The organism is Nonomuraea aurantiaca (assembly GCF_020215705.1).
Classification (GTDB): domain Bacteria; phylum Actinomycetota; class Actinomycetes; order Streptosporangiales; family Streptosporangiaceae; genus Nonomuraea; species Nonomuraea aurantiaca.
Genome location: NZ_JAIWNB010000041.1, coordinates 1 through 54,701, shown reverse-complemented (window position 1 = coordinate 54,701; position 54,701 = coordinate 1). Strand labels below are relative to the sequence as shown.

Genomic DNA, 54,701 nt, shown 5'->3' with positions numbered 1-54,701 from the left:
GCCGACATGCCAATCAGCCGAGCTCGTTCGGCTTCGGTCAGATGGATCTCCGCCGCCGGCGGTCCAGAATGCGCCATATCCATCAGAATACAAATTTATCCGCCGCTTTTCCGGCGCAGAATACTAGCTACGGGGGGAGGAATACTGGCCGCCGAGGTAACTGTTCGGTCGCCGAAATATCCCCGACCCGTCCGCGGTTGCACCTTTCATGGCTTTCCCGCTCTCCATCCTTGACCTTGCACATATCGGCGACGGAGAGACGGCTGGCGACAGCTTCCGCGCCAGCGTGACCATGGCCCAGCACGCGGAGGAGTGGGGCTACCAGCGGATCTGGTACGCGGAGCACCACAACATGCCCTCCATCGCCTCATCCGCGACCAGCGTCCTCATAGCCCACGTAGCCTCACAGACCCAGACAATTCGCCTCGGGGCCGGCGGCATCATGCTGCCCAACCACGCCCCGCTGACCATCGCCGAACAGTTCGGCACGCTCGAAACCCTGCACCCCGGACGCATCGACCTCGGCCTCGGCCGGGCGCCGGGCAGCGACCAGCAGACCATGCGCGCCCTGCGCCGCAACCCGGCCTCCGCCGACGACTTCCCGCAGGACGTACTGGAGCTCCAGGGCTACCTGACCGGCGAATCCCGCATCCCGGGCATCGACGCGACCCCCGGCAAGGGCACTGACGTGCCGCTCTACATCCTCGGCTCGTCCCTGTTCGGCGCCAAGCTCGCCGCCATGCTCGGCCTCCCGTACGCCTTCGCCTCCCACTTCGCCCCAACCGCGCTGGAGGACGCCGTCGCGCTCTACCGGCGCGAGTTCCAGCCGTCCAGGCAGCTGGCGGAGCCGTACGTCATCGCCGGGGTCAACGTCGTCGCGGCGGACACCACGGAGGAGGCGGAGGCGCAGTTCCTGGACGCCAAGCGCAGCAGGGTGACCCGGTTCCTCGGCCGTGGCCAGACGTTCACCCCGGAGGAGGCCGACGTCATCCTCGCCTCACCGGCCGGGCAGCAGCTCCTGCAGATGGCCAAGTACTCCGGCGTCGGCACCGCCGCCGAGGTGCGGGACTACCTCGACCGCTTCGCCAAGCAGGCCCAGGCCGACGAGCTGATCGTCGTCTCCATGGCCCCCGACCGGAAGGCCTGGCTGCGCTCCCTCGAATTGCTGGCACCGGGAACAATCGGCGGCTGATCGCGGTTACATGACTCGTGGCCGGTGTGCCCAGTGTCCCCGGGCCTCACCTATTGCCTTCGCGGAATACCGTTCGGCTGGAGCCGCGTTGCGCCTTTCGCCGAGAGGCGACACGCACACCGGTACGCACTCGTAAGGCTGAGGCCCCGCCAGACCCCTGGCGGGGCCTCAGCTGTTTCTCGGCCGGAAAGTAGTTGCCGCGCCACATCCTTCACTGAAAGATGTCGCCATGATCAAGGTCGAGTCACTGACGAAGATCTTCCGCCGTCCTCGAACCTTCTCCGGCCCCATGGGCGCTTTGCGGACCCTCGTCACCCGCCAGTACGACGAGCGGATCGCCGTCGACGACGTCAGCTTCGAAATCCCCGAAGGCGAGGTCGTCGGCTACCTCGGCCCCAACGGCGCGGGCAAGTCCACCACCGTGAAGATGCTGACCGGCATCCTCACCCCCACCAGCGGCCTGGTCGAGGTGGCCGGACGGGTGCCGTGGCGGGACAGGAAGGCCAACGCCAGGTCCGTCGGCGTGGTCTTCGGCCAGCGCAGCCAGCTCTGGTGGGACCTGCCGCTGATCGAGTCGTTACGCCTGGTCGGCGACCTGTACGACGTACCCGCCGACCGTTTCACCACCTCGCTGCGCCGCATGCGCGACCTGCTCGGCCTCGACGACTTCCTGGACACCCCCGTCCGGCAGCTGAGCCTCGGCCAGCGGATGCGCGGCGACCTGGCGGCCGCGATGCTCTACGACCCTGTCGCTGCGCATGCTGGACACCGCCGCTCTGCGCGGGTTCCTGGATGACGTGTTCAGCAAGTTCGGCTCGTACCCGATGAGCGTGTTCGGCGGGGTTACGCAGTGGCTACTGACGTTCGTGCTGCCGGTCGCGTTCGTGGCGTACGTACCGGCGAGCGTACTGCTGGGCAAGGCCGCGTCACTGAACGTCCCCGCCTTCGTGGCGTACGGCAGCCCGCTCCTGGGCATCGCCCTGTTCACCCTCGCCTACCGTTTCTGGTGCCACCAGCTCCGGCACTACCAGAGCGTGGGGAACTGACCGGCCGCCGACGTCGGGGGCCTCATCCCACGGTGACCAGCTCCACGTCGGCGTCCTTCAATGCCACGGCGAGGTCCTCGGGCGGCGGCGCGTCGGTGACCAGGACCGATACCCGGTCGAGGCCGCAGATGTGCACGAAAGCGCTCCTGCCGAACTTCGACGAGTCGGCCACGACGACGACCCGCGTCCCTGCGTCGATCATCTGGCGCATCATCTGGGCCTCTTGCAGGTTGCTGGTGGACAGCCCGCCAACGGCCGAGATGCCGCCGACGCCGATCACCGTGGTGTCGGCGCTGATGCCCTCGGTGTCGGCGAAAGTCACCGGCCCAATGGTGACATTTGACGAGATGCGGCAGCTGCCGCCGATGACATAGAGGTCGCGCACGGCGTCCTGCGGGATCTCGGGGGGCAGGCGCAGATTGTTCGTCACCACCGTGAGGTCCCGCTTGCCGGCGAGCGCCCGGACCACCGCAAGCGTGGTCGTGCCGCCGTTGACGATCAGAGTCTCGCCGTTGGAGATGAGCTGCGCCGCAGCGATGCCGATGGCCTGCTTGGCCCGGTGGTGCACGGCCGCGCGGCTGTCGAAGGGGACGTCGGCCGTGGCCAATTCGTCCGTGCGCATCGCGCCACCGTGGGTGCGGGCGATCAGCTGCCGCTCCGCGAGGTGGTCGAGGTCACGACGCACGGTGTCCATGGACACGGCGAAACGTGCTGCCAGCTCGGCGACCGTGGCGTGACCGCGTTCGCGGACGTGCCTCACGAGTTCGGCGCGACGCTTCGCGGGCAGGGCCGTGTCCTGCATGATCCGCTCCTGCGATGCAGCTAGTTGCGGTTAGTTACAGATCTCTGCGACTTCACCGTTGACCAGTGCGCAGAAACAAGCATACTGTGGCAGATATCGGCAAGCCTGCCTAGGCGAATACGGCAGGAACCAGCACTCTTGTCATCCCCCGGACCCCTGTGTTCAGACTCCTGTGCCTTAGGAGAAGCGATGACAGCCAGCAGCCCCCGGCCCGCCGCACTGCGACTTGGTGACGCGGCGGCCACGGCGCCGCTGCTGGCCGACTGTGGTTCCCCGCCAGGCGGCGGCGCCGAACTGCTCGCGCCCGATCCGGCGAGCGTCACCTTCGCCGATGTCGTCGCCGCGAAGGACGCGGTGGTCCGCGCCATAGCCCCGTCGACCCCGCCGCCCGCGAGGAAGCCATCGCGGCGGCCAGGACGCGACTCGAGGAGCTCAACGCGGTGACGCGGAGGTATGGGCGCCCCTTCACACCGGCCTGGCCACTCGACGTAGTGGTCAAGGAACTACCCACCGAATGGTGCCGATCATGGAACGCCTGACCCGGGAGCACCTGCGTGACCAGCTACCTTCTGCCCGCGAACACTCCGCGCTCGTTCTACCGGGGTGCCGGGCGCATCAGCCGGTTCCGCGGGATCCCGTCCGTTGATGATCCCTATTATCCGGAGGATTGGGTCGCCTCGACCACCAGCCGGCACGGGGCGGCGCCCGCGGGACTGACCACGCTGCCCGACGGCCGCTCACTCGCCGAGGCGATCGCCGGCGATCCCCTGTGGTGGCTGGGAGAACAACACGTCGCGGAACACGGCGCCGACCCCGCGATCCTGGTGAAGCTGCTGGACGCGGGCGAACGGCTACCGCTGCACGTGCACCCCGATCGCCGATTCGCCGCCGACCACCTGGCCTCGCCGTACGGGAAGACCGAGGCATGGGTGATCGTCTCTGCCGAGCCGGAGGCGGCGGTGCATCTCGGCTTCGCCAGGGACGTCGAGCCGGACGAGCTGGCCCGCTGGGTCGCGGACCAGCGAATCGATCAGATGCTCGACGCCACGAACCGCGTACCGGTGCGGGCCGGCGACGCCATCGTGTGCCCGGCGGGCCTGCCACACGCCATCGGGGCCGGGGTCCTCATGGTGGAGGTGCAGGAGCCGACCGACTTCTCCGTACTGCTCGAATGGACGGGTTTCGCCGTCGACGGCCCGGCCGTCGGGCACCTGGGGCTCGGCTACGACCAGGCGCTCGGCTGTGTCAACAGGAGCGGCTGGGGCGCGGAACGGCTGAACGAGCTACGCCGCGCCCGCCAGCCGGCGGGTGACGCCCGGCCCGGGGTCCGCCGCCTCTTCGCCGAGCTCGCCGACGAGTTCTTCGCCGCCGAGAGGCTTCGTCCCGATCCCGTCAGCGTCTTGGAGCCGGCGTACTCGATCGTCGCGGTCACCGATGGCGCCGGGATCGTCACGAGCGAACATGGCCCGCCGGTCCCGGTCAAGGCCGGAGACACGCTGCTCCTCCCGTACGCGGCCGGGTGGTGCACCCTGCGCGGCGACGCCGCGGCGGTGCGCTGCAAACCAGCCCATAAGTCCACTGAAGGCTTGCCGGATTGAGACGTCCTCCAGAAGTGCGCAGAGGACGGCCCCGCCGGGTCAGGCGGGGCGCCTCGGATCAGGAAGGTCGCGCGGTCACATCAGTCGCAGTAGAAGTCCTTGGTCTTGCTGTAAGACCAGCCCGGTGTGCCGTACAAACCTCTCTTCTGGATCTGGAGCCAAAGCGCCGTCCTGTACCAGACTCGGTATCTTGGCTGGTAGTGGCAGTTCTTGTAGGTCGCCACGACCTGCCCCTTGCACTTGGTCCACTTCCCACCGTTGTGCGCGATGACGTGCCACTGGTGATCACCGATCAGGTTCCAGGCCTCGAGATCCACGCCGGCGTGGCACCTGTCAGGAGGACCCGCACTCCCTCCGCATGACTTCTTCTTTCCTTTGGCGTGGATGTCGTGAGAGGTCTTCGTGAGAATGAACGGCCTGGAGGCCGAATAGATGCACCATGACGTCCACGCGGCCTTCGTAGCCGCCGACGTGTTCGAGGGCGAGGCGGCAGCCGTGGCGTCATCGATGCCCGCGGAGACAGTGGGAGACTGCAGATCGGCGGATACGTCATCGGGGTCGGAATCATCAGTCGGCACCGCGGTCGGCATGTCGGGAACGGTGTCAGGGCTCCCGCCCGTCGGGTCTTCGGCCGGGGCCGGGGCGCCGTCGATGGGGGTCTCGTCCGATACGAAGTACCCGCTGACCGCGACTTGGACGTGCACGGCGCCGGAACTGTGGTTCGTCAAGGTGATCTTCTGGTCGCCGCTGGTGACCACGGTGTCCGACCCGCTGGCATTTCCCAGGCCGGCGGGGAAGGAGACGCTCGGCAGATTCGGGTCACTGCTGTCCGCCGGATACACCGACAGCCAGCCGGCCTGCTGCGCGTCGCGTGTGGTGATGGTGAGCGCCGCGGCGGAGACCGAGTCAGGCGCCGCGGCGAGCTGCGAGGAGTTGAAGGTCAAGGACTGCCCGGCGGGGATCGCGGTCGCGTTGGCGGTGTCGGCGATCGTCTGAGGTGCGATCTCCGTGTAGTTCAGGCCGTCCGCGCCGTCCCCCTCGGCGGTGAAGTAGCCGCGGATGGTGATCGAGGCGTTGATCGGACTGCTGCCGTGGTTGGTGAACGCCAGCAACCCGGTCGCGTTCAGCGGGACGATCTGGGAACTGGTGGTCTGCCCACTCGCGGCCGTGTAGTCGAGTGCGCTGACGTTGGGGTCCAGCGACAGAACCGGATAGATGGACACCCAACCGCCCGCGGTCTGGTCCTGCACGGTGATGTTCAGGGCGACCGCGGTGGCTCCACTGGCGGGAACGCCCGCGTGACCGTTGACACCGAAGGCGGCTGAGCTGTTCGCGCCCAGCTTGTTCCCCGGCAAGCCCCAGTTGTCGCCGCGGATGGTGTCGTAGAGGTAGTGGTCAGCAGGCACGGGACTGTAGGTACTCCCCGATACCGAGCCGTTGTCCCCCAGGTAGAAGCCACTGGTGGAGACCGTGGCGTCGACGGCGCCGGCGCTGGCATTGGTGACCGTCACCTTTCCCTGCGCGTTCACCTCGATCATGCCGGTGTTGGAGGCGCTCTGGCCGGCCTTGAAGCTCAGCGCGCTCACCGAAGGCGTCTGGCCCGCCGGACCCACCTTGAACGAACCATTCTGAGCGGGATTGATCGCTTCGATGGTCATGAAAGCCCCGGCGACACCGGCCGAGGGGATTCCCGTACGCCCGGTGACCTGAAAGGTCACCGATCCGTTGGCGGGAATCTTCGCCTTCGTCGCGCCGGTTCCGGTCCGGGTGTCCAGCAAGGCGGTAAAAGCCATGGGAACGAAGTGGCCCGCGGTCGCGGTGTCCGCGCGCGCCTCCCCGTTACCGGATATGGGCGGCGCCATGAACCCGAATGCCGTAGAGACGAAAGCGACGACGACCATGATGATCGCACGCGCCCTTCTTGGCGTGTACCCGCGCGCCGCTCTGCTAGCTGATAATCGTGTGCTCATTGATGGTTTCCCTCCTCCGCTAGGTCCCCTGACCATACGAATGAGGCCCATGAAAAGCGTCAAACCTGCGTATTACTTGGAGCGTCCAGACGCCGTACTCCCTACCGGGCGACCTACAACTTCCGTGGTATACGAACGGGGACCTACGCGCGGGCTTCAGGGCAAGTCAGACATGTCGAGCACGAACCGGTAGCGGACGTCGTTGCGCTGAAGACGGTCGAGGGCTTCGTTCACGCGCGCCGAGGGGAGGAGCTCGATCTCGGCGGTGATACCGCGCGCGGCGCAGAACTCCAGCATGGCGGCGGTAGCGGGCCGGCCACCGCTGCCCGCGGAGCTGAGCCTCTTACGCCCGACGAGCAGATCGGTGGTCTGTACGGTGACCGGTCCGAGGTGCCCGAGGTGGCTGAGTGTCCCGTCCATGGCGACCAGCCGCAGGTACGGGCCGAGATCGTGGGGAGCGGAGATGGTGTCGATGACCACCTCGAACTGGTCCCGGCCCGCGGCCATCTGCCCCGGATCCGTGGAGTCGATGAGGTCGTGGGCCCCGAGGCGACGGGCATCGTCGATTTTGTCCGCCGACCGGCTGATGACCGTGGTGTCGGCGCCGAGCGCCACGGCCAGCTTGACCGCGAGATGGCCCAGGCCGCCAAGTCCCGCCACGGCGACGCGAGCGCCCGGCCCCACGCCGAGTGAGTGCAGCGGCTCCCAGACGGTGACCCCGGCGCAGAGCAGAGGTGCCGCGGCGGCAGGGTCGAGGCCGGTGGGGAGGGGGTAGGCGAATTGGTTGCGGACCACGTATTCGCGGGAATAGCCGCCCAACGTGGTCGACCCGTCGCGGCGGTCGGTGCCGCCGTAGGTCAGGGTGGGGAACTCGTGGCAGAAGTTCTCCTGGCCGGCCCGGCACATGGCGCACACGCCACACGAGTCGACGATGTTTCCGACCGCGACCGGGTCGCCGGCGGTGAATCGGGTGACTTCGGGCCCGATCTCGGTCACCACCCCCGTGAACTCGTGGCCGGGCACTAGAGGCGTGCTCGCGTCGCCGGGATGGGCGCGGACAGCATGCAGATCGGTGTGGCAGACACCGCAGTAGTCCACACGTACCGCGATGTCGTCTGGCCGCAGATCGCGCCGCTCGAGTGACACCTGCCGCAGTGTCGCGGAACCGTCCGCTTGCCATCCCAGTGTGCTCCTCATGTACATGGACTCCTTTTAAACAGACTGTTCGGTCTATCGCACACTAGCCCTCGGCCGACCGCAAAACAAACCAACTGTTCTGTTTGATAGAGTGGACGGCATGGCCGATCAGCCCCTGACCTCCCGTGGCGCGGCGACCCGCGGTCGCATGCTCGACGTAGCGACTCAGGAGTTCGCCGAATACGGGATCGCCGGGGCACGCATCGAGCGGATCGTGGCCGCCGCCCGCACCAACAAGGCGCAGCTCTACGCCTACTTCGGCAGCAAGGAAGGGCTGTTCGACGCCATCTTCGCCGACTCGCTGGAGCGGATCGTGAACGTCGTCCCGATCGACGCCACCGACCTCGCGGACTGGGCCGTACGCCTCTATGACGAATACCTCCGCCGCCCCGACCTCATCCGGCTGGCCACCTGGGCACGGCTGGAACGACGTCCCGCCGGCCACCTCGTCGACGACGCCGACCGTCTCGACGACCACAAGCTGCGCGCCATCGCCGAGGCGCAGGCCGCGGGCATCGTAAGACCGGGTGATCCGTTCGACGTGATGGCCCTGGTCATCGCGATGTCCATGGCATGGTCGCCCGTCAGCAACGTCTATGCCGCGACGGCCGAGGAGCCGCCGGAGCTGCACGAGCAGCGTCGCGCCCTGCTCCGCGAGAGCGTCAGGCGCGCCGTGACGACCGGCTAGGTCGATCGTGTTCGGAAACGGCAGCGGCCCCCCGGACTACCCAAGCCGGGGGGCCTGATGTGTGCCGCCATATTTGGCGCCAGCGGCGTTTAAGAGAACGGATCAGTCCTGACGTGCGCTCTGCCATTGAGCCACCGGGGCACGAAGAGCCCCGAGCCGGATTCGAACCGGCATCTCAACAATCACAGTCCATCCTCGGTTGATCTGGCGCTCGACGACAATGCTGAGGCTAGAGCGAGAATCTGAGTTTGATCGGCTGCCTCTACCATTTGGGCTACCGAGGCGCGTACCCCGGGGAGGACTCGAACCTCCACTTGAGCCGTTCGTCAGCTTCAGCTTGAGCTTCAGCTTTGCGCTTACGCGCACCCCGCGCTCAACGGGGAGTCATCAGGTCAGGCGAACAGATACCTGATCACAGCGTCGCCGACCTCCTGCTCATCGACGGCGGTCGCGTTGGCCTCTTCGCGGGCGTACTTGACGGCGTCCTGCAACTTCTGCACGCGAGACAGCAACTCATTCACGCGCTTGGCCGGCAGGGCCCCGGAGAAGGCGGTCTTCGTCCAGTAACCGACCACGATGTCCTCGGTGAACACCTGCACCTGGGCGGGGTGCTTGTCTGTCGCCTCGGCGAGCACGTGGTTACGCGGAACCTTCTTGGTGCGGGTCGTCTTGACCGGTTCGGTGCGCCACGTCTCGGCGTTGTCGTCGAACGACCACGTCTCGGCCGGGTCGAGCGTGGGCAGCTTCGACACGAACGTGTGCAGGTCGACGAGCTGCTTCTCCAGGAACAGCAGGTACGTGACCGGCGCCCCGGAGATGAGGGTCTCGCCGTCGACCACGACGTCCGCCTTGGCGGTGGCGTTGGTCCAGTCCTTGGTCGCGGTCACGTCGAACAGCCGCGTCAGCGCCTTCGCGACGTCCGCGATGATCGCCTCGGTCTTCACCTGGACGCGCGTCGACTCGGGCGGCAACTGCTCGCCCTCGTCGTCGATCGGCTGGTAGGTGCGAGACAGGCCCGACAGGAGCGGCGCCTTCTGAATGGCGTGATAGGCGTCGGACACCGCACGCTGCGTGCTGGCCTTCACACCCTTCTCTACGGCGAGAATCTGGTTCAGCTTCGCCACGGAGGGGTTTCCGTTCGTTGGGGGTCGGCGGGATAGGGCAGAGCGTACAGCGATGGCGTTATGGGTACGCAACTCATATAGCTCGCTGCACGAATCGCGCGGCTGGCGCGAATCGCCCTGCTGCGAATAGCAAGGCCACCCCGACTCCGCCGCGAATCAGCCCCTTCGGCGGTCCTGGCAGCGCCGCCCTACGACAACCCCTCATCCTGTACGGCCGGCTCTGCAAGCGCTACCCGAACCCCGAGGTGGAGCCCACCACTGGCGTCCAGCACCTGCCCGGTCACCCAGCGGGCATCGTCGGAGGCGAGGAGGGCCACCACATCCGCCACGTCCTCGGCCCGGCCGACCCGCCCCAGCGCAGCCTGCCCGGCCAGGAACGCCGCCGCCTCAGGGGGGAACAGCGGCGTGTTCGCCTCGGTCATGGTCGCGCCCGGTGCGACGACGTTCACGGTGATGCCGCGGTCGCCCAGCGCCAGGGCGAGGGTGCGGCTCATGGTCTCGATCGCGCCCTTGGCCATGGCGAAGGAGGTCTGCGCGGGGTTGGCGATCCGGGTGACGGCCGAGGAGAGGCTGATGACGCGTCCGCCATCGGCCAGCAGCGGGAGCGCGCGCTGGATGATGAAGTACGGCGCCTTGACGTTCACCGCGAAGAGCCGGTCGAACTGCTCGGCCGTGTCGGTCTCGATCGGCCCGGCCGGGGCGGCCGCGGCGTTGTTGACCAGGATGTCCAGACGCCGTCCGCCCAGCCCAGCCTCCAGTTCGGCGAACAATGAGCCGACGGCCCCCGCGTCCTCCAGGTCCGCGCCGATCGGAAACGCCCGCCCGCCGACCCGCTCGATCCGCCCGACCGTCTCCTGTGCCGCTGCCACGTCCTTCCCGTAGTGGACGGCGACGAGAGCCCCGTCGGCGGCGAGACGTTCGGCGACCGCCCGCCCGATACCGCGCGAGGCCCCGGTCACCAGTGCCGTCTTCTCTGCCAGATGTCGCATTGCGTACCCCGCAAACTTGTTAGTAACTATCAGCATGGTAGGTTCTATCAGGTGATAGGGGAGACGGCAAGCCTGCGTGAGCGGCGCCGGGCAGAGACCCGGCGCACGCTCCAGGCGCACGCAGTACGCCTGTTCATGACACAGGGCTACGACGCGACCACGATCAACGACGTCGCGCAGGCGGCCGGGGTATCCGCGATGACCTTGTACCGGCACTTCCCCACCAAAGAGGACCTGGTCCTCTACGACGAGTTCGACCGGGACACCGCGGCGGCACTGGCGGCCCAACCGCAGGAGGAGCCCCTGCGCCAGCGGATCGGCCGGGCACTGGTGCAGACCGCCGCCACGGCCGTCACCTCCGACCGCGACCTCCTGCTCGCCCGCCTCAACCTGATGATCTCCACACCCGCCCTGCAGGCCCGCCATCTGGACAGCCAGTACGCCACGGAGATCGCCGTCGTCGACGCACTCTGCGCCGGCACCACCGACCCTGACCTGGAATTCCGGGTCCGCAGCACGACCGCCGCATGCCTGGCGGTCATCCATGTCGCGCTTATCCACTGGGCCGAAGGCAACGGCCGACAGGACCTCCCCACCCTCATGCGCCAGGCCCTGACCTCAGCCTTCGACACCGCATTCTGAAGGGACGGATCCGCCCGTCGATAGCTGAAAGCGAGCAGGGGCAGTCCAGCCGAACCCGGCCGTCCTCGCGAGCCGCTGGCACGGACCACCGATCGCCACGAAAATGGCTACCCGCAGATTGTCAGCCCGGAGACCGCACGACTCTCGACCAGCTCAGCGCAAGCCTCGAACACCTGGCCGCGGCGCACTGACCAGCCAAGCGCGAAGACCCTCGCATCGACGCCATGAACGCCCACCCCTGGCCCACGACCGACCCGGCTCCTACACGAGCGCTTCGTTGAACGCCGCCACCTGGAGGGGACGAGCGAGAGTGAGGCCTTCAAAACGGCGGCGGCCCCACATAGTGGATCGCCTTTTGCGCGACGTCAGGCGTTACTCGACCGGCCCAGTCGAATGCCGCGTTCTGATCATCAGTGGGGATGTCCGTGGTGAAGTACACGGCAGGGCCGATCTCCCCTTCCGGCCGGAGCACCCAACCATCGGCTTCCCTGCTCAACACCCATTGATCCGCCGCCGGCGCCGTGTCGATACGGGGACGCCAGATTTCGGCGACGGCCCGCAGCAGCGACTTCCATCTGGACGCATACAGGGCCAGACCACCTCGCCCTGTTCCGCTGGGTGCGTAGCCGAGGACGCCCTTACGGGGTCGGCCGAGCAGGCATAGTCGCAGCACGTCAACTGCATGCCGCAGTGCTGCCGTTCGAGATCCGCGCGGTTCATTTGCGTTCGCAGTCATTGGCGCTCACCAATCGTTCGGGGCTGTCTTTCTGCGCGGGTTCGAAGTCCTTCACTCTGCCATCGGTGCCCCTTGTCGCGCCGACGGCTGTACCTCTTGCACGCCATAGACCTGGAAGGCAGAACGCGGTCACAGTCAGCGTCCCCCTTACGTGTTGCTTCCCGCTTTAATCGTTCCAGCGTTGGACGGTGGATACTCGGATGTGGCGCTGCGGCCGGCATCACGGTTTCGGACGGAGCAGGGGACGCTGCGGCGGGGGCGCTCGCCAGGTTGAACGCCGTCAATGGCAGCAGAGCCGCCATGGCCAGCAGAGTTAATCGCCTTGTCCGCCCGGCTGCCAACCATGAAGATGGATCCACCATTTCGCCTCCACATTCTTGAAGGGAATTCGAAGGGCGAACGCTAACACGGCCTTTCAACAGCGTGTAAGACTTGTTCTCACGGCCATTCGGTGCAGTGGCGTACGCATCTGGGCAGTCGCCCTCCGCTGGGCGCCGACTTCGACATGGGGCCGCCCCAGCATTATTCGCAAATAATCCAGGATTGGTGCGCCCGAAAATGATGGCAGCGCGTGGTCCGGATAGAGTATTTGGAATCCGCGCAAGCCGTACATTGAGCTTCTTATGAGCGTTGCGCATCTGTTGCCGCGGGACGCGAGCGTGACGAGCCGCGACCGGCGGAGAGCTACAGTGCAGAGCCGGATACGACCGACCAGATGACGCCCTTGTTCTGCGGCGAGGCCGCAAACAGCTATCAGCCACGAGACTGCCATGTACACAGACAGGCCCGGTTGCCTTCCGGGTCGGCGAGCACCTAGAGACTCGGCGCCTCCGCGTCGCTGACCAGCGTGCCGCCGGCGGCGAGCGCCGCGTCTATGCGTGGCTAAACCTGCGCAGGATCCACCCACATGTCGAGGTGCCAGCGCTGGCGGGGTTCCTCGCTGCCGGACGTCTGGAACCACACGGCCGGCAGAACGACGGCTGGGTCGCGGGGTTCGTCGCCGATGTCGGGGCCGGACAGATGCTCCATCGCCAGCACCACGGCCCAGAACGGCGGAATCGACTCTCCGGCCGGGGTGTCGAGGGCGAGTTCGAGCCAGGAGACGGTCGAGGACTCCAGCCGCGACCCGGCGTCGACGGCGATGGAGGAGATGACGCGAGCCTGGCGGGCTGCCCCTTCCGGGCGACCTGCCAGGGCCAAAACCTGCTGCAACACCGGGGGCTTCGTGTCCCTGCTCTCAGATCAGGGCATCTTACTGGACAAGATCTCCAAGTTGATCGGCCATAGCAGCACGGCTGTGACCGAACTGGTCTACAGGAAGCAGATCCGCCCCGTACTCCAGGAGGGCGCAGTGGCCATGGATCGGATCTTCAAGACATGAGATCGGGAAGCTTAGACACTCAGAAGCCCCCCGAAATCACGCGGGGGGCTTCTGACGTGGAGCCGCCTTCGGGATTCGAACCCGAGACCCCTTCATTACGAGTGAAGTGCTCTGGCCGACTGAGCTAAGGCGGCGTGCCGTACAGCGTGAACGAGTCTACAGGAGCCCAAGGGGTTCTTGCTCCCCCGATCAGCCGATGCCCGGACAGACTGTTCCGTCCTGTGGTGGGGTGCCCGCCAGCAGGTAGTGGTCCACCGCGTCGTCCACGCATGTCGAGCCGTTGAAGTACGCCGTGTGACCGTCACCGTCGTAGCCGAGGAACACCCCCGAGTCCAGCTCGCTCGCCAGGGCCTGGGCCCACCCGTACGGAGTGGCCGGGTCGCGTTCGGTGCCGATGACCAGGATCGGGGCGGCGCCTTTGGCGGTGAGTGGGCGGTTGGTGAGTGTCGGTTTGGCGGGCCAGAAGGCGCAGGGGAGTGAGCTCCACATGAGGTAGGCGCCGAACCTGGGTGCCTGGCGTTCCGCTTCCGTCGCCGCGGCCGCGTAAGCGGAGACGTCCTTGGGATAGCCGCCGTCTACGCAATTGATGGCCATGTTGGCTTCAGTCTGGTTGGAGTAGGCGCCGTTGGCGCGTCTGTCGATGAGTTGGTCGGCGTTGCGGAGGAGCAATCTGCCGTCGCCGTTCAGGGCCTGGCGGAACGTTTCGGTTAGTTCAGGCCAGGAGCCGCGGTCGTAGAGCGGCGTCAGGGCGCCGAGGGTGGCGAGCGACTCGCCGGCCTGCCGCCCGTCGGCCGGCAGGGGACGGGCGTCTGTACGGTGCAGCAGCTCGGTCACCTCGGCCAGGGCTCCGTCGACGGTATGGCTGCGGAACGGGCAGTCGCCCTCGGCCAGGCAGGACTCCAGGTAGGCGCGGAGAGCGCGTTCGAAGCCCATGGCCTGGTCGGCGTTGAGCTTCAGCCGGGAGATGGCCGGGTCGAGAGCGCCGTCGAGTACGAGGGCTCGGACCTTGCTGGGGAACATATCCGCATAAACAGCGCCCAGGAAGGTGCCGTAGGACTTGCCGAGATAGGTGAGTTTCTGGTCGCCGAGTGCCTGGCGCAGCCTGTCCATGTCCCGCGCGGCATCAACGGTGCCTACGTGTGGCAGCAGACGGCCTGAACCGGACTGGCAGCCCTTCGCGAACTCGCGCGAGCCCTGCTCGAGCGCGGCCCGTTCCTGCGGCGTGTCGGGGGTGGTGTCCAAGGCTATGAACGCGTCGAGCCGCGAGTCACTCAGACACTCGACGGGCGCCGACTCACCCACACCGCGTGGATCGAACCCTACGACGTCGAACCGTTCACGCACTTCATCGCTCACGATCGATCGAGCGGCTCGCGCATACGTGACCCCGGAACTTCCAGGACCGCCCGGGTTGACCACCAGAGACCCGATTCGGTCGCCGGTGGCCGGCAGCCGGACCACACTGATCTTGATGCGCTCGCCGTTCGGCTGACCGTAGTCGAGGGGCACCGACAGCTTCGCGCAGTCGAACCCGTCACCACAGTCGGACCAGCTCAGGCCGTCCGCCGGTGCCTCTGTCCCAGCACAGGCGGAGGCGAACAACACAGTCGCGGCGACGACGTTCAGTGTCCGAAACCACACGCTCCGCATCTTACGCGCGTCCCGTCTCCCTCCCGCCTGTGGATGGCATCAGCCCGCGCGACGAACCGATGAACCCGCTCAACTCGGCCAACCTGGCCAACTCGACCAACAGGCCAACACGGCCAACGCTCCGCGCGGCTCGCCATCCAGGCGCCGCGCCGCATTCGGGTCAGTCCCGTCGCATGTGGGCCAGGCCCCTGCGGCACACTGGCCAGGTCCCGGCCCCGCATATGGGCCAGGCCAGCCCGCGTACCACATCCGGGCCAGGCGCCGCGGACGCGAAGTTCACGAGTACCACCCGTGAACTTCCCCGCGTCACACCCGCTCGCCACCCACCGCTATCCGCCAGGAGACGACGTGCCGCCCTCCTCGCCGTACATCTTGTCGTGCTGCTGCCGCGGCGAGCAGACCGACGCGGAAGGGCACGCACAGCGCCGGCCACCATCGTCCAGACGCACCGTCACCGTGTCCGCCGGAACGTTATGTCCCAGGACGCTTCCCTCCCCCTGCGGGGTGCTCACCCGGCTGCCCGTACGCGGCATCCGGTTGCGGGTCTCGACGTAGAGCGGATGCTCGTACTTGAGACAGCACATCAGCCGCCCGCACGCCCCAGCGATGCGCAAGGGGTTGACCGGGAGGTCCTGGTCCTTGGCCATGCGTACGGAGACCGGCTCGAAGTCCTTGAGGAACGTGGCGCAGCACAGGTCGCGACCGCATGGGCCGATGCCGCCCTGTAACCGCGCCTCGTCACGCGGGCCGATCTGCCGCAGCTCCACCCGGGCCCGCAGGTTGCGGGCCAGGTCTCGGACCAGCGCGCGGAAGTCGACCCGATGCGGGGCGGAGAAGTAGACCGTATAGACGTTGTCCTGGTCGAGGTAGTCGATTCCCACCACCTTCATCGGCAGCTCGTGCCGTTTGATCAACCGCTTGGACACGCTGCGGGCCTCGGCCCTGCGGCGTTTGTTGGTCTCGTCGCGGGAGAGGTGTTCCTCTCCCGCTATGCCCGCACACACCGGCATTCCGTCGATGTCTTCACTCGAATATTGCGGCGCCCACACGCACTCCGCCACCTCAGGACCCGAGTCGGTCGGGACCAGCACCTTGTCGCCCACCTTGGGAGTGTGGCCACCGGGGTCGAGGTAGTAGAGCCGCCCGTAGCGGGTGAAGCTCACGGCCATGATCATTCCCATGGGCTCGTGCTCGCCTCCTGACGGCCTCGGGGGTTCTTACGGCCTTCGGTTGCCACATTACGTGTGTCGGCGCGCGCAGCGTGAGAGTCTCTACCCCGGCTAGGAGGCGCAGACCTTGCTCTCAGGCAGCGAGATGCCATAGCGCTGATAAAGGGTGAGCCGCTCAGTCACGCACTTGCTGTTGATGACCGACGCGACGCCGGGTAGGTGTTGCAGCTGAGCGATCACCTCGCCCGAGTCGGCATCCGGGCGCAGCTGAAGGCGGAACGACTTCGGCATGTCCGATGGCTTGGTGGCCTTAAGGATGGCCTTGTTACTCGCGTAGGCGCGCTTGAAATTCTCGTAGGCCTCCTGCTGGCTCTCGAAGCGTACCGACTGGACGCCGGGTGTCTTCGCGATCTCCCTGGCGAGGTCACTCTGCTGCGCGAGCGTGATGGCCTTGCCGGATTCGGTGAACTTGGGGGCATCTTTCGTCGAGCCGGGCGCGGCAACGGCTCCGCACGATGCTGCGGCCGACCCTTTCGCGCAGAGAAAGACTGAGATATCTGCGTTGTTGTTCCCCTGCTCTGACGCGGACAGGTTGTCCGTCTTCGGCTCAGAGGTGCCGGACACGCCTCGAATGGACTTCAACTTGGCCTGCAGCGCATTCACATCGGCTCCCGCCCTCAGCTGGACGTGGAACGAGGTCGGCAGGTCGGCTACGGCGACCGCGCCGAGCAGCGTCTTGTTGCCGGCGTAGTCTCGGCGGAACCTCAAATAGGCTCCCGCCGAATTCTCGTAAAGCACCTGCGACACCCCTGGTACCGCCTGCAGAGCCTGCTGGATCGCCCGGGTCTGCTGCCCGGTGGGGCTGCCCCCAGGGCAGTCCGGGCTTTTCGTTGGGTATTTCGCGCACAGGAAGACGAACAGCTCCGTCTCGCCTTTCTGGTCGGCAGGCGGGTTGGCCACCGCCGCCCGCTGTTCGTCACCGGGAGAGATGAGCACGGCGGCGGTCACGGCCCCCGCGAGCACCACCGCCCCCGCCGCTGCCAGCAACCGGAAATCGACGCGCACCCGAGGCCGCCCCGACGCGTGTAGAGGGCTCAGCGTGCTGGGGTCAACGGTCGCCCCCGCCTCGGCCAGCGCCTCGCGCAGGCGGTCTTCCATCGGGCTGTTCATGAATCCTCCCCAAGTGCGCGGCCGAGGGCGGCCAGCCCTCGCGCGATCGTGGACCTGGCGGTGCTCCCGCTGATCCCCATGGTCTCGGCGATCTCCTGGTCGGAAAGGTCGAGGTAGTAGCGCAGCGTCAGCGCCTCCCGCTGCCGGCTCGGCAGGCCTAGCAGAGCGCGCAGCACCTCGCGACGCTCCTCGCTCACCAGGGCCGCGCTCTCCGCTGACCAGACAGGCGGTTCGTACGGCACGGCGCGGCGGAAGACCGTCGCCCGCCTCCGCATCACCGACCGGCAGCCGTTGAACACCGCCGATCGCACATAGGCCAGCGCCTTGTCCGGATCTCGCAACCTCCCCCGGCCTGCGTGGGTCCGGGTGAACGCCTCCTGGACGACGTCTTCGGCGGTCGCCTGATCACCGACCATGACCAGCGCCAGCCGGACGAGACCCACATGATGCTCGGCGAAGACCGCCGCGACATCGACGCGTTTCCGTATCAGAGCCCCTCCAGGGGACAGCTGCTCGACTTTCACATAACAGAGACGCCCAGCAACCCCATCTGCTGCTCCTGTCACATGCTTTTATCGAGCGCCTTTACGGCAGGCCCGGTGGGCCCCACCCTCCGTACGGGGCCGGCCCCCGTCCAGGGAAACGCTCCTGCGGTTCACCGGGCTGGGCGCCGTGACGTGCGTCTTCTTGGCCGCCTGCTTCGATGTCCGCTTGCCCGAGCCGACCGGCCGTCATACGGCGGACCAAGCCGACAGAACGCCATACGACGGACCAAGACGACCGCCCGCCATACGACGGACCAAACCGACAGACCGCTACGCGGCGGACCGGAGGGAGAGCATCATCGCCTCGACCGCGATCTGCGGGTTGACATTGGCGTCGAGGCGTTCGCGGCACCGCATGATCGCGTCGATCCGCCGCAACGTCTCCTCAGGCGTCGACACCTTGGCCAGCTGATCCAGGTCGAAGCGGATGTCGTCGTTGGCCAGCTCCACCCCGGCCGCGAACTGCATGGCCAGGACGTCCCGATAGAACGACACCAGCTCCAGCAGCGCCGCGTCGAGCGAGTCGCGTTTGATGCGCGTGGCGCGCGACTTCTGCCGGTCCTCCAGCTCCTTCAACGCCCCCGCGCCGCCCCGCACCAGCCCACGGTTGAGGCCCTTGCCCGTGGACCCCTCGCCGTAGATCTTGCGCAGCTCGGTGGTCTCGGTCTCGTTGAGCGCGGCCGTCGCCGCCGCGGCCTCTTCTTCGGCCGTTTTGACCAGGCGCTCGGCGGCCGAGACACACTCGCCGACCCCCGACAGCGAGCGAGGGATGGCCAGGACGGCCTCCCGGCGCCGACGTACGTTCTCGTCCAGGGCCAGCGCCCGCGCCCGGCTGATGTGCCCCTGAGAGGCGCGGGCGGCGAAGCGTGCGGTCTCCCAGGGCACGCTGTCGCGGGTGGCCAGTACGTGGGCGACCGCCTCCGTGGCGGGAGTGGCCAGGGTGATCACCCGGCAGCGCGACCGGATAGTGATCATCATGTCGTCGGCGGCGGGCGCGCAGAGCAGCCAGACCGTACGGGGAGGCGGCTCCTCAATGGCCTTGAGCAGGGCGTTCGCCGCCGACTCTGTGGCCCGATCGGCGTCCTCGAACAGGATGACCCGCCAGCGGCCCTGCGTGGGCGCGCCCGCCGCCCTCAGGATGAGCTCGCGCGTCTGCTTGACGCTGTAGGACAGGCCCTGGGGGCGTACCGCCTCGAGGTCGGGGTGTGAGCCGATCAGCACCTGGTGGCACTGGTCGCAGTGACCGCAACCGCCGTCCGGGCAGAGCAGCGCCGCCGCGAACGCCCGCGCGGTCTCCTCCCGGCCCGACCCGGGCGGGCCGGTGAACAGCCAGGCATGCGTCATGCCCGCGCCGCGGCCACCCCGCACGGCGTCGCCTGCCGCCGCGACCGCGCGGGACAGCACGGCCACCGCCTGGTCCTGACCGACGAGGTCATCGAAGACGCTCACCCGACAAGGCTAGTCGCGGATGGCGGGCATCGTGCCCGTGATGTCCTCGGACTCCTGGGGCACCGGATCGGGCAGGAGCTCGTGCACCCGGTCCTGGATCAGCCGGGTGATCTGCTCGGGCGGCAGCATCCCGTCGACCACCAGGTAGCGGTCGGGATCGGCGGCGGCCAGCGTGCGGAATTCCTTGCGTACCCGCTCGTGGAACTCCAGCGGCTCGGCCTCGATCCGGTCCGCCGCGCCGCCCAGCCTGGTCAGCCCCACCTGGGGCGGCGTGTCGATCAGCACCGTGAGATGCGGCACCAGCCCACCCGTGGCCCAGGCGTTGACCTTGGAGACGTCCTCGGGGTCGAGCGCCCGCCCCGCGCCCTGGTAGGCCAGCGACGAGTCCACGTAGCGGTCGGAGATCACCAGCGAGCCGCGGTAGAGGGCCGGTCTGATGACCTTCTCGACGTGTTCGGCCCGGTCGGCGGCGTACAGCAGCGCCTCGGCGCGCGCCGACAGCCCGCGTTCGGCCGCGTCGAGGAGGATCGCGCGCAGCCTCATGCCGACCTTGGTCGAGCCGGGCTCACGAGTCTGTACGACGTCGAAGCCCTGGTCGCGCAGCCAGATGGCGAGCAGTCGCGACTGGGTCGTCTTACCCGACCCCTCACCGCCCTCGAACGCCACGAACAGCCCCGGCACCTGCTCCGCCGTCTCCGACTTCGGCCGCTCGCCGCGCACCGCCGCGATCAGGTCCTCGGAGAGCGAGACGCCCTTCCTGTCGTCCATGTGGCGCAGCGCCAGCAGGCCGACGACCGTCGCGAGCACGCCACCGACCACCAGCACCAGGTTGGAGCCGTCGAACTGGTAGATCACGTCGCCCACCCTCAGCGGGTGCGCGCCGACGAGCGCGGCCAGCGGGTTGGCCACGGCCACCACGAACAGCAGGGTGACCCGCGCGGTCGACTGCAGGAACGAGAACGTCCGTCCCCGCATCGAGTCCTCGACCTCGAGGCCGATGAGTGTGTAGCCGATGATCCACGCGATGCCCGCGCATGCCCCGAGCAGCACGGTCAGCATGACCACGATCACCAGGTTGTGGATGATCGCGATCGCGACCAGCACCACGCCCGCCACGATGATCGCCAGACCGAACAACCGGCGCCGCGACAGCTCGCGCAGCAGCCGGAGGCCGAAGAACATGCCCAGCGCCATGCCGACGAAGACCGCGGCGAACACCACTCCGTAGGCCGCGTCGCCGCCGCCGAGCGCGCTCACGTAGATCTTCGCGACGCCCACGACCGCGCCGCCCGCCGCGAACGCCCCCAGCATGCCGATGATCAGACCGCGCACCAGCCGGTCGCCGCCCACGAACCGCCAGCCCTCGACGATCTGCTTGAGCACCGACGGGGTGGAGATGGCGCCGTCACGCTTGGGGATGCCGCGCAGCGTGAAGATCAGGAACGCGGACACCAGGTAGGCGCAGGCGTTGACGACCAGCGCCGGCCCGGTCGGGTCCATGCCGGACAGGAACGGCACGGCGTTCTTCAGCACGTCGCCCACCACGGACAGCGCCGCGAACAGGATCGCGGCGATCGGCGCGCTGCCGTAGGTGACCAGCAGGTTGAGCTGGTTGGCCGATTCGAGCTGATCCTTCGGCACCAGGTTGGGGACGGTGGCGTCCTTGGCCGGGACCCAGAACAGGTTGACGCACTCGACCAGGATCGTCGCGACGATGATCCATTGATAGCTGCCGACCAGCGGGATCGACAGCACCACGGCGAACCGGGCCAGGTCAGAGGTGAACATCGTCACCCGCCGGTCGAAGCGGTCGGCGAACGCTCCCGCGAGTGGTCCGAGCAGGACGGCGGGCAGCATCTTGGCGATGAAGACACCGCCGACCGCCAGGGACTGCGTGCGGTAGTCGCCCTGGGTCAGGTTTCCGGCGAGGGCGGTCAGTGCCAGGATGTTCAGCCAGTCGCCGAGGCTGCACACCGACATCGCCGTCCAGAGCCGGCGGAAAGATGCGTTAGCCAGCACATGTGTCGGTTGGCGTCGGCCACGGGCGGTCATAATGTCAGCGTATCCAGGTGCTCGCCGGAAATGGGAAGACAGGAGACGAGCCGGATATACCCGCCTGCTCGTCGCTGAGAGTATTACGTATACGGGCCGTCGCGCATGATACACAGCTCGAATAGGTCCCCGAAAACACCAGACAGATCCCTCTTGTCTCGCTAGTCCCTTTTGTACGGCCGGGCGAGCTCCACCAACGACTGCCAACCGGCCCGCACCGGCTCAGGCAGCACCAGCTCATCCCAGAGCTCCACCAGCAGCAGCCCGTCGAGATGCTCGAGCAGCTCCCGCTGACTCCCTGCCCGCAACAGCATGGCGTAGGCATCCCGGCGGTCCCCGCGATCGGCCAGGTCATAGGCCCTGCCGCCAAGATGGACGGTCGCCAGGGCCCGCAACGCCGGCAGGCGCGGCAACCGGTTGGGCACGTGGAACGGGCGGCCGTCGGCCCCCTGACAGGTGGTGAACTCGACCTTGGCCTCCAGCACCAACCGGAACCCCGCGGCGTCGAGGATGCGCCCGGCCGTTTCGAGCGTGGGCGACTTCCGGCCGTGCTCGTAGGCCGACAGCGTCGTCCGCGACGTGCCGCTCATGCCGGCCAGCGCCTTCTGGTTCATGTTGGCCGCGTGTCTGGCCTGTTTGAGCAGCAGGCCGCCGCGCTCCGCCCAGAATGTGACGTCGGGCGTCGGCCCATCGGGCGCCTCGCCCCGCTCGGGCAGCAGATCGCCGAACGCCCCCTCCACCGCGGAAGAGATCATCCCACCTCCAACGTATCCGCTTGGATACTACCCCCTTGCGGCTTGAGTGACCAGCAGATCGCGCAAAGTCACAGGAGCGCAAAAGTCAGGAGCGCAGCTCAAGCAGCGTGATCTCGGGCGGTGCACCCACCCGGACCGGCGGCCCCCAGAACCCCGCGCCGCGCGTCACGTACACCTGCACCCCGTCGACCGTCGCCAGCCCCGACACCACCGGCTGCTGCAGTGGCACCACGAGATTGAACGGCGCGAGCTGCCCGCCATGCGTGTGCCCCGACAGCTGCAGGTCCACGCCGTAACGCGCGGCCTGCGAGACCTGAACCGGCTGATGGGCCAGCAGGACCGTGGAGCGGCTCGTATCGCGGCCGCCGAGCGCCTTGTCGAAGTCCGGCGCGTCGTTCGCGGTGGCGCCGTTGAGGTCGTTCACCCCGGCCAGGTCGAGCACGCCGCCCTGGTGCCGGATCTCCACCCGTTCGTTCCGCAGCGAGCGAACGCCGAGCCGGTCCAGCTCCTCGATCCACTCACCGGGGCCGTTTCTCGCGTAGTACTCGTGATTGCCCGTCACAAAATAGGCGCCATAGCGGGATTCGAGGCTCTGCAGCGGCCTGGCCAGCGGGCCCAGCTCGGCAACGGAGCCGTCGACCAGGTCACCGACGATCGCCACCACGTCGGCCCGCAGACCGTTGATCATCCGCACGATGCGCTCGGTGTGCGCCTTGCCCGTGAGCGGCCCCAGGTGGATGTCGCTGACCACGGCGAACCGCAGCCCGCTCAGCCTGGAGTCGAGCCCGGGCAGCGTGACCTTGACCGGTTCGATCACCGGATCACCCAGCGCGACGCTGATGCCGTACCCGACCGTGCCGAGCGCGCCCACGCCCGCGACGGCGGCGGTGGTCCGTCCGAGGAAGAGCCGCCTGCTCATCGCGTCGCCGCCCGGCGACGGCTCCACTCCCGAAACCTGCCCAAAACCCGAAATATCCGAAATGTCGGAGGCGGGCACAGTCACCGGCCGCGCCACCGCTACAGGTGACGACACAGCCGCCCGCCCCCGGACCAGCGCTGACCACGCCACCAACCGGGGAATCTCCAGCAGGACCAGAGCGATCACCAGATAGAACATGATCGCGATCCACAGATAGCCCGGCCACGCCAGCCACTGGAACATCTCCAGCCGCATCCCCGCGAACGTCAGGACGACCAGTAGGAGAAGCCCTACCAACCCCCAGGTCAGGCCCGTGCGCACCCGCCCGCGTCGAGTGGTCGAGCGCACCATCCGATGCCACAGATAGAGGTGCGCCGCTAACACCAAGCCCACGAAGACCAAGACCACCACGCGGCAATGGTACTTACGACTTGGCCGCCGGCTTCTTCGCGGGTGCCTTCTTGGCCGGCGCCTTCCTGGTCGTCGTCTTCTTTGGCGCCGGAGCCCGCTCACGCCGCTCGGCCAGCAGTTCCGCCGCCCGCTCGATCGTGATCTCCTCGACCGTGTCGCCCTTGCGCAGCGACGCGTTCGTCTCGCCATCGGTCACGTAGGGACCGAATCGCCCCTCCTTGACCACGACGGGCTTCTTGGAGTTGGGGTCCTCACCCAGCTCGCGCAGCGGCGGCGCGGCCGCCGCCCGGCCCCTGCCCCGCGGCTTGGGCTGGGAGAACAGCTCCTTGGCCTGCTCGATCGTGACCGTGAACAGCTCCTCCTCCGCGGCCAGCGAGCGCGTTTCTGCGGCCTTCTTCAGGTAAGGGCCGAACTTCCCGTTGTACGCGACGACCTCCTCGCCCTCCAGCTCGCCGACGACCCGGGGGATCGACAGCAGCTTGAGCGCGTCCTCGAGCGTCACGGTGTCGAGCGACATCGACTTGAACAGCGAGCTCGTCCGCGGCTTCGCCGCGTCGGCCTTCTTGGTGCGCCGCTTCGGGGTCTCCTCCTCCTGCGTGGGCAGGATCTCGGTGACGTACGGCCCGAATCGCCCGTCCTTGGCCACGATCGTGTGGCCGGTCACCGGGTCGACCCCCATCTCGCGGTCGCCGGTGGGCCGCGAGAAGAGCTCCTCCGCCTTCTCGGCGGTCAGCTCGTCGGGCGTCATGTCCTCAGGCACGTTCACCCGAGCGCCGCCTCTGTCAAGGTAGGGGCCGTATCGCCCGACCCTGATGACGATGTCGGTGCCCCTGATCGGGAAGGAGCTGATCTCCTTGGCGTCGATGTCGCCGAGGTCGGTGACCATCTCCTTCAGGCCCTCGTCGCCGTCCTCGCCGTAGTAGAAGCGCTGCAGCTCCGGCACCCGCTCCGCCCGGTCGTTGGCGATGTCGTCGAGCACCTTCTCCATCTCGGCGGTGAAGTCGTAGTCGACCAGGTTGCCGAAATGCTGCTCCAGCAGGTTGACCACGGCGAACGCCAGGAAGGACGGCACCAGCGCGGTGCCCTTCTTGAATACGTAGCCACGGTCGAGGATCGTGCCGATGATCGAGGCGTACGTCGAAGGACGCCCGATCTCCCGGTCCTCCATCTCCTTGACCAGCGAAGCCTCGGTGTAGCGGGCGGGCGGCTTGGTCGAGTGGCCGGCCACGTCGAGCCGCGAGACGCTCAGCGCGTCGCCCTCGGTCAGGTTCGGCAGCCGCTTCTCGGAGTCGTCGCGGTCGGTCGACGGATCGTCGGCGCCCTCGACGTACGCCTTGAGGAAGCCGTAGAACGTGATCGTCCGGCCCGAGGCGCTGAACTCGACGTCCTCGCCGGTGGCGGACGCGCCGCGCACCTTGACCGTGACGGACTCGCCGACCGCGTCCTTCATCTGGGAGGAAACGGTCCGCTGCCAGATCAGCTCGTACAGGCGGAACTGGTCACCGTTCAGCCCGGTCTCACCGGGAGTGCGGAACTCCTCCCCGGAAGGCCGGATCGCCTCGTGCGCCTCCTGCGCGCTCTTGACCTTGCTGGTGTAAACACGCGGCTTGTCGGGAACGTACGCAGAGCCGTACAGCTTGATCGCTTGGGAGCGCGCGGCCGCCACCGCCGTCTCCGACAGCGTGATGCTGTCGGTACGCATGTAGGTGATGAAGCCGTTTTCGTAGAGCCGCTGCGCCACCTGCATCGTGTACTTGGCGGAGAAGCCCAGTTTCCGGCTCGCCTCCTGCTGCAAAGTGGTCGTCCGGAAGGGAGCGTACGGCTTACGGGTGTACGGCTTGCGCTCGACGGACTTGACGGCGAACGACGAACCCTGGAGCCGGCCCGCCAGCTCGCCGGCGGCGGCCTCCGACAGGTGGAGCACGTCGTTCGTCTTCAGCAGGCCGGTGGTGGCGAAGTCGCGCCCCTGGGCGACCCGCTTGCCGTCGACCGAGGTCAGCGTCGCGGTGAAGTCACGCGGACGCTCCTCGGCCTTGCCCGTGTCGAACAGCGCCTGCAGGTCCCAGTAATGGGCGGACGTGAACGCCATGCGCTCCCGCTCGCGCTCCACCACCAGCCTGGTCGCCACCGACTGCACGCGGCCCGCCGACAACCGCGGCTTGACCTTCTTCCACAGGACGGGGCTGACCTCGTAGCCATAGAGGCGGTCGAGGATGCGCCTGGTCTCCTGGGCGTCGACGAGGCGCAGGTTCAGGTCGCGCGGGTTGGCCACCGCGTCGCGGATGGCCTGCGGGGTGATCTCGTGGAAGACCATGCGGTGCACCGGCACCTTGGGCTTGAGCACCTCGCGCAGGTGCCATGCGATGGCTTCGCCCTCGCGGTCCTCGTCAGTGGCCAGGTAGAGTTCGTCGGCATCCTTGAGCAGCTGCTTCAGCTTGCTGACCTGCGACCTCTTGTCGGCGTTGACGACATACAGCGGCTCGAACTCATGCTCGACATTGACCCCGAGGCGCGCCCATGCCTCCCCCTTGTACTTCTCGGGGATGTCATCGGCCCGCTCCGGCAGATCGCGGATGTGGCCAATGCTGGACTCGACCATGTAGCCGGCACCGAGGTAGTCCCTGATCGTCTTCGCCTTGGCGGGCGACTCGACGATCACCAGACGGCGGGTTCCACCGGTGCTGCCGTTGTTGGCTGGCACGCTGCTTCCTACCTCACTGTTCGCTTGCAATTCCCCCTGCCGGGAGCCGGCACTGATCTGAAAGGTAACCCGACTCGCGGAATTTTCCTTCCCCCGGGACTACCCACTAGCTTCCGGACGCACCCACAAGCACGCAGAATAAGCCCCATCGAGCGGCATCGCGCCCTGACTCACCCTGGAGACTAATCGTTGTGCTCGACTACTCCTACATGGATATCTTCATTCCGCGCGATCTGTCCCGCGAAGCAGCACGTCAGCTGCTCACCGAACACGCGGAGTACGGTCAGTGGGAGCTCTCGCGCGTGCGCCTGCATCCTGACGGCAGCCGTCATGTACGGCTGCGCCGCAAGGTCATGCGCGTCCGTAGCACCCTGTGATCGGACATGGCTTTGCCCGCCCCGGGCCGCGCCCCCGGAACGGGCAAAGCGTCTTTCGCTACTCGCTCACCGGCTGTGAGCGGTAGACGTTCTTGTCATTACTTCCGGCCGAGCCGGAAGCGGCGGGTAGCCGCGAACAGCGTGGCCGAGGCGGCGAACATCGCGCCCAGGACCAGCGCGAACAGCGAGCCGGTGGTCATCCCGGTGACGCCCGCGGGCTGAGCCGCGCTCATCAGGCCCAGGTCGCCGGTGGGCAGGTTGCTGGTCGCGAGCTTCACCGCACCACCGACGGGGGTGGAGGCGATCAGCGAGGTCGCCGGGGCCAGCGGCGACTGCTGCGGGTCCTCGGCGCGGGCGGCGTGGATGACCGGAGCCTTGCCGTTCTTGACGTGCTTGGCCGGGGTGACGTGCTTGGCGGGGATGGCGGGCTGGCCGGGCATACCGGGCAGCTCGGGCAGGCCGAACAGCTCGGGCAGGTCACCGACCAGGGGCATGTCGCCGACGACCGGCAGCTCGGGTGAGCCGCCGCCGCGCATCGGGGTGATGTTGCCCACGCCGTGCAGACCGCCCAGGACCGGGACCGGGGGAAGCGCGGGAAGCACGCCGCCGGACTTGGTGTCGGCGGCCTGGTGGTAGCTGTTGTGGCCGTAGGGGTGGTAGCCCTCGTGTCCCGGCTTGCCGACACTCGAGCCGCCGAGGCACCCGGCCGCGGCGTCGCCGAGCACCGCCACGGCGTTGCCGCAGACGTTGACCGGCGCGGTGATCGGCGCGATCACCTGGTTGCCGCCGAGCACGGAGCCCCTGCCGGACGTGGTGTTGCCACCCGCGCCCGAACCGCCGTTCTTGACCGAGGCCCCGCCCTTGCAGTGGGCGCCGGACAGTCCGAGCACGGCCACGGCGTTGCCGCAGACGTTGACCGGCGCGGTGATCGGGGCGATCACCTGGTTGCCGCCGAGCACGGAGCCCTTGCCCGAGGTGCGGTTGCCACCCGCGCCACCCTTGCCGGCGTTCTTGACCGTGGCGCCCCCCTTGCAGCCCGCGAACGCCTTGCCGATGACGGCCACCGCGTTGCCGCACACGTTGATCGGCGCGGTGATCGGCGCGATCACCTGGTTGCCGCCGAGCACGGAGCCCTTGCCCGAGGTGCGGTTGCCACCCGCGCCACCCTTGCCGGCGTTCTTGACCGACGCGCCGCCCTTGCAGCCTGCGTGCGCGTTGCCGACGGCGTTGCCGCAGGCCACGATGGGCAGGCTGACCGGTGCGATGACCTGGTTGCCGCTGCCGACCCCGAAGCGCCCGTCGGTGTCGTTGCCCGTCGAGCCGTGACCGCCCCGGTAGTGGGTGTGCCCACCGTTCTTGACCGTGGCGCCGCCCTTGCAGCCCGCGAACGCCCTGCCGACCACAGCCACCGCGTTGCCGCAGATGTTGATCGGCGCGCTGATCGGGGCGATCACCTGGTTGCCGCCGAGCACGGAGCCCTTGCCCGAGGTGTGGTTGCCACCGGCCCCGCCCTTGCCGGCGTTCTTGACCGTGGCGCCCCCCTTGCAGCCCGCGTCGGACCTGCCGATCAGGGACAGGGCGTTGCCGCACGCGTTGATCGGGACGTTGATCGGCGCGTTAATCTGGTTGCCGCCGAGGATGCTTCCCTTGCCGGACGTCTTGTTGGAGCTGCCGCCCTTGCCGGCGTTCTTGACCGTGGCGCCCCCCTTGCAGCCCGCGTCGGACCTGCCGATCACGGACACGGCGTTGCCACAGGCGTTGATCGGCGCGGTGATCGGCGCGTTGATCTGGTTGCCGCCGAGGACGCTCCCGTCGCCGGAGGTCTTGTCGGAGGTGCCGCCCTTGCCGGTGTTGACGACCGTGGCGCCACCCTGCGAGCTCGCCTGGGACTTGCCCAGCACGGCGGCGGAGTTGCCGCTGATGTCGATCGGCAGCGAGACAGGCAGGTTGACCTGGTTGCCGCCGCCGACGGAAGAGTCGCCGGAGGTGTCGGCCAGCGCGGTGCCGCTGCCGAAGGACATGACGGCTACAGCTAGAAGAGCCGCGGGGGCCGAAGCCTTCGCCCACGTACGCATGATGAATGCTCCTACTTGGTTCATAGGGGGATACCTGACAGCTCGCGGGCAGCCGAGGGCATGCGAGGTCGCAGTGCGCCGCGCACAGCGGTGACCTCGGGCAATCGCGAACCAAGATGACTGACATGTCACCCGCTGGCGGAGGGGATCTAGCCGCGCTCCGCCGCCGTACTCATCGGAACCTGTGGCGGGGGTCAGTCAGGTGAGAAAGAAGGGTCATCCGCCGCTGTGCGGACGACCGGAGGAAGCACGGACGCCAAGGGGGCGCGCCGAGCCTCGATACGCGGGTCGAAGAAGGACCTCGCGATATCTCCCATGCTTGGCCCGAACGGGCCGCTGCCACCGCCGTTGGGCACCAGACCATTGGTGTCCAGGATGTCGGTCGCAGGAGAAGCAGGCGGCAGGCCGGGATCGGACTGGCTGTTGAGCCCGTCGACCGTCCGCCCCGCCATCGCCTCGGCATTGTCCGACGCCGAGACCTTTCCGTCAGCCGTGGGGAAACCGTCCGTGATGGACCCGGTGACGGTGTGAGAGGTGCCGGCTGCTGTGGCCGTGCCTGTCGCCGCGGTGGAATCCGCGGCCGCCGGAGCGGCGGAGAGCAGTCCGAAGAGAACGGCGAGCAGCCATCCCGCGGCCAGCAGGACACCGGCCGCGACTACTCGTGCGATGACCTGGCGGGCGCCGGCCGCGAACCGCGCCATCCGGGCGGCCCGATCGGCGATCGCATCCTCCGCGAAGGTGATCACGGGCACGCGCCGGGCAGCGAGTGCGGGCATCGCCCGCCACCACCGCACCGGCATGCGTGCCACGTGAACCCTCCTTCAGAAGCACCAGGACCGACCTCACACTGTGAGGCCGGTCCGTGGACTCACCCCTCAACGATCCGTAACCGTAGCATCACTCAAGGTTGCCGCAAGGGTTTTTCAGCAGTGATCCAGGAAGCGGTCAAGCACCCGCACCCCAAACCGGAGCGAATCCACCGGCACCCGCTCGTCGACCCCATGGAACATCCCTGAGAAGTCCAGGTCCGCGGGCAACTTGAGTGGCGCGAACCCGTAGCCCCGGATGCCGAGCCTGCTGAACGACTTGAGGTCCGTCCCTCCAGACATCGTGTACGGCACGGCGCGCCCAGCCGGGTCCTCGGCCAGCAGCGCCTCCACCATGGCCGTCACCAGCGGCCCCTCGAAACCGAACTCCAGCGCCACCTGGTGCTGCACGAACTCCCTCGTGACGTTGGGCCCGAGCAACTCGTCGACCGTGGCGAAGAACTCCTCCTCGAACCCCGGCAGGAACCGCCCGTCGATCGTCGCCGAGGCCGTCTGCGGCACCACGTTCGACTTGTAGCCAGCCTCCAGCATGGTCGGATTGACCGTGTTGCGCAGCCCCGCGCCCAGCATCCTGGCCACCGGTCCCAGCTTGGCGATCGCGGCCTCGGGATCGCCCCCGCCTATTTCCTCCAGGAACCTGCTCATGGTCGGCGTCAGCCGTACCGGCCACTCATGCCGCCCCACGCGCGCCACGGCGTCGGCGAGCTCGGTCACGGCGTTGTCCAGGTTGAGCATCGACCCGTGCCCGGCCCGGCCGTTCGCGGTCACCCGCATCCACGCCATGCCCTTCTCCGCGGCCTCGATCAGGTAGAGCCGGTGATCCTCCCCGACCGACACGCTGAACCCGCCGACCTCCCCGATCGCCTCCGTGACCCCCTCGAACAGCTCCGGGTGCTCCTCGACCAGGAACTTCGCCCCATACTCCCCGCCCGCCTCCTCATCGGCGGTGAACATGAGCACCACATCACGCCCAGGTCGCCGCCCTTCACGGAGCCGCTGCCGCACGACCGCCAGGATCATCGCGTCCATGTCCTTCATGTCGACGGCCCCACGCCCCCAGACGCACCCGTCGGCCACCTCCGCCGAGAGCGGATGATGCCGCCAGTCGCCCGCGTCGAACGGCACGACATCGAGATGCCCGTGCAGCAGCAGCGCGTCACGGCCCGGATCGGTGCCCTCGATGCGCGCGACGACGTTCGCCCGCCGATCGTCGCTCTCCAGAATCGCCACCTCGAGCCCTACTTCGGCGAGCTTCTCCGCGACATACTCGGCCGCGGCCCGCTCCCCGGGCCCCGCGTTGTCGCCGGCGTTGGTCGAATCGATACGGATCAGATCACGGCACAGCTCGACGACCTCGTCCTCGGCCATGGGGCCTCCTTCGATCGGGTACGGATTGCCGTCTCATCCTCCCTCCGGAATCCTGGTATGACGCACCCCTCAGAGTTTGCTAACCTTACGGAGCCGACGCGGGATGACGGTCCCACGTGCAGGCACCAAGTCCGGGTGGCGGAATAGGCAGACGCGCTAGCTTGAGGTGCTAGTGCCCTTTGCGGGGCATGGGGGTTCAAGTCCCCCCTCGGACACAATTTGGTACATGATCGCCTGAGCTGAGCTCTGGCGATCACTGTTTTCTGGCCTGGGTCGTAGGTCATATGCAGGCCGAGCTGCTCGTACACATCAGCCTTGTCCTGCGGATCAGCGCTGTGCAGCAGTTTCCGAAGGTCGCCGAGCTTCGTAGCCATGGCAGCGATCTCCTCTTCGGTAAGTCTTTTAGGAACCTTGGTGATCGCCTGGTCCAGGCGCATCTGCTCGACCTTTCGCTTGGCTTCTGTCTCGGCGATCCAGCCGGCGACGACCACCGGGTCGGTCCCGGCATCAAGAACTGCGCGATAGCCCACCAGCTTGCGCTCACAGTCAGTGACGGCTTGACGGGCGGCCTCGACCGCTGCCAGCCGATGGTCATTCGCCAGTTGTGAGTCGACCATGGCTCGGATCGTCACGGGGAACTGTTCGGGATGGAAGGCAGAGGCCAGCCATCGATCGAGCGGCTCGACGATCAGCTCCTCGCGCACGTAGACCGAGCGCGGATGCTCGACGCTGTTGGCCTGGGCATACTCTTTGGGAAACGTGCAGCGGTAGTGCGCCTTGCCGTTGTTCCAGCTTCCCTGCATCCGCCGTTGACAGACACCACAGAAGAGCAGGCCTCTAAAGACGTAGGGACGCGGTGTCCGGCGGGGTTTGCGCCCTTCTGAAACGCCTCCAGGCGCCACCAGAAGTGCCTGGGCCTGCTCGTAGACCTCGGCGCTTACCAGCTCCTCATGAGTGGCGTTGTCCGACCAGATCCAATCCCCCTGGTCGTTCCATCGGAGCTTGGTGGTGTGTCCAAGCGCAACGTCGTTGATGTCGATGAGGATCTCGTCCTTGTGCTGGCGGTTCCACACCTGCATCCCCATGTAGCGAGGGTTGAGCAGGATCGCGCGCACAGCGCCCTTCGACCAGGCGACACCGCTTCGATGAGAGTTGCGTGCCCGGTCGTACGCCGACGGACACAGGATTCCGTCGCGAGTCAGGCCTTCGGCGATGGCCAACAGACCCTTCCCCGCGAGGAACTCGGCGAAGATCCGCCCGACCACCGGTGCCGTTAGCGGGTCGGGCTCCAGCCTGTGGAGCCGTTTGCCGTCGGCCGCCTTGGACGGGTTGGGATGGGGCCCTGCATCCGCGAGCCGGTAACCGTATGGCGGGCGCCCTCCGAGAAAGCGGCCTTCCACCTGCGCCTGAGCGGCCATAGCCGTACGGACCCGGGTCTTGATCCGGTTTCGCTCGCCCTTACTGATGCCACCGAACATCGACATGATCAGTTCGTGGGCCTCGTTCACCGGATCGATGGGGCCGCCGACCTCGGGCACCCACAGGTCCACCCCGTAATGCTCGAAGAGGGGGAAGGTGAGACTGAACTGGTTGCCGTAGAAGGCGCGCTGGGGCTCGCCTACTACGACGGCCGAAAAGCTGCGGTCGGGATTAGCCAATTCGGCGAGCAACAAGGCGGCCTGGGGTCGACGCATCGGCGGGATCGATCGCGACTTGTCCACATCGAAGAACTCCGCGACGATCCTGCCGCCGCGCGGCTCTATTAGGGCGTTGGCGCGACTGATCTGCCATGCGCGCGATGCATCTGGGTCCTGTCGATCCTCGGTCGAGCATCGACCCCAGAACGCCAAGTTGGTCAAATCAGCTGTCCTCTCTTGTCTCCGAGCTGAGTTGCTCGTAGGCCTTGAGCAGGATGCGGAGCAGCACGGCGGCGGCCCCTGATGTCAGGCAGGGTGGGTCGCCAGGGCCAACCATCTGGATCTCGCTATTCTGCTTTCCGGGCCCTGCAGCGTACGGCAGTGAATCGGATTCGGGAGGCCCTGAGCAGGCCCTTTGTGGCCCTTCAGTCACCTTCCGGTTCCTCCACACGAGGGTCAGCTGCGGCAGCGACGATGCGTGCCCGGGCCAGATCGCAGAAGGCCTCGCTGATCTCGATGCCAAGGAATCGTCGATCGAGCTGCCGCGCGGCAAGGGCAGTGGTTGCCGCACCGGCAAACGGATCGAGGACGGTGCCGCCGGGGCGGCAGCCGGCGGCAATGGCTCGGAGGGGGATGTCGATGGGGAAGGCCGCGAAGTGTGCCGCCTTCAGCGGGCGGGTGGAGATCGACCAGACATCCCCGGGATTCCTGCCGCGCTCGTTTGCCGCGGCGTGCCGTCGGCCTGTGGCCAGCATCGCGTTGCCGTGATTCTTGCCGCAGAAGGCGTCCTCGTCGCCCTGGTACTTGCCCTTTGGCGGCCAGGGCGTTGCGATGCTGTTGGGCTTGTTGCCGCCTTCCCTGGCGCGGCGAGACAACGGACGGTCGCCTGTGTACCGATCTCGGATTGCGTCGAGATCGAACCAGTATCGGCGCTGCTTCACCAGCAGGAAGATCATCTCGTGGCGGGTCGAGACCCGGTCCAAGACCGACTGCGGCATTGCGTTCGGCTTGTGCCACACGATGGCATTGCGCAAGATCCAGCCGTCCTCCTGTAGAGCGAAGGCCACCCGCCATGGCATGCCGAGCAGGTTCTTGGGCGGCACCGCCAGCCGCGAGCGGGGACGGATGATCGGTTGGTGCTGGTTGTAGTCGACGCCGCGCGCCCATCCGTCTGAGTTCGCGGCGTAGCAGTCGCCGATGTTCAGCCAGAGCGTCCCGTCGTCTGCGAGGACTCTTCGCGCTTCGGCGAAGGTCGCCCTGAGGGTCTCCGCGTACGTGGCCGGCGTTGGCTCCTGACCGTACTGTCCCTCCACGCCGTAGTCGCGAAGGCCGTAGTAGGGCGGGCTGGTGACGATGCAGTCCACGGAGCTGGCCGGCAGCTCGGCGAGCACATCGCGGGCGTCGCCGAGGTAGAGGGTGGAGCGTCCGTTGGTCCAGTAGGGCTGCCTCATCGCGCCGCCGACCTCTCGTCGGCGAAGATTGCCGCCTCGAAACGCGAGACATCTCCGTAGATGGAGAGCAGCAGGAGCGTCGGCGGCTGTACTCCGGCTCCCAGCGACAGCAGCTGCAGGGCCGGAATCGGGCACGGCTCCGCTCTTTTACAGCCATCTGAAACTGGCTGTTCATCGGTGCCAAAAATCGGTGATGCGGCGTTGATACGTGTCGTCATCGCCAGTTGGGGCGGGCCTCAGATCCGCAGCGCCCAGGCAGGCGGTGAACCGCAACCGGGGCGCAACCACAGGTGAACAAGGACCTCTGGCAACCCTCTGGCGCAGCTCTATTGGGCCGCGGCCGGCCAAAGTCGACCTCTGGCGGATCGAGGTACCTGACTCCAGCTCAAGGTCATCAATTTTGGCCGCCTGAGGCCTGCCAGAGGTGATGCGTACACCGGGATGCGAGACCGAAATTCCTCTCGCAGTGGAGCAACCGGATGAGTACCAACCTTCGCGAGACGCCCCTCACGGACCGCTCACCGCTCGATGCTGTCGAGCGCATCTTTCAGCTCGTCGCGTGCGCTCCCGACGGCCTGGCACTGGATGGCCGGGTGCTCTCCAACAAGCTGCCCACGCGCCAGATTCCGCTGATGGAGCTTCGAGACCTCCTGACCTCGCGCGCGCTGTGCGACGCCACTCGCGACGTCATCTGGCGCGAGCTCGTGATCCGGGCACGAGGAGACGACCGACAGTGGGCGGTGGGAGCGGTCGGGGTGGCCGTACCTGCTCTTCGTCGTATCGCTGGCCGGCTCTGCCTTTACCTCGGCGCCCAAGAGTCCGCGGGCATCGAGAGCGAGATCCTGGCCGCCTTCCTCGCAGCGGTGAGGAACATCGACTTCAACCGGCCCGACATCCTGCCCCGCTTGTGCATCGCCGCCAGCCGGGCCGGTGAACGAGCCCGGCAGCGCGCCCACTCCAATATCGCCCAGCACCTCTCAGGCCACAGCTCCAAAGAGCCGGTCCTGGGCAATGCCGCTCTGGCCGGAGAAGCCGAGTCGGCTTTGTCCCTACCGATCACGTCCTCCACCCCGAGAAAGGTGGAGAACGTTCCCAAGACCTCCGCGCGGAGCCGGATCACCTCAGATCCGCAGCCCATCAACACCTCACCGAAAGGAGGCTGGGGCAGCCCCACCGGCTCCGCGCGGATCTCCTCCCTGGCACGACGATGCCGCTGGCGCCACCTCTCCCGCGGCGCGCTGATGGCGGCAGTAGTTGCCATCGTTCTTGTCGCCACCGCTGCCGCTGTTCTGGCCGAGTCCAAGCCGCCGCCGAGCCCCGCCGCTGTGCCGGACAGCCTCAACGTGGTCTTCGGCAACCTGCGGAACTGGCTCATCGGGCTGCTTGCCGCGCTGGCAACGCTCATGCTCACGGTCGGCGGCCTCCGCTATCTGGTGGCAGGAGGCGATCCCGGCGAAGTCCAGAAGGCCAAGGCGGCACTCAAGGCTGCTGCGATGGGCTACGGCCTGGCCGTGCTGGCGCCGCTGTTCGTCAACGTGCTCAAGCGCATCGTCGGCGGCGGGTGACCATGAGGACGCCGCATCGCACCACCTCGGCAGCAGCTCGCGCCCTGGTCGTTGCCGCCATTGCCGCAGCGGCACTCGGAATTGCCGCCGGTATTGCCTGGGCGGATCCGACCCCGGCGCCGGCCCTGGACCTGCTGCCTTCGCCGCCACCGATCACCTTTGGGTTCGGCGACTGGATCACCAAACAGATCAACGGCTGGTTCGCCGCTCTTGCCGCATCGGCCATCAAGCCGCTCCTTGATGTCCTCGCGGTGACGCTGCTGGCCACCCCGGATGTCGCGAGCAGCGGCCGGGTCTTCGATCTGTGGAAAACCACTGCCGCCATCGCGAACGCCGCCTTCCTCCTCTTCGCCACCGTCGGCGCCATCACCGCAATGGGCCACCAAACTCTTCAAACTCGCTACGCGGTCAAGGAGGTACTGCCCCGCCTGGCGATGGCCGTCCTGGCGGCCAATGTGAGCTTCCTGATCTGCGGAAAGCTCATCGTGGGGGCCAATGCCCTGTCCGCCGCGCTCCTGGGGCCTGATTTCGATGCCAAGCGGGCCGCAACGCAGATCAAGCTACTCATCTTGCCGCCCACCAATAGCCAGATCTTCTACATCCTGCTCGAACTCGTCGCGATCGTCCTGCTGATCCTGTTGCTGATCAGCTTCGTGATGCGGTCTGCGTTGGTGCTGCTCCTGGTGGTGGCCGCGCCCATGGCGCTGGCCTGCCATGCGCTACCCCATACGGATGGCGCGGCCCGGTTCTGGTGGCGAGCTTTCACCGGTCTGCTGGTCATCCAGGTCGCGCAGTCGCTCACGCTCGTCCTCGCGGTACGCATCTTCTTCAACCAAGACGGCAGGTTCCTGATCGGCGTCGCCCCTACCGGACAGCTGATCAACCTGGTTCTGGCTCTCTGCCTGCTGATCATTCTGGTCCGGATCCCGTCCTGGATCTCACGAAGGATCTTCGCCCAACGCGGCGAGTCGAAGATCATGCGGATCGTCAAGTACGCCGTGCTGGCCAAGCTCACCGCACCTGTGCTGAACGCCGTGCATCTCGGCGGAGGCAGGGGCCGCGGCGGCAAGGCGGCTACTCGAGCGCTGACGGCAAAGGTCATTGCCGGCACGGTCGGCGGACCAGCTGGCAGTGCCGCGGCAACGGCTTTCACCGCCGCTTCTGCCGCCCGGGGTGGGCCCGGCCCGATCAAGCACGCTCCGGTCGGCGCTCGCCGTCCCGTACGAGCCGCCGATTGGGAGCCCGCGCCCATCAAGCATGCTCCGACCGGACCGGCGATCGCAGGCAGGTACAAGCCCGCGCCGACCGTCAAGCCGCCGGCGCAGCCAAGCACGCCGGTGTACGGCTACCCGCGCGAGACCTACTACGCCAACTGCCCCGCGGGCCTCGCCCAGCTGCAGGCGCTCAGGAACCGGGGAGTCACCGACGCCCGGCAGGCGATCGAACCGCCGAAGGGCCAGCGTCCCGTCCGCCCGGTTGTGCAGCCGGACGCACCGATCCCAGGCCAGGTGGATTGGCCGGAGAACCCAGGTACTCGCCGTACCCCCAGCCAACCTCGCCGTCGCCCGCGCAAGCCACGAGGAGGTGACGGTAAATGAGCTGGTACGAGTCCGTCGCACGCATCCCCGCCGACGTGGAGCAACCAGACAAGATCATCGGCTCTTTCACCGCTCGGCAGGTATTTCATCCTCGGTGGCACCGGGGCCTCGCTCTACGCCGCGTACATGGCCGTTGGCGACCATGTGCCGCTCGTAGCCTGCGCCGCCGTGGCCTTGCCCGTGGCCATCGCCGCCATCCTCCTCGCGGTTGGCCGGCACGACGGCATCTCGCTCGACCGTTACGTGCTCGCAGCCATCCGGCATCACCGCGCCCCCAAGCACCTGGTGTCATCCCCGGAGGACATTCCCATGCCACCCACCTGGATAGCGGCCAGTTCGCAACGCCCTCCGGCACCGCTAAAGCTGCCGGCCCGCGGCGTCGCCGGAGATGGCCTGATCGACCTCGGGCCGGACGGTATCGCGGCCGTTGCCGAGGTCTCCACCGTTAGCTTCGCCCTACGTACGCCGGACGAACAGGACGCGCTGGCCGCGGTCTTCGGTCGCTGGCTCAACTCGCTGTCCGGCCCCGCGCAGATCCTCGTCCGAGCCGAACGCGTCGACCTGAGCGAGACCATCGCCTCGCTACAGGACAACGCCCGCCAGCTCCCACATCCCGCCCTCGCATCCGCGGCGCTCGAACACGCCGCCTTCCTCGGCGAGCTGTCCACCCAACATGACCTGCTGCGCCGCCAGGTCCTGCTGATCATCCGCGAACCCGCAGTTGAAGCGACCACTCGTGATGCGGCCGCCGCACGAGCCTTGCGCCGCCTGGATGAGGCCTCCCGCGTGCTGGGCTCGTGCGGGCTCACCGCCCGACTCCTGGACGCCCGTGCCGTCGCCGCGCTGCTGGCCTCCTGCTTCGACCCCTCAGCGCCTCCTTTGCCCGACGAGGACATCGCTCTGCCCGGCGAGGTCGTCACGACAGGAGGCTCCTGGTGAGGATGCGCCGAACTGCTACCACGCCATCCGGATACGGCCCCCAAGCCGTTGAAGTCGAAGCCCGGCGCCTGACCGTCGGCGACAGCCTGTGCTCGACGCTAGCCGTCACCGGCTACCCACGAGAGGTTGCTCCCGGCTGGCTGGAGCCACTGCTCACCTACCCCGGCCGCCTCGACGTCTCCTTGCACATCGAACCCGTCCCCTCGCTCGTGGCCGAGGACCGCCTCCGTAAGCAGCTGGCTCGGCTGGAGTCTGGACTGCGATCCGACCAGGAGCACGGCCGGCTGCTGGATCCGGGCGCCGAGGCCGCCGCCGAAGACGCCCAAGACCTCGCCTCCCGCATCGCCCGGGGTCAGGCCAAACTCTTTCGCGCCTCCATCTACCTCACCGTCCATGCCACCTCCACAACGGAGCTGGAGGACGCCTGCGCCCAGGTACGGGCGCTGGCTGCCTCCCTGCTCCTGGATGCCCGGCAGGTAACCTTCCGCCAGTTGCAGGGCTGGATCTCCTCACTTCCTCTCGCCTACGACAACCTCGCCATGCGGCGGACCTTCGACACTCCCGCGCTGGCTGCGGCGTTCCCCTTCACCAGCCCCGACCTGACCACCGAACTCGGGCCTACCGCCGTGCTCTACGGCGCCAACACCGCCAGCGCCTCCCTGGTCGCCTGGGACCGATTCGCCCAGGACAACCACAACTCCGTCACCCTGGCCCGTTCCGGGAGTGGCAAGAGCTACCTGACCAAGCTCGAAGCACTGCGCTCGCTGTATGCGGGCATCGAGGTGGCCGTCATCGACCCTGAGGACGAATACGCCCGCCTGGCACACGCCGTCGGCGGCGCGTACATGCACCTCGGAGCACCCAAGGTCCGCCGCAACCCGCTCGACCTGCCGCCCAAGAACCAGCGCGGCGAAGACCCGCTCACCCGGCGTGCGCTGTTCCTGCACACCCTGATTGCGGTCATGCTCGGCGACCCGCTCGGCAACGCCGGCAAAGCGGCACTTGACCGCGCCATCCTCGCCACCTACCGGCAAGCAGGGATCACCCACTCCCCCCACACCTGGAACAACCGGCCACCACTGCTGCGCGATCTGGTGACGAACCTGTCCGAGGACCCCGATCCCAAGGCCAAAGAACTGGCCGCCGGGCTCGCCCCGTACGTCACCGGCAGTCACCGGCAACTGTTCGACGGCCCCACCACCACCCGCCCCGACTCTCACCTGATCGTCTTCTCACTCCGCGACCTGCCCGACGAGCTCAAGGCGGTGGGCACCCTCCTCACTCTGGACACCATCTGGCGTCGCGTGTCCGACCCCTACAACCGGTGCCCCCGCCTGGTTGTGGTCGACGAGGCCTGGCTGCTCATGAAGATCCCCGAAGGCGCGCAATTCCTGCTGCGCATGGCCAAATCTGCGCGCAAGCACTGGGCGGGCCTGTCCGTCGTGACCCAAGACGCCGCTGACCTGCTCGGCTCAGAGCTAGGCCAGGCCATCGTGGCCAACTCCACCACCCAGATCCTGCTCCGCCAAGCACCGCAGGCGATCGACAAGGTCACCGAGGCGTTCCGGCTCTCCGACGGCGAACGACAGCTGCTCCTGTCAGCCGGAAAGGGCGTCGGCCTGCTCACCGCCGGAGCGAGCGGCCAAAGATGCCCACTCCAGGTGATCTCCAGCCCTCGCGAACACGACCTCGTCACCTCCTCGCCCCAGGAACTGGCCGAACTCGACTACGAGGAGGCCGACCTATGATCTGGGATCTCCTCAACGCGCCGGGCATCGCCCTGGACCAGGTGCTCAACCGGCTCGCCGCCAATATTGGGCTACTTGCCGCAATGCTGTTCGGCGCCGACGCAGTCAGCATCCTCTTCCGCACCTGCGTCGTACGCCTTCGCCACCGCGCCCTCGTACGGGGAGCGCGGTGTGTGGAGATCCTCGCGCCTCCGGTGGCCAACATGCCAGGCGCAGAAGCACTTTGGGGGAACCTCGTCGGGCTGCTCAGGCCCGCCTGGAAACGGTTCGTGTTCGGGCAGCCGCACCTTGCCTTCGAGTACACCTTTAGCGCGGGCGGCGTGCGGATCCGTCTGTGGGTGCCCGGCTCGATCCCGCAATATCTGGTCGAGCACGCGATCGAGGCGGCTTGGCCCTCTGCTCGTACCGCCATTCAGCAGGTCGCGGCACCCATACCGCATGACGGCTACGCGGCCGGCGGGCAACTGGTCCTGGCCCGAACCGAGCGGCTACCGATCCGACACGATCACCACTCCGATCCACTGCGAGCGCTCATCGGCGCGGCGGTCGGGATGCCAGGCTGGCAGCACGCCTGCGTGCAGGTACTTGCCCGACCGGTCACCGGTAACCGGCTCGCCCACGCCTGCGGCGGCACCATGGCCCGGCTGCTCAGAGCCCTGCTCGACCTCGTAGTGCCCGGCCCGCGCCATCTGCGTCAGACCTCTCTTGATCCTCTCACCTGGCTGGAGAAGTCGGCGGAGGCCCGAGCCATCAGGGACAAAGCCCACCACTCCCGATACGAAGTCGCTATCCGCTACGCCGTACAGGCCGAAGCACCCGCATCCACGGACCCACAGGCCGCCCGCAAAATCCGGCAGAACGCCACCCGCGGGCGTGCCCACGCACTCGCCTCAACCTTCGCCCTCTTCAGCGGGCACAACCGCCTGGAACGGCGACGACTGCTCTTCCCCGCCGGTCGCCTCGCCACTCGACGGATAAGACGCGGCTTCCTCCTGTCCGTGCCCGAACTGGCCGCGATCGCCCACCTACCCCTGGACGTCGCAGTACCAGGACTCCAACGGGCGGGATCCAACACCGTACCACCGTCCCCGAAGATCGCCTATGGCGGGCCGCATGCCAAGGTCCTCGGCTTCTCCGATGCAGGACACGACCGGCCGGTCGCCCTTCGAGTCGCCGACTCCTTCCACCACGTCCACGTCATGGGCCCGAACGGCACCGGCAAGTCCACCCTTCTCGCCCAGATGATCCTCTCCGATGTCCAGGCCGGCCGCGGGGTGGTGGTCATCGAGGCCAAGGGCGATCTCGTCCGAGATCTGCTCGGCCTGATACCGGAGGAGGCAGCCGAGAAGGTCGTGCTGATCGATCCGGACGATCGGCACCCCCGGCCCTGCCTCAACGTCCTTGGCGGACCCGACCTGGCCATGGGCGTGGACAACCTGGTCGGCATCTTCCACCAGATCTACGCCGACTACTGGGGCCCACGCACCGACGACATCCTGCGCGGCTGCGCACTCACCCTGGCCCGCAACGACGGCACCCTCGCCGACATCCCCACCCTCCTATCCGATCCGGCCTTCCGCCAGAAGCAGATCGCCACCATCAGTGACCCGCTGCTGCGCGGCTTCTGGAGCTGGTATTCAGCCTTGTCCGAGGCGGCCCAGGCCAACGTCACCGCACCCATCATGAACAAGCTGCGCGCCTTCCTCCTGCGGCCCTTCATCCGCGACGTGCTCGGATCAACCAGCTCGACATTCGACATGGGCAAAGTGCTCGACGGCGGGATCCTCCTCGTACGGCTGCCCAAAGGCGTGCTCGGAGACGACTCCGCCCGCCTGCTCGGGTCCATGATGCTCGCGCAGGTCTGGCAGGCAGCCTCCCGCCGGGCCAAGATGGGCCACTCCCGCAGCCCAGCCGCGCTGTACGTGGACGAGTGCCACAACTTCCTCACACTCCCCCACGCGCTGTCGGACATGCTCGCCGAGGCCCGCGCCTACCGCCTGTCCATCACCCTCGCGCACCAGCACCTGGCTCAGCTCCCGCGCCAGCTCCGTCAAGCGGTCTCCTCCGACGCCCGGAACAAGATCTACTTCTCGCTCTCGCCCGAGGACGCACGCGAGACCGAGCACCACTTCACTCCCTTCCTGACCGCGCACGACCTGGCCAACTTCGACGCCTTCCAAGCAGCGGCTCGCCTGGTCGCGCGCTCGGCCGAGGCGCCACCGTTCACGCTGCGCACCAGGCAACTCCCCGAACCCTCCAGCGACGTCGCCCTGAGAATCCGGGCCGCCGCCGCACAAGCACATGGCCGCGCCGCCACCCCCACACCCAAGCCGGACGCCCGGCGCGCCTTCTGAAAGGAGCTCACCATGTCCCCGATCCGCTACAGCCCCAGGATGCTGGGCGAACTCGCGGTCCGTCTCACAGACCGCGATCGACAGCTCATCCGCCTGATCCACGACTTCCGAGTCCTGACCGCCCCACAGGTCAGCGAGATGTTCTTCGACACCGACGACGCCGCACGCAAGCGGCTGCTGGCGCTTACTCGCATGGGCATCCTGGAACGCTTCCGCCCCAACCTGCCGCCCACCATGGGCACAGCGCCGTACCACTACGTGATCGGCGAAACCGCCGCCGCCGTGCTCGCCTCCGAGAGCGGCATCGACATGGCCGACTTCGGATACCGCCGCGACCGCGTTCTTGGCATCGTCTACAGCCAGCGGCTCGCCCACACCGTCGGCACCAACGGAATCGCCGTCAGCCTGTACGGCTTCGCCCGCCGCCATCCGGTAACCGAGCTGACCACATGGTGGACCGAGCAGCGCTGCACCGCCGAGTGGGGAGCGATGGCCCGCCCCGACGCATACGCCCGCTGGACCGAAGGGCGCCACAGCCTCGAATTCTTCCTCGAATACGACACCGGCACCGAGCCCTTGGACCGGGTGGCACACAAGCTCGACGGCTACACCAGGCTGACCGAGTCCACCCGGATCGTGACGCCCGTCCTGTTCTGGGTCCAGGGAGAGCGCCGGGAAACCAACCTCCGCAAGAAGCTCAAGCACCACCCCGGGAACATGTTCGTGCCGGTCGCCACCGGTCACGCCGGCACGGTCAACGGCACGGTGGACGACGGCCCCGCCGGCGCCCGCTGGTTGCCCACCGACCTCGAACGGCCGCGATTCCGGCTGGCTGAGCTGGCCAAGCACTGGCCCGGGCTCGGGCCGCAGGTCGCTCCCGAGTCGTCCGAAGAGGGGGACGAATGATCCTCGAATTCGGGCTCGTCAAAGCCATCGCCGCCGGAGGCGGTCTGGTCTCATGTATCGCCCTCATCGCCGGAATGGCGAGTGGTGGTCAATACGCCACAGCCCAGGCCGATCCGATGCAGCTCGCGTCGGCTGTCTGCGCCTACACCCGCAACGGGCCGGACTCCTCTACCTCAGCGAGAAGCCACACGTCTGCTTCCGGAAGTCGTGAACTGACCTCCGAGCAGGCAGCCAACGCCCGGGTCATCATCAACGCAGCCAAGAAGCTGGGGCTCCCCAGACGCGCCGCTGTCATCGCGGTAGCCACCGCCCTGCAGGAGTCGTCGCTGAGAAGCGGGACGGTAGGCGATCGCGGCCGAGCTTTCGGTATCTTCCAGCAGCATCCAGACAGCGGCTGGGGTACGCGCGCTCAGGTCTCCAATCCGCGCTATGCCGCCCGGGCTTTCTTCTCCCGGCTGATCAAGATCCGGAACTGGAGCGAGAAGCCCCTAGCCGTCGTAGCGCAAGCTATCCAACGTTCAGTTTTCCCGAGTGCTTACGCCAAGCATCAGGCTCGCGCGGAGCGCATCGTCGCCGAACTCGGCTGGGCTAAGTCGAGGACGTCCCAGAAGGCCCGCGACACTGTGGAACTTTCCGCCGCAGACGCTCGGGCGGTGCGTGGCAGCCTGGAACTGGCGACGTCGGTCGGGGTTTCCCGGGCCACCTTCGTGGCCGATATCGATATGGCTCTCAGCGCCGGCCGACTACGCAGCGCACAGAAGTACTTGAAGAACAAAGGCGATCGCTCCAAGCTCGCGGACAAGATCGTCGAGACGGTGGCGGGGAGCGTCTGTGACGAGTTGTCCCGGAAGATCGGCCGAGTACTGGATTCGGCCACCCTTGAGGCCATCCGAAAGTCGGGACGCGGTGGGGTCGCTCTCAAGGCCGCGCTCAAGATGATCGGCGTGCCGTACTCCTGGGGTGGTGGCGGCTCGAACGGGGCAAGCTTCGGCATCGGCCGGGGTGCCGGGACCAAGGGCTTCGACTGCTCAGGTCTGGCCGAGTATGCCTGGGCCAAGGCGGGGATAAGGATCGGCGGAGACACCTCGGCGCAATGGCGGGCGGGGACCCGCATCTCCCGCTCCCAGCTCAGGCCCGGAGACCTTGTGTTCTTCGCCACCGACCCGAAGAACCCGTCGACCATCCATCACGTGGTACTGAACATCGACGGCAAGCGTTACGTGCACGCACCGCAGACAGGTAGCAAGGTGCAAGTGGGGCGATGGACTGCCACACGGGAAGCCGAATACGCAGGCGCAGTACGCCCCGGGTGACCTCGGCGTACGCTACAAGCGACCGCTCTCGCCTTTTGACCAATCGGTATGAGCAGGTCGGCGGAAGGGCCGGTGCCACGTGCGCAGGCCCTTCCGCAATCCTCTGCCGGCGAGTAGCGCCGCTGAGATGGCGAAGTGACGCCGTTCATCTCTTTCTCCTTCCCCATGCCTTGGGGCTCCTCCTCCACCTGAAGCGTCAGCCTCATTTCACGCCTGGGGAACCGAGAACTCGCGCCTGCCGGTCTCTAGGCCACGCGAGCGCCTGGGGTTCCTTGGACCGGCCCCACCTGCTCAACGGCTGTCTCGCCCAGACCGGCCTGATAATCGAAGACCCCTAGAACACATGACCGACCCTACGAATTCAACCTGTGGTATGTCGAGATAGAAAGTCAAGGGTTGACACAGTCGATCATGACTGAAACATTGACAGGACGGTAGAGGTGGTATCAAGTGCGGCCGAACTTGCAACAGCGTCGAGAAGCCTCTCCGTCCCGCTATATCGATGTGAATCAACTGGAGGTAGTGTGACGGTGCACTTACGTTTCGTGCACGCAAAAGGTCTCCTACTGGCCACAGCCGTGACTCTCTGTGCTGGACTTCTGACTTATCCTGCCAGCGCCGAACCCGCCCCCGCAAACTCGACATCCGCAGAACAAGCAAAATCGAACGGACCCTCCACTCCGATCAATGGCCCCTTAACAGGGGAGGCATTGGCCGCCTCAAAGGTCATGCTTGAACAAGCGTCCCTGCTTAAGGCGGCCGACGTTATACAGTTCGGCGCATTCGAGCAGGATCCGGACGGTTTCACCGGACTACAACTAGCCGACAGTAAAGTCATCCTATGGTGGAGCGGCGACATCCCAGCCAGCTTTCAGCCGACAATTAAGCAGGCCCGCGCAATCGCACCGGTAGAGATCCGGAACGCCGCCTATTCTGAAAAGCAGCTTAATGCTGCGGCAGACAGAATTGGAGCCGCGGTAGGACAGCCAGCGGGCGGACCGGCGCACACCGTACTGGTCTCCGCCACCGGGTCCGGGGTGCAAGTGCTCACCGCACCAGGATCGCGGATCAGCGGACTCCGCACACCTGACGTGGGAGTCCCAGTGCAGTTCAAAGAGTCACCGCCGGCCGAGATGGCCAGTCGGTGCAACGACGCGAGCCCTTGGCAGGGAGGAGTCGGCTACCGAAACAGCTCGCGCACCATCACAGGAGCCCCATGTGTGGACAACTCCTCGGAGACGCACACGTGCTCAGCGGCCTACGGTGTCAAGAACTCGGCCGGCACGACATACCTCTTGACAGCCAGGCACTGCGGCATGGTCGGTGATGTCATGAAAGACACGACCGGCGAAACGATCGGCACGGCAGCCGTCGGCAACAAATCCCAGGATGTGATGCTGATCCGAGCCACGATTCGCCCATACGTATGGGACGGAGGTTCGACGTCAGCAAGCCTTCGCGCGGTGACGAACTACGGGAATGCACCGGTCGGCACTTCTCTCTGCGCTTCGGGAGCCCGAACCGGGACGACCTGCAACTACACGGTGACCGAGTGGCGAGCCCGCTTCTTGAACTGGAAAGACTTCGATAACACGACCGTGACCACCACGGACTTGACACTCGCAAAAAAGAGTTGCTCTCCGGGGAACACCATAGACAGCGGAGACAGCGGCGGCGCGGTCTTCAATTACAATAGCGATCGCACCATATCGGCGCGAGGGATAGCGAACGCTAAGGTTGACACCGATGCCGACGGCTGCATCGACTCCATGTACCTCATGGACTGGGGACGGATGAACCAAGCATCGGGATTCGAAACGATCACTCCCGTATATCCGTGACAAGCTGAACATGCAGGCCGCAAAGAGTTGGGCGTCCGAGCCCCCGCCTCGGACGCCTGTCGCCTCTCCACGCACGACCAGGCAGGACCGTGATCCCTTCCAGCAACCGACCAAGGACACCATGCGTCCAAGGACCATGAGAAAGGCCATCGCCGCGACGGCGAGCGCTCTAGGATTGCTCACTGCCTCAGCATGCGCCGCACCTGGCCCGCAGCCAGCATCGACCCTGTCAGAATGCCCGAATAGTTGGGCGGGGAAGTCGGCAGGGGACTGGGTGCCATCCGTAGGATCGGGAACCCGCGAACACCTGGTGCCGGGCGCCCCTCTAGAAGCGGACATCTGCGCCTACGATGCGGGGGGATCTCGAGCGGCCGCACCACAACGGCTGACCGATGGACTCACCACGATGGTGACGGATCTCAATCATCTTCCCGTTGCTGCTCTACCTTCCTGGCGAGCCTGCACTCTGATCGGGTCCATACCGCGCAGCTATCTTATCCGCTTGCGCTACACCAATGGCAGTGTGTCATGGATCGGAACCGCATATGACGACAACCAGTGCGTGGTGACCACGAACGGCGCATTCCGCACGATGTCCTATGTCGGAGACGCGGTGAGCACGGCCTACGATACGAGGCGCTGGCCATCCCTCAGCCCGGCAGACCAGTGCGAACCGGGGCGCGGAAGGATCGGGCAGGAGGAGCACATGGTCCCCAAGGGCTCGATAGGGCTTACCGTTTGCAAGCTCAGTGCCACGGCGCCGCAAGAGAAGACATACGGCGAAGACACCGCGAAACATATATCAGCCAAGGTTGACTCTCGGCCAGCAGAAAAGGACGATGGTACTTGCCCTACTGGAGCAGCACCGGCCATACGTCTTGTATTCCGGTATCCTCAAGGGCCTCCCGCCGGCGTAACCGTCTGGAGCAAGGGGTGTGGCATGGACAACCGCTTTCTCAGAGGTAAAGTATCACCCGCCCTTATGGCCGAATTGTCTGGCCTTCTTGATTGACGGATACACCTCCTGAATTCATAGGGTCGCGGACCAGGCCGTGGAGGTCAGCCACGACGAAGTTACCGATCGAGCGTTTCAGTAGCCAGGCACGGCTCGCTCCAACTCAACCAGGGCCAGCGGGGGACTGTCGTCGAAGTCGTAGTCATGGGTCCTGCCGGTCTCGGTGAAGCCATTCTTGGCGTAGAAGCGGCGCGCTTGGGCGGAGTTCTGGAGCGTCCACAGATTCACGTTGTCGTACCTGGCGTCTCACACTCGGTCTAACCTCGATTCGTCGGCGGGCTGTGTTGTGTGAGTGGCGCCGCGGTTTGCCCGTAATGTCCCCGATGCGGTTGGGGTGGGCCCTGGCTTGGCTCACGTTTCTTGATCACGATTGAGCGCGTGACGTTGACCTGGAGGTTCGCTGCCAGATCCGGCGAAAAGTGCGCACTAAACCGGATCCTTTGCCTACGCTGTCGGCCGTGTCTCCGTCCGTGCGGACGGTGAAGACCGCCTCGGGTGCTCGCGCGGTGCAGATCGTGTACTCCTCCCGGCGCGGAGCGCGGGACATCGAGCACATCGGATCGGCGCACGACGACGCCGAACCGGAAGCGCTCAAAGCGGTGGCGCGGCAGCGACTGGTCGCCGGGCAGCAAGAGCTGGACCTCGAGCTCAACAGCAGTGGGTCGGTGTCGGGTGGGCCGCTGGAAATCGTCGGCTCGCGGATGGAGCACCTGTGGGACGACCTCGACCGGGCCTACCGCGCCCGGATTCGACGCCGCGACAGGCGGTGATGAGGTGTTTCGGCAACTGGTGCTCGCGTGGGTTATGGAGCCGACCAGCAAACACGACAGCCTGCGCGTGTTCGGCGAGGCGGGCATCGCCCCAGTCTCCTACGCCACCGTCAAGCGGCATCTGCCCAGGTATGCGGACAAGAAATGGAGCGAGCGACTGGCCGCAGCGTGCGCGGCGCACGCCCGCCTCGGTCCGGCCAGCCTGGTCCTCTACGACGTGTCCGCCCTGTACTTCGAGACCAACACGGGCGACGGGTTCCGCGAGCCGGGCTTCTCCAAGGAACGCCGCCTAGAGCCGCAGATCGCCATCGGGCTGCTCACCGACGCGTCTGGGTTCCCGCCCATGGTGCAGGGCTTCGAGGGCAACAAGGCCGAGACCCACACCATGCTGCTGGTGATCGAGGCGTTCATGAAGGCCCACCGATTACCGGACGTGACGATCGTCGCCGACGCCGGGATGATCTCCGAGGCGAACAAACATGCCATCGAGCAGGCCGGACTGTCGTTCATCCTCGGCATGAGGATCCCCGACCTGCCCTATGTGGTCAAACAGTGGCAGCGCGCCCACCCCGACATCCCGCTTCCCGACGGGCACATCTTCATCCAGCCCTGGCCCGCCGGCCCCTCCCGGCCCCGCCGCCATCAGATGGTCTACTACCAGTACTGGGCTGACCGGGCCCGCCGCACCTTGCACGGCATCGCCGAGCAGGTCGCCAAGGCCGAACATGCCATCGACGGATCGGCGCCCGTCAAACGCAATCGGTTCATCAAATTCACCGGCGCAACCAAGAGCCTCAATCAGAACTTGGTGGACAAGGCCAAGGCGCTGGCCGGACTGAAGGGCTACATCACCAACCTCGACAACGTCACCGCCGAGTTCGTCATCGACGCCTACCACCGGCTCTTCGAGATCGAAAAGTCGTTCCGAATGAGCAAGCATGATCGGAAACCGCGGCCGATCTACCACCACAAACGCGAGTCCATCGACGCCCACCTGACAATCGTGTTCGCCGCCTTGGCCGTCGGCCGCTGGATCGAAGCCCGGACCCGATGGTCCATCAAGAAGTTCGTCCGCACCGCCCGCCGCCACCGCACGATCCGCATTCGAGCCGGGGACCACATCCTCACCGCCGCGGACCCCTTACCCGACGACCTCCGCGACGCACTCACACGGATCCACCGCGATGAAGGTACGCACTAAATTGAGCCAAGTCAGGTCGCACGCCTCCAAGCTCACGCCCTCGACACCCTTTAGCATGACTCGCCTGACCTTTTTCAGACACCCTCTAGTCGTAACTGTTAAGGCGCGGATTCCGGTGCTGCCATATGACTGCCTGATCAGCCTGACGCTTCGCGCCCAATAACCGACGTAGGGCTCGCCTGTGAATTCGGCAACGGTGAACTAACAGCTCCCTTAACATAACGGAAAGTAGCCAATCAAATGAGGATTGCAGCATAGTTTCTAAGGAAAGTCAAGGCTTGATCAACAAGGACAAGCGGCATATGTTTGGGCGAGTCGAATCGGGATCGGAGTATGCATGTTACGTGTTTCAATGCCAAAATCCGCCCTTATGGCGTTGGTATTAGCCACCGCACTTCTGTCCACCGCCACTCCTTCGGCAACCGCCGAAACAGAGCCTGTAAGCCCACAGGCAACATGTAACGACGTCAATCATTGCTACGGCCAGATCAGTTGGCCTCACGGCAATGTCGGCGGCGCGGAGGTAGAACTCGGTACATACAAGCTTCAGCCCAGCAATGCCGTTGACGACTTCGGCACATCCGAGATGTGGGTCTTATTTGATCCACCGACTGGACGTCCGAACGATCTCCTGTGGCTCGAATTCGGCGCCATCCACGGTCTGTGGTGTAACACCAATATGTCATGGTTCAGCGCGATCCAGCGGTCAGTAGTCCCCGATGACTTTGTCCTCCAATGTCATGGGGCTGCTGCCGAATCAAACACGAAACATGTACTCAAAGCCGACGAGCCGTTCGACGGCACCTGGAACCTCTACCGAGACGGCTCCCTGGTCACTGGGTATGGATCTGCGCCAAAAGGAACTAATCACCTGAACGTAGGCACCGAAATTACGGCCAACAACGTCCTCACCAGCATGACGGGCGGCAATCTTCGATTCAAATATCAGGCTACGGGTAATTGGGCTAACGGGTGGGCCAGTTCCGGATACCCAGCACCTGGGGATAATTCCAACGGCAGCCCTTGCTACTCCATCTGGGTCTCCAAGCCCAACGACATGCGTGCTCGCTGCAACATAGCACCAAGTGTCGCAACCACCATCGAAGCCTATCCGAAGGCTAAGATTGCACCCCCTGAGGAAGAGGTAAAACGCATCTCTGCGCTGCTCCAGGCGCCGGGCGCAACCGCAACTGCAAGTGCTCAAATCCAATCGGTCGATACTACCAACAAAGCCGCTCTAAGCGCTCTCGACATCGTCGCTCCTGATGATGAGCGGTCTGTCACGGTCATGCAGCTGGAAGGTGAATTCCAGGGTGAGCAGCTCCCGATACCCCCAGGCGCAAGTGCCCCGCGGGGAAATTCTCTAACGGTGGTGTTTGATGGCACCACGGGAGAAATGCTAACGTTGCATCTGTCGGGCGAAAAGAAGCTCGAACTTTCGAAACTCGGTCAAGTTAAAACACTTGGCTGAGACTACATAGCGGGTGGGTAATCCAAGATTACCCACCCAATAGTCTTTCTTTATCGGACGGATCGCCTAATCAATGCTTAAGTTCATAAAGGCTTCAATTGTAGTGCTGCTTGCCTCGATGGGCCTTTTCGGATGTTCAACAGTAGGTCAGCAAAATGACGGTGATGCTAGAATTTCAGGGGTAGTCTACGTGACGGGGGGTCCTTCCCCTGGAAAAAAGCGGAAGCCGTCGTCTGCAACATTAAAAATAACCAGTGTAGGAAAAGTCTATAATCGCATTGCATTGACGAAGCAAGCGACTTTCGACATCCGCGTACCCGCGGGCGAATACGGCCTCATTCTGCATTACGGCAATATTGATTGCCCGCCAGTTAGTGTTTCTGTGAGAGCAGGCGAGGAGAAGCGAGTGGAGCTGATCTGTCCTCTGCCGTAACCTGACGCGTCGGCCATACACGGAATTGAGTCGAAAGTACGTACTTCTATGAGGCCGGTGCTGTCTGGTGGTCCACGCAAGCACCTCATACGGATTGGGCGCAAGCGCCTGGCCGCTGACGTCAGGGGTGGCTGAGCGGCGCTCCGAGCGTGAAAGCATGATCACGAATACTATGCCGCGCTGGTCGCCTCGGTCCATGTGAGCATTGCTTCGCGTTCGCGGAGAGAGGAAGGGCAAGGGTGCCGACATATTACCTGGATGGGGTCGCCCTGGATCATCCTGCTGGCTGCTGGAAGCTGCTGATCTTTAATTCGTGAAGCCGAGTGGGTTCGTGTTGGTGGAGGTCAAGGTCAGACCGGTCCCGGGCGAGGCATCCGTCGATGAGGTGTGGCCGGTACTGGATCTTCTTCAGGCCGCGCTTGACGATCCGGACAAGTGGGGGCAGGCCGGCGAGGACGAGGTTGGCCAGGACGCCGCGCTTGAGCAGCGACCAGATGCCTTCGGCGGGGTTGAGATCAGGTGCGTAGGAGGGGAGTTGGAAGATCGTCAGCCATTCGGCGTGCTCGGCGGCGAAGGCCTTCATTCCCGGCACCAGGTGCCGGCCCAGGTTGTCCCACACCAGCACGATCGGGGCATCGAGCTGCCGGTGTGCGGCGATGATCAGGTCACGATAGTCGGTCCAGGCGAAGGATTTGGACTCGTCCTTGCGGCCGCGGAACAGGTGTAACCGGTAGATCAGCCGGGAGCGCTCGCCGAGCTTGTAGCAGACCATCCCGGCGATGGAGACATGACCGGTGCCGCCGCCTCGAACGTGCACGACGGGGGTCTGTCCGCGCCGGCCCCAGGTACGAGCGCGAGGCGGCCTCAGCCCTTGGCCTGCTTCGTCTTCGAAGCAGATCCAGGCGCCTGTGGCCGCCGCGGATCTTCCACCTGTGGCCAGACCTCCTTCTTCCACACCTCGATCGCGGCTTCGTCGCGCTCGATCGCCCGCCGCATCGGCCGCTGAGCCGACCAGCCGTTACGCCGCAGCAGCAGCCATACCCCGGGCACGGTGTAGCCGATGTGGAACAGACGGCCGATCAGCTTCTTGATCCGCATCAGCGTCCAACGTAGGCCGCCACCGCAGTCCGCGTCTCGCCCGGCGCCCGCGCCTGCTACGACAAGCAACGCGCCCGCGACACCAACTACAACACCGCCCCACGCCAAGTCGCCAACCGCCTCGTCGGCATCCTGCACGGCCGCCTCAAGACCGGCACCCTCTACAACGGAGCAACCACTTGCCCACATCAGACCGAATCGCTCGTTGCTTGACATCAAAGCTCCTGGGATGTCTTTCTGGGGTCACCCGTCTCTCGCTCCTGAAGCGCTTTGCGGAAGGTTCATCATCGCCCAGAGCAAGGACAGCGAAACCTACGAAAAGCTCTGCCCGTACGGGGCAAGGTTCTTCGGGCTTGAGGCTAGTCGTCCAGAAAGAGGGCTTGGAGCAACGTGTAGCCCGGCATGTGCTCAGCGGGACGAACCCCGACCGTGAACATCTCCGGCTCGTCAAACACCGGTTCCCCGCTGGGGCGGCGTGTGTACGGAACACGCCCATACTCCACTCCGTCGCTCTGATCAAAGCTCATCCAGGTGATCGCTTCCTGCTCCCCTTCGCGGAGCGGATGATTCGACACCGCACGGCTGAACACCCGGTCAGGCGTGATCACCCACACCTGAGGAACGGCGAGAATCCATCGCGTCGCCGCGATCTCCTGACCCTTGGCAGCGGCCCGCCTCTCAAACGCTGCAGCCGACTGCTCATCACGAAGGTAGTCGTAGTCGCTGAGCACGAGCAGGCGCTCCCCACGAAGAGCCACGATCGCAGGACCCTCACGAGCGATGATGCTCTTTTCGAGCCGTTCGACCACGTCGAAGAGCAACGCGGCCGTCTCGTCGTTCATGTCGCCCTCCGAACCTCGCGGTCCCTCAGATCCTGCCATGAAGGGACGAGGTGCGGTCACACGGTGACCGCACCTCTAACGCGTCAGGCGGCCCTGCCCAGGACGGAGCGATCGAGCACCTTCTCCAGCGTCTGGAGGGTGGCCAGGTCGAGCTCGTCCACGCCGCCGGTGACCATGCGGAGCATGTTGCGTTCGGCGCGGACGGCGCCTCTCACGATCTGCTCGTGATGGGCGAAGGTGTTGACGGCCTGGACGACGCCGAACGCTGTACCGCGCCAGGGGGTCACCCGCTCGTCGTGACTCCAGAGGCGGTTCAGCGCGTCCCGCTTAGTCTCGGCCATGGTGCGGCTGCGCCCGGAGTCTGAAGGCAACGGGATGTGCCGATCAAGGAAGGTGCCCCACTGCACCCCAGAGACCTCGACCTGGCACAGGCGCCTGACCTCACTGGCGAAGTCGTCGGCGACTTGATGGATGATGCCCAGCGCGTCCCGGACTTCCGCGATCCGGCCGAGGGAGTTTCGGGAGTGCTTGATCTTCAGCCGCTTGGCTCCGCCTTCGGCCAGCGCAGCGGACAGGGTGTTGTCGCATCTGATCAGCTGGGCGCCGGTCTGGTAGGTGGAGGACAGCGAACCGTCCAGTGAGGTGGCGGCTGACAGGAAGGGTCGGAAGGTGACACCCTCAGGAGTGGTGCAGGACTCGGGCACCTCCACCTGGACCCATGCCACCGCGCCGCCTTTGAGCAGGCCGGCCGAGCCGATGAACAGTTCGTCGTCCAGAATCGTCTCGATGTGCTCCAGGAGCCAGCGCTTGTATTCGTGAATCCGGAAGCCCTGTTTGAAGACGCCGAGGATCTCTCCCGTGTCAGGGCGAATGATCGCCTTCCGAGTGGGGTCTGTAAGGCGGGTGACGCCCTCGTCGGTCAGATAGGTGGTCTCGATCGAGCCTTCGGCAGGTTCCCAGCTGAACAGGCGTCGGATGACGTCCGCGACTGGGATCTGGCCTGGGTAGTGGTTGGGCTCGTCGCCGGGCGTTCCCCCTTGAACGTGGACACCTTGGAGACTGGATCTTGAGGTCCAGGGGAAGAGATGTCCCTGATGGTGATGAAGAACTACCCGCCCGAGTTCAAGGCCGACGCGGTGGCGCTGGTGCTGTCCAAGCCGGATCGGACGATCACGTCGATCGCGAGGGATCTGGGGGTCAGCCGCGAGACGCTGCGGGTGTGGGTGCGAGCGGCGCAGGCTCGGGGTGAGGGCGCGCAAGGCGGGGCCGGTGGCGCCGCTGCCGGTCGGCCGGCGCCGTCCGGGCACGTACCCTCGGACGACGTGCTGGAAGAGGAGAACAAGCAGCTCAAGGCCCGGATCCGGGAGCTGGAGCAAGAGCGGGACATCCTGCGTAAGGCGGCCAAGCTTTTCGCGGGGGAGACAAACTGGTGAGGATCCGTCAACTAACTACTGCCCGATTTGATGTTGGTTTCGTAGGCGGTGATCTCGTTCTGGAGTGCCTCGATCGAGCGGGGCGGGTGGGTCCGGCGGCGGGGCTGGGCGAGGATTGCGGCGAGGTCGGGGGCCGCGAAGCCCAGCAGAGGCCGGGTCCGGTGGGCGTGGTAGCTGAGGGTGTTGCGGTCTCGGCCGAGTAGCCGGGCTGCCAGGGTGAGCGTGACGGTGTTGCGGTGGCTCAGGACAGCAG

At 66.4% G+C, this 54,701-nt stretch carries 44 protein-coding genes, 3 tRNA genes and 4 pseudogenes; 21 read left to right on the top strand and 30 right to left on the bottom strand.

The window, feature by feature from the left end:
* The first annotated feature begins 208 nt into the window (after nucleotides 1-208).
* The 3 genes from LDL49_RS50790 (at nucleotide 209) to LDL49_RS50780 (ending at nucleotide 2,238) form a co-directional block, all read left to right on the top strand.
* Nucleotides 209-1,192: an LLM class flavin-dependent oxidoreductase gene (locus LDL49_RS50790; protein ID WP_225302155.1), complete on the top strand. Its 984-nt coding sequence runs from the start codon at nucleotides 209-211 to the stop codon at nucleotides 1,190-1,192.
* Between the two features lie 229 nt (nucleotides 1,193-1,421).
* Nucleotides 1,422-1,988 carry an ATP-binding cassette domain-containing protein gene (locus LDL49_RS50785; protein ID WP_308016294.1) on the top strand — a complete coding sequence of 189 codons (567 nt, stop codon included), beginning with the start codon at nucleotides 1,422-1,424 and terminating at the stop codon, nucleotides 1,986-1,988.
* The gene (locus LDL49_RS50780) at nucleotides 1,951-2,238 is read left to right on the top strand and encodes an ABC-2 family transporter protein (protein ID WP_225302154.1); all 288 of its coding nucleotides are present in this window, start codon (nucleotides 1,951-1,953) and stop codon (nucleotides 2,236-2,238) included. Before LDL49_RS50785 ends, LDL49_RS50780 begins: the two co-directional genes overlap by 38 nt.
* Nucleotides 2,239-2,260: 22 nt before the next feature.
* On the opposite strand, the gene LDL49_RS50775 is transcribed toward LDL49_RS50780, so the two are convergent.
* A complete protein-coding gene (locus LDL49_RS50775) occupies nucleotides 2,261-3,040 on the bottom strand; it encodes a DeoR/GlpR family DNA-binding transcription regulator (protein WP_225302153.1) in 780 nt (259 codons plus the stop codon).
* 189 nt (nucleotides 3,041-3,229) lie between these two features.
* Here LDL49_RS50775 and LDL49_RS50770 point away from each other — a divergent pair, with 189 nt between their 5' ends.
* Together LDL49_RS50770 and LDL49_RS50765 are read left to right on the top strand one after the other, a co-directional pair.
* Complete coding sequence (locus tag LDL49_RS50770; RefSeq protein WP_225302152.1) at nucleotides 3,230-3,484, top strand: hypothetical protein; 255 nt, start codon at nucleotides 3,230-3,232, stop codon at nucleotides 3,482-3,484.
* Between the two features lie 110 nt (nucleotides 3,485-3,594).
* The gene (locus LDL49_RS50765; RefSeq protein ID WP_225302151.1) at nucleotides 3,595-4,638 is read left to right on the top strand and encodes a class I mannose-6-phosphate isomerase; all 1,044 of its coding nucleotides are present in this window, start codon (nucleotides 3,595-3,597) and stop codon (nucleotides 4,636-4,638) included.
* Nucleotides 4,639-4,718: 80 nt separating this feature from the next.
* On the opposite strand, the gene LDL49_RS50760 is transcribed toward LDL49_RS50765, so the two are convergent.
* Together LDL49_RS50760 and LDL49_RS50755 are read right to left on the bottom strand one after the other, a co-directional pair.
* Complete coding sequence (locus tag LDL49_RS50760; RefSeq protein WP_225302150.1) at nucleotides 4,719-6,539, bottom strand: hypothetical protein; 1,821 nt, start codon at nucleotides 6,537-6,539, stop codon at nucleotides 4,719-4,721.
* 225 nt (nucleotides 6,540-6,764) lie between these two features.
* Entirely contained in the window at nucleotides 6,765-7,805 is a 1,041-nt protein-coding gene (locus LDL49_RS50755; protein ID WP_225302149.1) for an NAD(P)-dependent alcohol dehydrogenase, read from the bottom strand.
* 100 nt (nucleotides 7,806-7,905) lie between these two features.
* Here LDL49_RS50755 and LDL49_RS50750 point away from each other — a divergent pair, with 100 nt between their 5' ends.
* Entirely contained in the window at nucleotides 7,906-8,493 is a 588-nt protein-coding gene (locus LDL49_RS50750) for a TetR/AcrR family transcriptional regulator (RefSeq protein ID WP_225302148.1), read from the top strand.
* Between the two features lie 147 nt (nucleotides 8,494-8,640).
* Here LDL49_RS50750 and LDL49_RS50745 read toward each other — a convergent pair.
* The 3 genes from LDL49_RS50745 to LDL49_RS50735 form a co-directional block, all read right to left on the bottom strand.
* Nucleotides 8,641-8,777: transfer RNA gene (locus LDL49_RS50745), tRNA-OTHER, on the bottom strand.
* A gap of 108 nt (nucleotides 8,778-8,885) precedes the next feature.
* Nucleotides 8,886-9,617, bottom strand: a complete 732-nt coding sequence (locus LDL49_RS50740; RefSeq protein WP_225302147.1) for a DUF7873 family protein — start codon at nucleotides 9,615-9,617, stop codon at nucleotides 8,886-8,888.
* A 188-nt stretch (nucleotides 9,618-9,805) separates the two neighbouring features.
* Nucleotides 9,806-10,606, bottom strand: coding sequence for an SDR family oxidoreductase (locus LDL49_RS50735; protein WP_225302146.1), 801 nt, complete (start codon nucleotides 10,604-10,606; stop codon nucleotides 9,806-9,808).
* Between the two features lie 51 nt (nucleotides 10,607-10,657).
* Between LDL49_RS50735 and LDL49_RS50730 the strand changes: the two genes are divergently transcribed.
* The gene (locus LDL49_RS50730; RefSeq protein ID WP_225302145.1) at nucleotides 10,658-11,248 is read left to right on the top strand and encodes a TetR/AcrR family transcriptional regulator; all 591 of its coding nucleotides are present in this window, start codon (nucleotides 10,658-10,660) and stop codon (nucleotides 11,246-11,248) included.
* A gap of 319 nt (nucleotides 11,249-11,567) precedes the next feature.
* Here LDL49_RS50730 and LDL49_RS50725 read toward each other — a convergent pair whose 3' ends face one another.
* The 12 genes from LDL49_RS50725 to topA all read right to left on the bottom strand — a co-directional run bounded on the left by LDL49_RS50725 (nucleotide 11,568) and on the right by topA (nucleotide 26,186).
* On the bottom strand, nucleotides 11,568-11,984 hold the full coding sequence (locus tag LDL49_RS50725; protein ID WP_225302144.1) for a hypothetical protein: 417 nt from the start codon (nucleotides 11,982-11,984) through the stop codon (nucleotides 11,568-11,570).
* Between the two features lie 882 nt (nucleotides 11,985-12,866).
* Nucleotides 12,867-13,199 carry a hypothetical protein gene (locus LDL49_RS50720; protein WP_225302143.1) on the bottom strand — a complete coding sequence of 111 codons (333 nt, stop codon included), beginning with the start codon at nucleotides 13,197-13,199 and terminating at the stop codon, nucleotides 12,867-12,869.
* A gap of 223 nt (nucleotides 13,200-13,422) precedes the next feature.
* A tRNA-Thr gene (locus LDL49_RS50715) sits at nucleotides 13,423-13,499 on the bottom strand.
* A gap of 55 nt (nucleotides 13,500-13,554) precedes the next feature.
* Nucleotides 13,555-15,015, bottom strand: a complete 1,461-nt coding sequence (locus LDL49_RS50710; protein WP_225302142.1) for an alpha/beta hydrolase — start codon at nucleotides 15,013-15,015, stop codon at nucleotides 13,555-13,557.
* A 329-nt stretch (nucleotides 15,016-15,344) separates the two neighbouring features.
* Entirely contained in the window at nucleotides 15,345-16,196 is an 852-nt protein-coding gene (locus LDL49_RS50705; RefSeq protein ID WP_372470704.1) for a PSP1 domain-containing protein, read from the bottom strand.
* A gap of 99 nt (nucleotides 16,197-16,295) precedes the next feature.
* Nucleotides 16,296-17,354, bottom strand: coding sequence for a permease-like cell division protein FtsX (locus tag LDL49_RS50700; RefSeq protein ID WP_225302141.1), 1,059 nt, complete (start codon nucleotides 17,352-17,354; stop codon nucleotides 16,296-16,298).
* Nucleotides 17,351-17,878 carry a SigE family RNA polymerase sigma factor gene (locus LDL49_RS50695; protein ID WP_225302140.1) on the bottom strand — a complete coding sequence of 176 codons (528 nt, stop codon included), beginning with the start codon at nucleotides 17,876-17,878 and terminating at the stop codon, nucleotides 17,351-17,353. Before LDL49_RS50695 ends, LDL49_RS50700 begins: the two co-directional genes overlap by 4 nt.
* Before the next feature lie 291 nt (nucleotides 17,879-18,169).
* Nucleotides 18,170-19,348, bottom strand: coding sequence for a DNA polymerase III subunit delta' (locus LDL49_RS50690; RefSeq protein ID WP_225302139.1), 1,179 nt, complete (start codon nucleotides 19,346-19,348; stop codon nucleotides 18,170-18,172).
* Nucleotides 19,349-19,357: 9 nt separating this feature from the next.
* Nucleotides 19,358-21,400, bottom strand: a complete 2,043-nt coding sequence (gene tmk / locus LDL49_RS50685; RefSeq protein ID WP_225302138.1) for a dTMP kinase — start codon at nucleotides 21,398-21,400, stop codon at nucleotides 19,358-19,360.
* 161 nt (nucleotides 21,401-21,561) lie between these two features.
* On the bottom strand, nucleotides 21,562-22,155 hold the full coding sequence (locus LDL49_RS50680; RefSeq protein WP_225302137.1) for a helix-turn-helix transcriptional regulator: 594 nt from the start codon (nucleotides 22,153-22,155) through the stop codon (nucleotides 21,562-21,564).
* Between the two features lie 85 nt (nucleotides 22,156-22,240).
* Entirely contained in the window at nucleotides 22,241-23,485 is a 1,245-nt protein-coding gene (locus LDL49_RS50675) for a metallophosphoesterase (protein WP_225302136.1), read from the bottom strand.
* Between the two features lie 13 nt (nucleotides 23,486-23,498).
* Nucleotides 23,499-26,186, bottom strand: a complete 2,688-nt coding sequence (gene topA, locus LDL49_RS50670; protein ID WP_225302135.1) for a type I DNA topoisomerase — start codon at nucleotides 26,184-26,186, stop codon at nucleotides 23,499-23,501.
* Nucleotides 26,187-26,377: 191 nt separating this feature from the next.
* Between topA and LDL49_RS50665 the strand changes: the two genes are divergently transcribed.
* Nucleotides 26,378-26,563 (top strand): DUF5703 family protein, encoded by a 186-nt coding sequence (locus LDL49_RS50665; RefSeq protein WP_175590066.1) that lies wholly within the window; start codon nucleotides 26,378-26,380, stop codon nucleotides 26,561-26,563.
* 98 nt (nucleotides 26,564-26,661) lie between these two features.
* Here the strand turns inward: LDL49_RS50665 and LDL49_RS50660 are convergent, their stop codons facing one another.
* From LDL49_RS50660 to LDL49_RS50650, 3 genes are all read right to left on the bottom strand, one after another.
* Nucleotides 26,662-28,638: a chaplin family protein gene (locus LDL49_RS50660; protein ID WP_225302134.1), complete on the bottom strand. Its 1,977-nt coding sequence runs from the start codon at nucleotides 28,636-28,638 to the stop codon at nucleotides 26,662-26,664.
* Nucleotides 28,639-28,832: 194 nt separating this feature from the next.
* On the bottom strand, nucleotides 28,833-29,438 hold the full coding sequence (locus LDL49_RS50655; protein ID WP_225302158.1) for a hypothetical protein: 606 nt from the start codon (nucleotides 29,436-29,438) through the stop codon (nucleotides 28,833-28,835).
* Between the two features lie 123 nt (nucleotides 29,439-29,561).
* On the bottom strand, nucleotides 29,562-30,833 hold the full coding sequence (locus LDL49_RS50650; RefSeq protein WP_225302133.1) for a M20/M25/M40 family metallo-hydrolase: 1,272 nt from the start codon (nucleotides 30,831-30,833) through the stop codon (nucleotides 29,562-29,564).
* Nucleotides 30,834-30,962: 129 nt separating this feature from the next.
* Between LDL49_RS50650 and LDL49_RS50645 the strand changes: the two genes are divergently transcribed.
* Together LDL49_RS50645 and LDL49_RS50640 are read left to right on the top strand one after the other, a co-directional pair.
* A tRNA-Leu gene (locus LDL49_RS50645) sits at nucleotides 30,963-31,048 on the top strand.
* 69 nt (nucleotides 31,049-31,117) lie between these two features.
* Entirely contained in the window at nucleotides 31,118-31,441 is a 324-nt protein-coding gene (locus tag LDL49_RS50640; protein WP_225302132.1) for a hypothetical protein, read from the top strand.
* A 90-nt stretch (nucleotides 31,442-31,531) separates the two neighbouring features.
* On the opposite strand, the pseudogene LDL49_RS59545 reads toward LDL49_RS50640, so the two are convergent.
* The 3 genes and pseudogenes from LDL49_RS59545 to LDL49_RS50625 form a co-directional block, all read right to left on the bottom strand.
* Nucleotides 31,532-32,683: pseudogene (locus tag LDL49_RS59545) on the bottom strand (recombinase family protein); the annotation flags it as partial.
* A gap of 212 nt (nucleotides 32,684-32,895) precedes the next feature.
* On the bottom strand, nucleotides 32,896-33,921 hold the full coding sequence (locus LDL49_RS50630; protein WP_225302131.1) for a DNA-methyltransferase: 1,026 nt from the start codon (nucleotides 33,919-33,921) through the stop codon (nucleotides 32,896-32,898).
* On the bottom strand, nucleotides 33,918-34,139 hold the full coding sequence (locus LDL49_RS50625; RefSeq protein ID WP_225302130.1) for a hypothetical protein: 222 nt from the start codon (nucleotides 34,137-34,139) through the stop codon (nucleotides 33,918-33,920). Before LDL49_RS50625 ends, LDL49_RS50630 begins: the two co-directional genes overlap by 4 nt.
* A gap of 375 nt (nucleotides 34,140-34,514) precedes the next feature.
* Here LDL49_RS50625 and LDL49_RS58870 point away from each other — a divergent pair, with 375 nt between their 5' ends.
* The 8 genes from LDL49_RS58870 to LDL49_RS50585 all read left to right on the top strand — a co-directional run bounded on the left by LDL49_RS58870 (nucleotide 34,515) and on the right by LDL49_RS50585 (nucleotide 46,185).
* Entirely contained in the window at nucleotides 34,515-35,486 is a 972-nt protein-coding gene (locus LDL49_RS58870; protein WP_225302129.1) for a hypothetical protein, read from the top strand.
* Between the two features lie 2 nt (nucleotides 35,487-35,488).
* Complete coding sequence (locus tag LDL49_RS50615; RefSeq protein WP_372470706.1) at nucleotides 35,489-37,084, top strand: TrbL/VirB6 family protein; 1,596 nt, start codon at nucleotides 35,489-35,491, stop codon at nucleotides 37,082-37,084.
* 87 nt (nucleotides 37,085-37,171) lie between these two features.
* Nucleotides 37,172-38,023, top strand: coding sequence for a PrgI family protein (locus LDL49_RS50610; RefSeq protein ID WP_225302157.1), 852 nt, complete (start codon nucleotides 37,172-37,174; stop codon nucleotides 38,021-38,023).
* A gap of 2 nt (nucleotides 38,024-38,025) precedes the next feature.
* The gene (locus LDL49_RS50605) at nucleotides 38,026-39,771 is read left to right on the top strand and encodes a VirB4 family type IV secretion system protein (protein WP_225302127.1); all 1,746 of its coding nucleotides are present in this window, start codon (nucleotides 38,026-38,028) and stop codon (nucleotides 39,769-39,771) included.
* On the top strand, nucleotides 39,768-42,125 hold the full coding sequence (locus LDL49_RS50600; protein WP_225302126.1) for a type IV secretory system conjugative DNA transfer family protein: 2,358 nt from the start codon (nucleotides 39,768-39,770) through the stop codon (nucleotides 42,123-42,125). The genes LDL49_RS50605 and LDL49_RS50600 overlap by 4 nt, the downstream gene beginning before the upstream one ends.
* Nucleotides 42,126-42,137: 12 nt before the next feature.
* Nucleotides 42,138-43,031, top strand: a complete 894-nt coding sequence (locus LDL49_RS50595; RefSeq protein ID WP_225302125.1) for a replication-relaxation family protein — start codon at nucleotides 42,138-42,140, stop codon at nucleotides 43,029-43,031.
* Entirely contained in the window at nucleotides 43,028-44,344 is a 1,317-nt protein-coding gene (locus LDL49_RS50590) for a C40 family peptidase (protein WP_225302124.1), read from the top strand. The genes LDL49_RS50595 and LDL49_RS50590 overlap by 4 nt, the downstream gene beginning before the upstream one ends.
* A gap of 728 nt (nucleotides 44,345-45,072) precedes the next feature.
* Nucleotides 45,073-46,185 carry a chymotrypsin family serine protease gene (locus LDL49_RS50585; RefSeq protein WP_225302123.1) on the top strand — a complete coding sequence of 371 codons (1,113 nt, stop codon included), beginning with the start codon at nucleotides 45,073-45,075 and terminating at the stop codon, nucleotides 46,183-46,185.
* A gap of 1,090 nt (nucleotides 46,186-47,275) precedes the next feature.
* Here the strand turns inward: LDL49_RS50585 and LDL49_RS50580 are convergent.
* The gene (locus LDL49_RS50580; protein ID WP_225302122.1) at nucleotides 47,276-47,428 is read right to left on the bottom strand and encodes an N-acetyltransferase; all 153 of its coding nucleotides are present in this window, start codon (nucleotides 47,426-47,428) and stop codon (nucleotides 47,276-47,278) included.
* 230 nt (nucleotides 47,429-47,658) lie between these two features.
* Between LDL49_RS50580 and LDL49_RS50575 the strand changes: the two are divergent.
* Both LDL49_RS50575 and LDL49_RS50570 read left to right on the top strand, forming a co-directional pair.
* Nucleotides 47,659-49,171, top strand: a pseudogene (locus tag LDL49_RS50575) (IS1634 family transposase).
* Between the two features lie 337 nt (nucleotides 49,172-49,508).
* Complete coding sequence (locus LDL49_RS50570) at nucleotides 49,509-50,642, top strand: hypothetical protein (protein WP_225302121.1); 1,134 nt, start codon at nucleotides 49,509-49,511, stop codon at nucleotides 50,640-50,642.
* Between the two features lie 707 nt (nucleotides 50,643-51,349).
* On the opposite strand, the gene LDL49_RS50565 is transcribed toward LDL49_RS50570, so the two are convergent.
* The 4 genes from LDL49_RS50565 to LDL49_RS50550 all read right to left on the bottom strand — a co-directional run bounded on the left by LDL49_RS50565 (nucleotide 51,350) and on the right by LDL49_RS50550 (nucleotide 54,178).
* Nucleotides 51,350-52,030 (bottom strand): transposase, encoded by a 681-nt coding sequence (locus tag LDL49_RS50565; protein ID WP_225302120.1) that lies wholly within the window; start codon nucleotides 52,028-52,030, stop codon nucleotides 51,350-51,352.
* Entirely contained in the window at nucleotides 51,940-52,389 is a 450-nt protein-coding gene (locus LDL49_RS50560) for a helix-turn-helix domain-containing protein (protein WP_225302119.1), read from the bottom strand. The genes LDL49_RS50565 and LDL49_RS50560 overlap by 91 nt, the downstream gene beginning before the upstream one ends.
* Nucleotides 52,390-52,532: 143 nt before the next feature.
* Complete coding sequence (locus tag LDL49_RS50555) at nucleotides 52,533-53,015, bottom strand: hypothetical protein (protein WP_225302118.1); 483 nt, start codon at nucleotides 53,013-53,015, stop codon at nucleotides 52,533-52,535.
* An 83-nt stretch (nucleotides 53,016-53,098) separates the two neighbouring features.
* A complete protein-coding gene (locus tag LDL49_RS50550) occupies nucleotides 53,099-54,178 on the bottom strand; it encodes a DUF932 domain-containing protein (protein WP_225302156.1) in 1,080 nt (359 codons plus the stop codon).
* On the opposite strand from LDL49_RS50550, the pseudogene LDL49_RS50545 reads away from it, so the two are divergent.
* Nucleotides 54,110-54,433, top strand: a pseudogene (locus LDL49_RS50545) (transposase); the annotation flags it as partial. The gene LDL49_RS50550 and the pseudogene LDL49_RS50545 sit on opposite strands and share 69 nt — an antisense overlap.
* A 26-nt stretch (nucleotides 54,434-54,459) precedes the next feature.
* On the opposite strand, the pseudogene LDL49_RS50540 reads toward LDL49_RS50545, so the two are convergent.
* Nucleotides 54,460-54,701, bottom strand: a pseudogene (locus LDL49_RS50540) (ISAzo13 family transposase); the annotation flags it as partial.

What these genes read in the sequence shown, in the direction of transcription:
- LDL49_RS50655 (WP_225302158.1), bottom strand. Translation starts at nt 29,438, where the DNA reads ATGCCGGTGCGGTGGTGGCGGGCGATGCCCGCACTCGCTGCCCGGCGC.
- LDL49_RS50630 (WP_225302131.1), bottom strand. Translation starts at nt 33,921, where the DNA reads ATGAGGCAGCCCTACTGGACCAACGGACGCTCCACCCTCTACCTCGGC.
- LDL49_RS50775 (WP_225302153.1), bottom strand. Translation starts at nt 3,040, where the DNA reads ATGCAGGACACGGCCCTGCCCGCGAAGCGTCGCGCCGAACTCGTGAGG.
- LDL49_RS50710 (WP_225302142.1), bottom strand. Translation starts at nt 15,015, where the DNA reads ATGCGGAGCGTGTGGTTTCGGACACTGAACGTCGTCGCCGCGACTGTG.
- LDL49_RS50625 (WP_225302130.1), bottom strand. Translation starts at nt 34,139, where the DNA reads ATGACGACACGTATCAACGCCGCATCACCGATTTTTGGCACCGATGAA.
- LDL49_RS50750 (WP_225302148.1), top strand. Translation starts at nt 7,906, where the DNA reads ATGGCCGATCAGCCCCTGACCTCCCGTGGCGCGGCGACCCGCGGTCGC.
- LDL49_RS50600 (WP_225302126.1), top strand. Translation starts at nt 39,768, where the DNA reads ATGATCTGGGATCTCCTCAACGCGCCGGGCATCGCCCTGGACCAGGTG.
- LDL49_RS50680 (WP_225302137.1), bottom strand. Translation starts at nt 22,155, where the DNA reads ATGATCTCTTCCGCGGTGGAGGGGGCGTTCGGCGATCTGCTGCCCGAG.
- LDL49_RS50780 (WP_225302154.1), top strand. Translation starts at nt 1,951, where the DNA reads ATGCTGGACACCGCCGCTCTGCGCGGGTTCCTGGATGACGTGTTCAGC.
- LDL49_RS50790 (WP_225302155.1), top strand. Translation starts at nt 209, where the DNA reads ATGGCTTTCCCGCTCTCCATCCTTGACCTTGCACATATCGGCGACGGA.
- LDL49_RS50615 (WP_372470706.1), top strand. Translation starts at nt 35,489, where the DNA reads ATGAGGACGCCGCATCGCACCACCTCGGCAGCAGCTCGCGCCCTGGTC.
- LDL49_RS50570 (WP_225302121.1), top strand. Translation starts at nt 49,509, where the DNA reads ATGTTACGTGTTTCAATGCCAAAATCCGCCCTTATGGCGTTGGTATTA.
- LDL49_RS50760 (WP_225302150.1), bottom strand. Translation starts at nt 6,539, where the DNA reads ATGGTCGTCGTCGCTTTCGTCTCTACGGCATTCGGGTTCATGGCGCCG.
- LDL49_RS50725 (WP_225302144.1), bottom strand. Translation starts at nt 11,984, where the DNA reads ATGACTGCGAACGCAAATGAACCGCGCGGATCTCGAACGGCAGCACTG.
- LDL49_RS50770 (WP_225302152.1), top strand. Translation starts at nt 3,230, where the DNA reads ATGACAGCCAGCAGCCCCCGGCCCGCCGCACTGCGACTTGGTGACGCG.
- LDL49_RS50640 (WP_225302132.1), top strand. Translation starts at nt 31,118, where the DNA reads ATGCAGGCCGAGCTGCTCGTACACATCAGCCTTGTCCTGCGGATCAGC.
- LDL49_RS50650 (WP_225302133.1), bottom strand. Translation starts at nt 30,833, where the DNA reads ATGGCCGAGGACGAGGTCGTCGAGCTGTGCCGTGATCTGATCCGTATC.
- LDL49_RS50555 (WP_225302118.1), bottom strand. Translation starts at nt 53,015, where the DNA reads ATGAACGACGAGACGGCCGCGTTGCTCTTCGACGTGGTCGAACGGCTC.
- LDL49_RS50735 (WP_225302146.1), bottom strand. Translation starts at nt 10,606, where the DNA reads ATGCGACATCTGGCAGAGAAGACGGCACTGGTGACCGGGGCCTCGCGC.
- LDL49_RS50585 (WP_225302123.1), top strand. Translation starts at nt 45,073, where the DNA reads ATGCTTGAACAAGCGTCCCTGCTTAAGGCGGCCGACGTTATACAGTTC.
- tmk (WP_225302138.1), bottom strand. Translation starts at nt 21,400, where the DNA reads ATGACCGCCCGTGGCCGACGCCAACCGACACATGTGCTGGCTAACGCA.
- LDL49_RS50755 (WP_225302149.1), bottom strand. Translation starts at nt 7,805, where the DNA reads ATGAGGAGCACACTGGGATGGCAAGCGGACGGTTCCGCGACACTGCGG.
- LDL49_RS50660 (WP_225302134.1), bottom strand. Translation starts at nt 28,638, where the DNA reads ATGCGTACGTGGGCGAAGGCTTCGGCCCCCGCGGCTCTTCTAGCTGTA.
- LDL49_RS50605 (WP_225302127.1), top strand. Translation starts at nt 38,026, where the DNA reads ATGCGCCGAACTGCTACCACGCCATCCGGATACGGCCCCCAAGCCGTT.
- LDL49_RS50595 (WP_225302125.1), top strand. Translation starts at nt 42,138, where the DNA reads ATGTCCCCGATCCGCTACAGCCCCAGGATGCTGGGCGAACTCGCGGTC.
- LDL49_RS50785 (WP_308016294.1), top strand. Translation starts at nt 1,422, where the DNA reads ATGATCAAGGTCGAGTCACTGACGAAGATCTTCCGCCGTCCTCGAACC.
- LDL49_RS50560 (WP_225302119.1), bottom strand. Translation starts at nt 52,389, where the DNA reads ATGTCAAGCAACGAGCGATTCGGTCTGATGTGGGCAAGTGGTTGCTCC.
- LDL49_RS50700 (WP_225302141.1), bottom strand. Translation starts at nt 17,354, where the DNA reads ATGAACAGCCCGATGGAAGACCGCCTGCGCGAGGCGCTGGCCGAGGCG.
- LDL49_RS50590 (WP_225302124.1), top strand. Translation starts at nt 43,028, where the DNA reads ATGATCCTCGAATTCGGGCTCGTCAAAGCCATCGCCGCCGGAGGCGGT.
- LDL49_RS50705 (WP_372470704.1), bottom strand. Translation starts at nt 16,196, where the DNA reads ATGGGAATGATCATGGCCGTGAGCTTCACCCGCTACGGGCGGCTCTAC.